At 65.7% G+C, this 57671-nt stretch carries 53 protein-coding genes (1 of these 53 running past the window's edge); 29 read left to right on the top strand and 24 right to left on the bottom strand.

All coding sequences use genetic code 11. From position 1 onward, the window contains the following. The 3 genes from dnaJ to B8446_RS10035 form a co-directional block, all read right to left on the bottom strand. Positions 1-568 carry the start of a molecular chaperone DnaJ gene (gene dnaJ, locus B8446_RS10045; protein ID WP_048849224.1) on the bottom strand. Its footprint begins 569 nt before the window's first position, so only the first 568 of its 1137 coding nucleotides appear in the window; the start codon lies at positions 566-568; its stop codon lies beyond the left edge, outside the window. A gap of 282 nt (positions 569-850) precedes the next feature. Further along, on the bottom strand, positions 851-2767 hold the full coding sequence (gene dnaK, locus B8446_RS10040) for a molecular chaperone DnaK (protein WP_048849223.1): 1917 nt from the start codon (positions 2765-2767) through the stop codon (positions 851-853). Positions 2768-2911: 144 nt separating this feature from the next. Continuing rightward, complete coding sequence (locus tag B8446_RS10035) at positions 2912-3541, bottom strand: nucleotide exchange factor GrpE (RefSeq protein ID WP_048849222.1); 630 nt, start codon at positions 3539-3541, stop codon at positions 2912-2914. Positions 3542-3708: 167 nt separating this feature from the next. Between B8446_RS10035 and B8446_RS10030 the strand changes: the two genes are divergently transcribed. Both B8446_RS10030 and B8446_RS10025 read left to right on the top strand, forming a co-directional pair. Then, a complete protein-coding gene (locus tag B8446_RS10030; protein WP_048849221.1) occupies positions 3709-4422 on the top strand; it encodes a response regulator transcription factor in 714 nt (237 codons plus the stop codon). Positions 4423-4473: 51 nt separating this feature from the next. After that, entirely contained in the window at positions 4474-6435 is a 1962-nt protein-coding gene (locus tag B8446_RS10025; RefSeq protein ID WP_264921547.1) for a sensor histidine kinase, read from the top strand. Between the two features lie 68 nt (positions 6436-6503). On the opposite strand, the gene B8446_RS10020 is transcribed toward B8446_RS10025, so the two are convergent. Continuing rightward, positions 6504-6818 carry a hypothetical protein gene (locus B8446_RS10020; RefSeq protein ID WP_048849220.1) on the bottom strand — a complete coding sequence of 105 codons (315 nt, stop codon included), beginning with the start codon at positions 6816-6818 and terminating at the stop codon, positions 6504-6506. 197 nt (positions 6819-7015) lie between these two features. Here B8446_RS10020 and B8446_RS10015 point away from each other — a divergent pair, with 197 nt between their 5' ends. From B8446_RS10015 to B8446_RS09985, 7 genes are all read left to right on the top strand, one after another. Next, on the top strand, positions 7016-7465 hold the full coding sequence (locus tag B8446_RS10015; RefSeq protein ID WP_053053805.1) for an HPr kinase/phosphorylase: 450 nt from the start codon (positions 7016-7018) through the stop codon (positions 7463-7465). Between the two features lie 35 nt (positions 7466-7500). Further along, positions 7501-8526, top strand: a complete 1026-nt coding sequence (rapZ, locus tag B8446_RS10010) for an RNase adapter RapZ (protein WP_084712243.1) — start codon at positions 7501-7503, stop codon at positions 8524-8526. Beyond that, on the top strand, positions 8523-8999 hold the full coding sequence (locus tag B8446_RS10005) for a PTS sugar transporter subunit IIA (protein ID WP_048849219.1): 477 nt from the start codon (positions 8523-8525) through the stop codon (positions 8997-8999). The genes rapZ and B8446_RS10005 overlap by 4 nt, the downstream gene beginning before the upstream one ends. Positions 9000-9007: 8 nt before the next feature. Further along, positions 9008-9304, top strand: a complete 297-nt coding sequence (locus B8446_RS10000; protein WP_048849218.1) for an HPr family phosphocarrier protein — start codon at positions 9008-9010, stop codon at positions 9302-9304. Continuing rightward, positions 9297-11120 (top strand): phosphoenolpyruvate--protein phosphotransferase, encoded by a 1824-nt coding sequence (gene ptsP, locus B8446_RS09995; protein ID WP_048849217.1) that lies wholly within the window; start codon positions 9297-9299, stop codon positions 11118-11120. The genes B8446_RS10000 and ptsP overlap by 8 nt, the downstream gene beginning before the upstream one ends. A gap of 121 nt (positions 11121-11241) precedes the next feature. Beyond that, positions 11242-11991, top strand: coding sequence for a prepilin peptidase (locus B8446_RS09990; RefSeq protein ID WP_048849216.1), 750 nt, complete (start codon positions 11242-11244; stop codon positions 11989-11991). A 702-nt stretch (positions 11992-12693) separates the two neighbouring features. Next, positions 12694-14070 (top strand): NAD-dependent succinate-semialdehyde dehydrogenase, encoded by a 1377-nt coding sequence (locus B8446_RS09985; protein ID WP_048849215.1) that lies wholly within the window; start codon positions 12694-12696, stop codon positions 14068-14070. A 429-nt stretch (positions 14071-14499) separates the two neighbouring features. Here B8446_RS09985 and B8446_RS09980 read toward each other — a convergent pair whose 3' ends face one another. After that, positions 14500-15390 (bottom strand): hypothetical protein, encoded by an 891-nt coding sequence (locus B8446_RS09980; protein WP_048849214.1) that lies wholly within the window; start codon positions 15388-15390, stop codon positions 14500-14502. Positions 15391-15647: 257 nt separating this feature from the next. On the opposite strand from B8446_RS09980, the gene B8446_RS16245 reads away from it, so the two are divergent. Both B8446_RS16245 and B8446_RS09975 read left to right on the top strand, forming a co-directional pair. Beyond that, positions 15648-15794 carry a hypothetical protein gene (locus B8446_RS16245; RefSeq protein WP_158507560.1) on the top strand — a complete coding sequence of 49 codons (147 nt, stop codon included), beginning with the start codon at positions 15648-15650 and terminating at the stop codon, positions 15792-15794. A gap of 95 nt (positions 15795-15889) precedes the next feature. Then, a complete protein-coding gene (locus tag B8446_RS09975; RefSeq protein ID WP_048849213.1) occupies positions 15890-16069 on the top strand; it encodes a hypothetical protein in 180 nt (59 codons plus the stop codon). A 284-nt stretch (positions 16070-16353) separates the two neighbouring features. On the opposite strand, the gene gspG is transcribed toward B8446_RS09975, so the two are convergent. Both gspG and B8446_RS09965 read right to left on the bottom strand, forming a co-directional pair. Further along, complete coding sequence (gene gspG, locus B8446_RS09970; protein ID WP_048849212.1) at positions 16354-16791, bottom strand: type II secretion system major pseudopilin GspG; 438 nt, start codon at positions 16789-16791, stop codon at positions 16354-16356. Continuing rightward, on the bottom strand, positions 16792-17238 hold the full coding sequence (locus B8446_RS09965) for a lytic transglycosylase domain-containing protein (protein ID WP_241767736.1): 447 nt from the start codon (positions 17236-17238) through the stop codon (positions 16792-16794). Positions 17239-17318: 80 nt separating this feature from the next. Here B8446_RS09965 and B8446_RS09960 point away from each other — a divergent pair, with 80 nt between their 5' ends. From B8446_RS09960 to B8446_RS09920, 7 genes are all read left to right on the top strand, one after another. Beyond that, positions 17319-17798, top strand: a complete 480-nt coding sequence (locus tag B8446_RS09960; protein ID WP_048849210.1) for an aminoacyl-tRNA deacylase — start codon at positions 17319-17321, stop codon at positions 17796-17798. Positions 17799-18258: 460 nt separating this feature from the next. Beyond that, positions 18259-18972, top strand: a complete 714-nt coding sequence (locus B8446_RS09950) for a response regulator (RefSeq protein ID WP_048849278.1) — start codon at positions 18259-18261, stop codon at positions 18970-18972. Next, complete coding sequence (locus B8446_RS09945) at positions 18969-20393, top strand: ATP-binding protein (protein ID WP_048849208.1); 1425 nt, start codon at positions 18969-18971, stop codon at positions 20391-20393. The genes B8446_RS09950 and B8446_RS09945 overlap by 4 nt, the downstream gene beginning before the upstream one ends. Positions 20394-20692: 299 nt before the next feature. Beyond that, on the top strand, positions 20693-21439 hold the full coding sequence (locus B8446_RS09940; RefSeq protein ID WP_084712250.1) for a DUF3313 family protein: 747 nt from the start codon (positions 20693-20695) through the stop codon (positions 21437-21439). Between the two features lie 367 nt (positions 21440-21806). Next, positions 21807-22388 carry a ubiquinol-cytochrome c reductase iron-sulfur subunit gene (gene petA, locus B8446_RS09930; RefSeq protein ID WP_048849206.1) on the top strand — a complete coding sequence of 194 codons (582 nt, stop codon included), beginning with the start codon at positions 21807-21809 and terminating at the stop codon, positions 22386-22388. Positions 22389-22530: 142 nt separating this feature from the next. After that, positions 22531-23679, top strand: coding sequence for a cytochrome b (locus B8446_RS09925; protein ID WP_048849205.1), 1149 nt, complete (start codon positions 22531-22533; stop codon positions 23677-23679). A 164-nt stretch (positions 23680-23843) separates the two neighbouring features. Continuing rightward, positions 23844-24530: a cytochrome c1 gene (locus B8446_RS09920; RefSeq protein ID WP_048849204.1), complete on the top strand. Its 687-nt coding sequence runs from the start codon at positions 23844-23846 to the stop codon at positions 24528-24530. A gap of 20 nt (positions 24531-24550) precedes the next feature. Here B8446_RS09920 and B8446_RS09915 read toward each other — a convergent pair whose 3' ends face one another. Both B8446_RS09915 and B8446_RS09910 read right to left on the bottom strand, forming a co-directional pair. Beyond that, positions 24551-25195, bottom strand: a complete 645-nt coding sequence (locus B8446_RS09915; protein ID WP_199484093.1) for an ATP-binding cassette domain-containing protein — start codon at positions 25193-25195, stop codon at positions 24551-24553. Beyond that, positions 25192-26445: a hypothetical protein gene (locus tag B8446_RS09910; RefSeq protein WP_048849202.1), complete on the bottom strand. Its 1254-nt coding sequence runs from the start codon at positions 26443-26445 to the stop codon at positions 25192-25194. Before B8446_RS09910 ends, B8446_RS09915 begins: the two co-directional genes overlap by 4 nt. A gap of 193 nt (positions 26446-26638) precedes the next feature. Here B8446_RS09910 and B8446_RS09905 point away from each other — a divergent pair, with 193 nt between their 5' ends. The 3 genes from B8446_RS09905 to B8446_RS16605 all read left to right on the top strand — a co-directional run bounded on the left by B8446_RS09905 (position 26639) and on the right by B8446_RS16605 (position 29423). Beyond that, entirely contained in the window at positions 26639-27457 is an 819-nt protein-coding gene (locus B8446_RS09905; RefSeq protein ID WP_048849201.1) for an aldo/keto reductase, read from the top strand. A gap of 312 nt (positions 27458-27769) precedes the next feature. Further along, a complete protein-coding gene (locus tag B8446_RS16610) occupies positions 27770-28498 on the top strand; it encodes a thiamine pyrophosphate-binding protein (protein ID WP_241767735.1) in 729 nt (242 codons plus the stop codon). Beyond that, entirely contained in the window at positions 28383-29423 is a 1041-nt protein-coding gene (locus B8446_RS16605) for a thiamine pyrophosphate-dependent enzyme (RefSeq protein WP_241767740.1), read from the top strand. Before B8446_RS16610 ends, B8446_RS16605 begins: the two co-directional genes overlap by 116 nt. 25 nt (positions 29424-29448) lie before the next feature. Here the strand turns inward: B8446_RS16605 and B8446_RS09895 are convergent, their stop codons facing one another. Both B8446_RS09895 and B8446_RS09890 read right to left on the bottom strand, forming a co-directional pair. Next, positions 29449-30906 carry a protein adenylyltransferase SelO gene (locus tag B8446_RS09895; protein WP_048849200.1) on the bottom strand — a complete coding sequence of 486 codons (1458 nt, stop codon included), beginning with the start codon at positions 30904-30906 and terminating at the stop codon, positions 29449-29451. Between the two features lie 133 nt (positions 30907-31039). Then, positions 31040-31912, bottom strand: coding sequence for an NAD(P)-dependent oxidoreductase (locus B8446_RS09890; protein ID WP_199484092.1), 873 nt, complete (start codon positions 31910-31912; stop codon positions 31040-31042). A gap of 731 nt (positions 31913-32643) precedes the next feature. Here B8446_RS09890 and B8446_RS09880 point away from each other — a divergent pair. Then, entirely contained in the window at positions 32644-34485 is a 1842-nt protein-coding gene (locus tag B8446_RS09880) for a glycoside hydrolase family 15 protein (RefSeq protein WP_241767734.1), read from the top strand. Positions 34486-34933: 448 nt separating this feature from the next. After that, complete coding sequence (locus B8446_RS09875; protein WP_048849198.1) at positions 34934-35701, top strand: bestrophin-like domain; 768 nt, start codon at positions 34934-34936, stop codon at positions 35699-35701. Positions 35702-35933: 232 nt separating this feature from the next. On the opposite strand, the gene B8446_RS09870 is transcribed toward B8446_RS09875, so the two are convergent. The 4 genes from B8446_RS09870 to B8446_RS09855 all read right to left on the bottom strand — a co-directional run bounded on the left by B8446_RS09870 (position 35934) and on the right by B8446_RS09855 (position 39877). Further along, positions 35934-36410, bottom strand: coding sequence for a GAF domain-containing protein (locus B8446_RS09870; RefSeq protein WP_048849197.1), 477 nt, complete (start codon positions 36408-36410; stop codon positions 35934-35936). A gap of 178 nt (positions 36411-36588) precedes the next feature. Next, positions 36589-37887 carry a transcription termination factor Rho gene (gene rho / locus B8446_RS09865; RefSeq protein WP_048849269.1) on the bottom strand — a complete coding sequence of 433 codons (1299 nt, stop codon included), beginning with the start codon at positions 37885-37887 and terminating at the stop codon, positions 36589-36591. A 443-nt stretch (positions 37888-38330) separates the two neighbouring features. Further along, positions 38331-38903: a hypothetical protein gene (locus B8446_RS09860; RefSeq protein ID WP_048849196.1), complete on the bottom strand. Its 573-nt coding sequence runs from the start codon at positions 38901-38903 to the stop codon at positions 38331-38333. Further along, positions 38900-39877: a magnesium transporter CorA family protein gene (locus B8446_RS09855; RefSeq protein WP_048849195.1), complete on the bottom strand. Its 978-nt coding sequence runs from the start codon at positions 39875-39877 to the stop codon at positions 38900-38902. The genes B8446_RS09860 and B8446_RS09855 overlap by 4 nt, the downstream gene beginning before the upstream one ends. A 143-nt stretch (positions 39878-40020) precedes the next feature. Here B8446_RS09855 and trpB point away from each other — a divergent pair, with 143 nt between their 5' ends. From trpB to B8446_RS09830, 5 genes are all read left to right on the top strand, one after another. Then, a complete protein-coding gene (trpB, locus tag B8446_RS09850) occupies positions 40021-41262 on the top strand; it encodes a tryptophan synthase subunit beta (RefSeq protein WP_148505944.1) in 1242 nt (413 codons plus the stop codon). A gap of 151 nt (positions 41263-41413) precedes the next feature. Beyond that, a complete protein-coding gene (gene trpA / locus B8446_RS09845; protein ID WP_048849194.1) occupies positions 41414-42229 on the top strand; it encodes a tryptophan synthase subunit alpha in 816 nt (271 codons plus the stop codon). Positions 42230-42232: 3 nt separating this feature from the next. After that, a complete protein-coding gene (locus tag B8446_RS09840) occupies positions 42233-42688 on the top strand; it encodes a hypothetical protein (RefSeq protein WP_048849193.1) in 456 nt (151 codons plus the stop codon). A 128-nt stretch (positions 42689-42816) separates the two neighbouring features. Beyond that, a complete protein-coding gene (locus B8446_RS09835) occupies positions 42817-43365 on the top strand; it encodes a hypothetical protein (RefSeq protein WP_048849192.1) in 549 nt (182 codons plus the stop codon). A gap of 66 nt (positions 43366-43431) precedes the next feature. After that, complete coding sequence (locus B8446_RS09830; protein WP_048849191.1) at positions 43432-43743, top strand: hypothetical protein; 312 nt, start codon at positions 43432-43434, stop codon at positions 43741-43743. Between the two features lie 103 nt (positions 43744-43846). On the opposite strand, the gene B8446_RS09825 is transcribed toward B8446_RS09830, so the two are convergent. The 4 genes from B8446_RS09825 to accD all read right to left on the bottom strand — a co-directional run bounded on the left by B8446_RS09825 (position 43847) and on the right by accD (position 48919). Beyond that, positions 43847-44095, bottom strand: coding sequence for a hypothetical protein (locus tag B8446_RS09825; RefSeq protein ID WP_048849190.1), 249 nt, complete (start codon positions 44093-44095; stop codon positions 43847-43849). Positions 44096-44485: 390 nt separating this feature from the next. After that, positions 44486-45046 carry a TetR/AcrR family transcriptional regulator gene (locus tag B8446_RS09815; RefSeq protein WP_241767733.1) on the bottom strand — a complete coding sequence of 187 codons (561 nt, stop codon included), beginning with the start codon at positions 45044-45046 and terminating at the stop codon, positions 44486-44488. Between the two features lie 1610 nt (positions 45047-46656). Further along, positions 46657-48042 (bottom strand): bifunctional folylpolyglutamate synthase/dihydrofolate synthase, encoded by a 1386-nt coding sequence (locus tag B8446_RS09805; RefSeq protein WP_048849186.1) that lies wholly within the window; start codon positions 48040-48042, stop codon positions 46657-46659. After that, on the bottom strand, positions 48026-48919 hold the full coding sequence (gene accD / locus B8446_RS09800) for an acetyl-CoA carboxylase, carboxyltransferase subunit beta (RefSeq protein ID WP_048849185.1): 894 nt from the start codon (positions 48917-48919) through the stop codon (positions 48026-48028). The genes B8446_RS09805 and accD overlap by 17 nt, the downstream gene beginning before the upstream one ends. A gap of 166 nt (positions 48920-49085) precedes the next feature. Between accD and B8446_RS09795 the strand changes: the two genes are divergently transcribed. Beyond that, the gene (locus tag B8446_RS09795) at positions 49086-52604 is read left to right on the top strand and encodes a PAS domain S-box protein (protein ID WP_048849184.1); all 3519 of its coding nucleotides are present in this window, start codon (positions 49086-49088) and stop codon (positions 52602-52604) included. Positions 52605-52676: 72 nt separating this feature from the next. On the opposite strand, the gene B8446_RS09790 is transcribed toward B8446_RS09795, so the two are convergent. From B8446_RS09790 to B8446_RS16480, 5 genes are all read right to left on the bottom strand, one after another. After that, positions 52677-53711, bottom strand: a complete 1035-nt coding sequence (locus tag B8446_RS09790) for an alpha/beta hydrolase (protein ID WP_158507558.1) — start codon at positions 53709-53711, stop codon at positions 52677-52679. Positions 53712-53826: 115 nt separating this feature from the next. Then, on the bottom strand, positions 53827-54684 hold the full coding sequence (gene nadC / locus B8446_RS09785; protein ID WP_241767732.1) for a carboxylating nicotinate-nucleotide diphosphorylase: 858 nt from the start codon (positions 54682-54684) through the stop codon (positions 53827-53829). Continuing rightward, entirely contained in the window at positions 54681-56180 is a 1500-nt protein-coding gene (locus tag B8446_RS09780; RefSeq protein ID WP_048849183.1) for an L-aspartate oxidase, read from the bottom strand. Before B8446_RS09780 ends, nadC begins: the two co-directional genes overlap by 4 nt. Positions 56181-56270: 90 nt before the next feature. After that, complete coding sequence (gene nadA, locus B8446_RS09775; RefSeq protein ID WP_048849182.1) at positions 56271-57257, bottom strand: quinolinate synthase NadA; 987 nt, start codon at positions 57255-57257, stop codon at positions 56271-56273. Between the two features lie 214 nt (positions 57258-57471). Beyond that, positions 57472-57671 (bottom strand): hypothetical protein (locus B8446_RS16480; RefSeq protein ID WP_206742557.1); only part of this gene is annotated, 200 nt, incomplete at its 5' end.

The raw sequence follows: 57671 nt of genomic DNA, 5'->3' as shown, positions 1-57671 counted from the left end.
GACACGTCGGGCATGCGCGTTCGACAAGGAAAAAGCCCTGCTGCGCCCGGACCTTGCCCGCACCGTGACAGGTCGGACATGTGCTGGATCCCGCATCCTTGTCGGCTGAACCCGTGCCGTCGCAGGCTTCGCATGTGATGCGGGTGCGGATCTCGACGGGCTTCGTCACACCGCTGAACGCTTCGGTCAGGCTGATCTCGACCTGCACCTGAACATCCGCACCGGTGCGACGACGGCCGCCACGGCGCCCGCCCATCATGTCTCCGAACATCTGCTCGAAGATGTCGCCCAGGCCCCCGGCCTCGAATCCACCGAAGCCGCCAGCACCTGGGCCGCCGCCCTCGAACGCCGCATGACCGTACTGGTCATAAGCCGCGCGCTTCTGATCATCCTTCAGGATGTCATAGGCTTCGTTGACTTCCTTGAACTTCTGCTCGGCCGATGCATCCCCCGGATTGCGATCCGGGTGATATTTCATCGCCTGCTTGCGATATGCCTTCTTCAGCACCTCGGGCGACGCATCACGCGTCACTTCGAGAACCGCATAGAAGTCCATCTTCGTGGCCATTGACCGTCCTTTCCGGGGCCCGCCCCCGGTGTACCTGCCTATGGGCACATTACTCGGGCGGGGCAGCGGCCGGATCCCGTTCCAGGGTCCGGTCCAGTCCGTTACGAAAATTTATCGAAATCAGTTTTAAAGGCAAAAGGGCTGTCTGCCAGCCCCCTGCCCGCCGGACGCGATTCCGTTCATCTCGCCGATGAATACGGCCCCGGCATCCGGACATTCGGCAACCATGCCATGCGCGCGAAAGCCCGGTGACTCGCGCCACCGGGCTTCCGTAACATGACGTCAGTGCTTCTTCTGGTCGTCCACGTCTTCGAAGTCGGCGTCGACCACATGCTCGCCATTCGGGCCCTGTGCGCCGGCATCCGCACCCGGAGCCGCACTACCTTCGCCACCCTGACCATACATGGCCTGGCCGATCTTCATCGCCGCCTGCGTCAGACGCTCGGTCGACGACTTGAGCGCATCCGCGTCCGTGCCGCCCAGAGCCGCGCGCACATCGGCGATCGCCTTCTCGACGTCGGCCTTGTCCGCAGCCGGCACCTTGTCGCCCGCTTCGGACAGAGACTTCTCGGTCGAGTGAGCAAGACCTTCTGCGTTGTTGCGCAGTTCGACCATCTCGCGCTTGGCCTTGTCCGCCGACGCATTCGCCTCGGCTTCCTTGACCATACGGTCGATATCACCGTCGGACAGACCACCCGACGCCTGGATCTTGATCTGCTGCTCCTTGCCCGTCGCCTTGTCCTTGGCGGACACGTTGACGATGCCGTTCGCATCAATATCGAACGTCACCTCGATCTGCGGCATGCCACGCGGCGCGGGCGAAATGCCGGTCAGGTCGAAGTTGCCGAGCAGCTTGTTGTCCGCTGCCATCTCGCGCTCACCCTGGAACACCTTGATGGTCACGGCCGACTGGTTGTCCTCGGCGGTCGAGAAGGTCTGGCTCTTCTTGGTCGGGATCGTCGTGTTGCGGTCGATCAGACGGGTGAACACGCCACCCAGCGTCTCGATGCCCAGCGACAGCGGCGTCACGTCGAGCAGCAGCACGTCCTTGACGTCGCCGCGCAGGACCGCGCCCTGAACCGCAGCACCGATCGCCACGACTTCGTCAGGATTGACGTTGCGTGCCGGATCCTTGCCGAAGAACTGCTTCACGGTCTCGATGACCTTCGGCATGCGCGTCATGCCGCCGACGAGGATGACCTCGTCGATCTCGGCCGGCGACACCGCCGCGTCCTTGAGCGCCGCACGACACGGGCCCAGCGTCCGCTGCACCAGATCATCGACCAGGCTCTCGAGCTTCGCACGGCTCAGCTTCAGCACGAGATGCTTCGGACCGGACGCATCCGCCGTGATGAACGGCAGGTTGATCTCGGTTTCCTTGGCCGAAGACAGCTCGATCTTTGCCTTTTCCGCAGCTTCCTTCAGACGCTGCAGGGCAAGCTTGTCCGAGCGCAGGTCAATGCCCTGCTCACGCTTGAACTCGTCCGCCAGATAGCCGATGACGCGGTTGTCGAAGTCTTCACCGCCCAGGAACGTATCGCCGTTCGTGGACTTCACCTCGATCACGCCGTCGGAGATCTCGAGGATCGACACGTCGAACGTGCCGCCACCAAGGTCATAGACCGCAACCGTGCCGGAATCGCGCTTGCCCGCACCGATACCGTAGGCAAGCGCCGCAGCCGTCGGCTCGTTGATGATGCGCAGAACCTCGAGGCCCGCTATGCGACCCGCATCACGCGTCGCCTGACGCTGTGCATCGTTGAAGTAGGCAGGAACGGTGATGACGGCCTGCGTCACCTTCTCACCGAGATAATCCTCGGCCGTTTCCTTCATCTTGCCGAGAACGAACGCACTGATCTGCGAGGGGGCATATTTCTCGCCGCGCGCCTCGACCCATGCGTCACCATTGTCCCCACGCACGATGGCGTAAGGCACCATGGCCTTGTCCTTCTCGACGGTCGGATCGTCGTAACGGCGACCGATCAGGCGCTTGACCGCATACAGCGTGTTGGACGGGTTCGTTACAGCCTGGCGCTTGGCCGCCTGGCCGACCAGACGTTCGCCGCTGTCCGTGAACGCCACCATCGACGGTGTCGTACGCGCGCCTTCGCTGTTCTCGATAACCTTGGTTTCATCACCCTCGCGGATCGCGACGCAGGAGTTCGTCGTGCCGAGGTCGATACCGATAACCTTGCTCATATCGTCTTCCTTTCAGCGGCAATGCCCGGCCCGAAGCACCGTGCACCGCCCTATGTCATCAGGCAGGCGTCGATCGAACGCCTGTAAGATCGACCATCGATGTAGGCATGGTGTCGAAGCCTTTCAACCCCACGCCCCGCATCATCAGGCCTGCTGGTCGAGCTTCGGGGATGCACCCGCAGCCGCACCACCTTCCGCCGGCGCCTTCGCGACGACGACCATGGCGGGCTTGAGCAGACGCCCGTGCAGCGTCCAGGCCGGTGTCCAGGCCTGCATCACCGTCCCCGGCGCATGGGCGTCGCTCGGCTGTTCCGCCATCGCCTGATGGAGGTTCGCATCGAACGGGGCACCCTCGGGGTCATGGCCCACGATGCCATGGCGCTCGAGCACGCCGACGAAGGACCGCTCGATGCTGTGGAATCCGTCCCGCAGCTTCGAGATCAGCCCGTCCTCGCCCTCGACCTGGGCTGGAAGCGAGGAAATGCCGCGCTTCATGTTCTCGGCTGCTTCCACGACGTCGCGCGCGAATTTCTGCACCGCATACTGACGCGCATCCTCCACGTCGCGCTTGGTGCGCGCGCGCAGGTTCTGCATCTCGGCCTCGGAACGCATCCAGCGGTCGCGCATCTCGGCCAGCTCTTCCTCGAGCGCCTGGATCCGCGCGGTCGCGGCCTGCATCGTGGCTTCGCTGGAATCGGCCCCCGCAGCTGACGCCGGAGTTTCGACCTGCGTCTCCGCCGCGGGCTCGATCGGGGTTTCAGTCTCGTGATTCATGGTCGTCCCTGACTATGACAGCAATCGATGAACGAAAGCCTAACGCCGCCTCGCGATAGCCTCTCGTCCCACGCTGGTCTATAGGTGGCCACCGATCGGCCATTGCCAACCCTTTCATTGCCAACCTGTCTGCCACTTTCATCCGGCACGCGAGACCGAAAGCCCTCATGGAGACGACCAGACACACGATCGCCCTCGTCGACGACGATCGCAACATCCTTGCCTCCGTGCAGATGTCGCTCGAAGCCGAAGGGTTCATCGTCCACACCTATACCGACGGAGAAGCGGCGCTGCAGGGCATTACCGCGCGCCCCGTCAGCCTCGCGGTGCTGGACATCAAGATGCCGCGCATGGACGGGATGGAACTGCTGCAGCGCCTGCGCGCGCGCTCGGGCCTGCCGGTGATCTTCCTGTCGTCGAAGGACGAGGAACTCGACCAGCTCATGGGCCTGCGTCTGGGCGCCGACGACTACATCACCAAGCCGTTCTCCCAGCGCCTCCTCCTCGAACGCATCCGCGCCCTGCTCCGTCGTCAGGACGTCTCCCGCAACGAGGCCAACGGCCTCGCACCGGCGGGGGCCGCGATCACGCGCGGCCAGCTCTCCCTGGACGAGACGCGCCACCAGTGCCTCTGGAACGGACAGGACATACCCCTGACTGTGACGGAGTTCCTGCTAGTCAAGGCGCTCGCCACCCGGCCCGGCATGGTCAAGTCCCGCGACCAGCTGATCGATGCGGCGTACGGCGAGAACATCTATGTGGATGACCGCACGATCGACAGCCACATCAAGCGCGTGCGCAAGAAATTCCGGCAGGTCGACGACAACTTCAACCAGATCGAGACGCTCTACGGCATTGGCTATCGCTACAAGGAAGACTGACGCGAGACCTGACCGACGTCTTGCTCTCCGTACAAGGGCTCGACCGCGCGCATGATCCGCTCCGCGCTCCGCCGCCTCGGCCTCATGCCTTCCGGCGCCCACCGCACCCACCGACCGCCGCCAATCCAGCCGGATCCCGCGGGCCGACAGCGCCCGGACCCATACGACGATCCTTACGGGCCCGCGCCGCGCGAACCGCTCGCCGCCCGCTCCACGGCACCGCGCCGGGCGCTGACGTCCTTCCTGATCGCCACCGAACGCCGCCTGCGCCGCATTCGTGGTCGCGCCCGCAGGACCCATCAGGGTGCCCGCCTCGTCTCGCCCCTGATGCGGCGCATCCTGCTGGTCAACGCGCTGCCGCTGGCCATCCTTGCGGTCACGCTTCTCTTCCTCAACGACTTCCAGAACAGCCTGCTCGAAAGCCGCGTCGGCGCGTTGCGCGAACAGGCCCACATCTATGCAGGTGCCCTGGGCGAAAACGCCGTCACACGGACCATCACACGGACCGCCCCGCATCTCGACGATATCGGCTTCGACATCGATCCGGCTCTTGCACGCCCCCTTCTGGTGCGGCTGACCGAACCCAGCCCGGACGCCCGGGCCATCCTTTACGGTCCCGACGGACGCGTGATCGCCGACAGCCGGGCAGACGCGGCAGCCATACAGACCCTGCCGGAGCGTGGGGCGCACCGGTCACACCGGCATCGCGCCACGGACACGCCCGCGCCCCCTGCAGCAGCACCCCGGCACGATCCGGAACCCTCCGCATGGTCGCCGCCCCACGACAATGCGCTGGAGACGACCTACGACTGGCTGCTCTCGCTCCTGCCGCTGTCATCGCGGACCGGCATCGTGACACTCGATACACCCGACGAGGCGCCCGGCCCGCGGGCGACCGGCTCGTCGGGGCCGCCCGCCGAAATGCCGCCCTACATCCGGCGGACCCGCCAGCACCAGCTCGTCGTGACCGTGACCGAACCCGTCATCCATGACGGCGAGACGATCGGCATCATCCAGCTCACCCGTCAGGCCGCCGAGGTGGACCGCTCCTTGTTCGCGGTACGCTCGTCCATCCTGTCGCTGTTCCTCGTGGCGCTGGCCGTCACCGTGTTCCTGTCATGGTATCTCTCGCTCACCATCGCGCGGCCGCTCCTGCGTCTCGCCATCTCGACGCACGATATCCGCGACGGGGCGGGACGCGCGGATACGGTGCCCGAAACCCTCCTCGCCCGACGCGACGAGATCGGCGAGCTTGCCCGGTCCCTGCGGGCCAGCGCCCTCGCCCTCTGGGCCCGGATGGACGCGAACGAACGCTTCGCCGCCGACGTCAGCCACGAGATCAAGAATCCGCTGTCCTCGATCCGCTCGGCGATCGAGACGCTGCCGCGGATCGAGAACACCGAGCGCCGGGAACGGCTGCTCGGCATCATCAACAACGACGTGCGCCGTCTCGACCGCCTGATCACCGACATTTCCGACGCATCCCGCGTGGATGCCGAGCTCTCGCGCACGCGCGCCGAGCCGATCGCCGTGACCGGCCTGCTCGCCATCCTGGTGGACATCCACCAGACGACGCGCGGCCCGCACGACGCGATCCTGCGTCTGGCGGCCACGCCCGAGCCGGACCAGAGCCTGTGCGCCTGGGCCGTGGAAGACCGTCTCGTTCAGGTCCTGCGCAACCTGATCGGCAACGCGATCTCGTTTTCCCCACCGGACGGCCTCATCACGCTCACGGCCCAGGCCGCAGGCGCCTTCGTTGAAATCAGCGTGGCCGATCAGGGGCCGGGCATTCCGGAAGGCAAGCTCGAGACCATCTTCGACCGCTTCTATTCCGAGCGGCCCAACTCGGAGAAATTCGGCCAGCATTCCGGCCTCGGCCTCGCCATCAGCCGCCAGATCATCGAGGCGCTGCGGGGCACGCTGCATGCGGAGAACCTGATCTCGCCCTCCGGCCAGATCGTGGGCGCACGGTTCGTCGTGCGCCTACCACGAGCCGTTCCGACAGGGCGCTGATCCCGCTGCGCGCAACACCGGGCACGCGATACCGCGCCTGTCCCGATGATGCGCGGACAGCCAACGATCTACAGAACCGCCGCCACTCCCAGCGCGATCCGCTGCTCGGCGCGCTCGAAACGATGGACCACGCGCAGCGTGACGGACGGGCGCGCCGGTCCCAGCGCCTCGCTGACAAGGGTCTGGCATCGGGCGAATGCGTCCGCATCCCGGACCACGCAGGCAATGTGACGGGCATCGTGCAGGGACAGGCCGCTTGCGGCGAGAAGCGCGTTCGCCGCCGCAAGGGCGGCCAGACACTCATCGGAGAACCGGGCCGGCACCGCGCCCTCGTCATCCAGTCCCGCAATTCCCGCGAATGCGGCTCCTCCGTTCATGGACATGACGAGAGACCTCCCTTCCGGATCGTTCCGCCATCATACGCCCGATCGACCCGCACGCCCACCCGCCGCGCGCACCTGACCTTCGAGATTCACCTGTCCGCAACCCCGCTTCCGTCGACGGCGACGCGACATCCGGCCGCCTCTCCTGTTGTCCTGCCCTGTCGGGCAGGCCATGTTGCGAGCCGGAGTCCGCCGCCATGATGCCTGATACGATCCATGCGACCTGCGTCGTCCGGGACGGCGTCGCCATCCTGATCACGGGGCGTCCCGGTCGCGGCAAGTCGCGTCTGGCCCTGCGTCTGATGCATGCGGGCTGCGCGCTGCTCGCCGATGATCGTGTTCTCCTTGCGGGCGGACCTGTCGAAGCCCACACGCCGCCGCAACCACCCGGGACGCGCCTGGGTCATGCGCTGCTGGAAGTGCGCGGCCTCGGTCTCGTCGAATACAGGCATGCATCCCCTGCGCCGGTCCGCCTTGTGATTGATCTCGACCGGGCGCCGGAACGCCTGCCCGAACCCTGTCGGGATAAGCGGACAGGTGCGCCCGTCCTCGTCCTCGATCCCGATGATCCCGCCGCCGTCGAGCGAACCCTGACCGCACTCGACTGCGCCATCGGCATCCTGCGACTGCATACGACACCCACGTGATTTCAACCGCCGTCGTGATGCGCTAGGATGCGCGCATGGCGTCCTCCCCGACCCCGCCCGAACTGCCGCCGAACGCTCCGCCCCCCGTCGCCACGCGCCGGGTGCTGCTCGTCACGGGACTGTCCGGGGCCGGCAAGTCCTCCATTCTCCGGATCCTCGAGGATCTCGGCCATGAGGTCGTGGACAACCCCCCGATCGGCATGCTCGATGCGCTCGTCACGCGCGCAGGCACCAAGCTTGCCATCGGCGTCGATGTCCGCAGTCGGGGATTCGAGGCGGCCCTCGTGTTGCGCGCGCTCGCAAGCCTGCGGAGCCTGCCCGATATCGATGCCGAACTGATCTTCGCCACTGCCGAGACCCCGATCCTGCTGCGACGCTTCACAGCGACACGCAGACGCCATCCGCTTGCGGCCTCCGGCGCCATTTCCCAGGGCATCGAGCAGGAAACAGCCCTGCTCGCCCCCTTGCGCGCCAGCGCCGACCTGCTGGTCGATACGTCTGACCTGCCGCCGCCCGCGCTGCGCCGCATGATCGAGACCCATTTCGGCCCCCTGGCCGACGATCCGGGTGAAGGTCTGGCCCTGACACTGATGTCCTTCGCCTATCCGGCGGGCCTCCCGCGCGAGGCGGACCTGGTGTTCGACGCCCGGTTCCTGCGCAATCCGCACTACGATCCGGCCCTGCAGCCCCTGACCGGACTGGACGCGCCCGTGAAGGCCTATGTCGCGGCCGATCCGGACTATGCGCGCTTCCTCGACCTGATCCGCCAGACCCTGGCCCTCGTGCTGCCGCGCTTCGTCGCGGAGGGTAAGAAATACGCAACCGTTGCAATCGGATGCTCCGGCGGCAAGCACCGTTCCGTGACGCTGGTCGAGGCGCTGGCCCAGGAAATTACTGAAAAACCCGCCTGCAGCACGGCGCTCGCCGGCTGGCCGGTCGTCGTGCTGCACCGCGAACTCGGCATCGAAACACGCCATGATCCGGGCAAGGCTTGGCGCGCGCCCGGGAACACGCCATCTTCCAGGGTTCCCGCCGCCCCCTTGCCCCCGAGCCCCACATGATCGGTCTCGTCCTCGTCACCCATGGCCCGCTCGGAAACGCCCTGCGTGACGCCGCCGAGCACGTGGTCGGCCCCCAGACGCAGCTTGCCTGCGTCTCCATCGATGCAACCGACGACCCCGAACGACGCCATGCCGATCTGGCGCAGGCGCTGGGCGAGGTGGACACGGGCGACGGCGCGCTCCTGCTGACCGACATGTTCGGCAGCACGCCCGCCAATCTCGCGCTGTCCTTCCGCGACGGCACGCATGTCGAGGTGCTCTCGGGTGTGAACGTGCCGATGCTGGTCAAGCTCGCCAAGGCACGTCCGCTCTGCGGCTTTGCCGACTGCATCGACCGCGCGATCGCCGCCGGGCGCAAATATCTCCATGCCGCCTGCGACGTGCCCGAATCCTGCCTCGCAGGCGCGCGCCCCTATCGCGAGCACATGCTCCGTGCAGCATCACCCCCGCACTCCGATCAGGGCTGCTGCTGAGCCGCATCATGTCCGAAGAGACGACAGACCCTCAGATCGAGCGTGCGCACGCGCGCATCGTCAACCGTCTCGGCCTCCATGCGCGGGCGGCGGCCAAATTCGTCTCCACCGCGGAGCGCTTCTCGTCGGAAATCGATGTCGCGCGCGCCGGTCAGAGCGTGAATGCCTGCTCGATCATGGGGCTGATGATGCTTGGCGCCGCCTGCGGCGAGGACATCACTCTCGAGGCCCGCGGCCCGGACGCCCGGGACGCGATCAGGGCCCTGCTCGCCCTCCTGGCCGACGGGTTCGGCGAACATGACTGACACGCTGGCCCGCGAACGCACCCTGACGGGCGAGGCCGTCGTCCCCGGGATTGCGACCGGCCCGGCCGCCGTCGTGCGGGAAAGCCCGGTGCCCGCGATCGACCGGACGGCAACGCCCGCCGATCCCGCGACGGAACTCGCGCGGCTGGACGCGGCCATCGCCCGCGCCCTGCACCAGATCGAGAAGCTCCAGCGCAAGCTCGCGACCCTCCCCGAAGAAGGCCAGGTCGAGATCGGCTCGCTGTTGGCGGTCTATCAGCGCATGCTCGGGCCGTCCCGCCTGACGCGCGCCATCCGCGCCCGGATCGAGACCGCGTGCATCACCGCGGACGCCGCTGTCCACGACGAAACCGAAGCCCTCGCGACACTGGCGCACGCCGCGCGCGGCCCCACCCCGGATGCGCCCTCCCCCGAGGACGAGGAAGCCGCCCGCAGGCGGGCCGGCGAAATCCGCGAGATCGGCCGCCGGCTGCTGCGCAATCTGGCGGGCGTTGCGTTCCGCGCGTTCTCCACGCTGCCCGAAGGCTGCATTCTCGTGGCCGAGCAGCTTCGCCCGGCCGACGTGGCCCTGATCGACCCCACCCGCATCCGCGCCGTGGTTGCGCGCAACGGGGGCGGCGCCGACCACACGGCCATCATGCTGCGCGCCCTCGACATCCCGGCCGTGCTCGGCGTGCCGCATCTGCTGGACGCCGTCAGGGACGGCGACGCGCTGGTGCTGGATGCCGGCGAGGACGGCATCGGCCGCATCACCACGGCGCCCGCGCCCACGACCCTGACCCGCGCCCACGATCAGGCGACGGCCTTCGCCCATGCGCGCCGGAGCGACACGAAGCTCCGTCGCCTGCCCGCCCGCCTGGTCAGCGGCGAGGACATCGAGCTTCTCGCCAATGTCGAGCTGCCGACCGAACTCCCGCAGCTCAAGCGCGCGGGCGCCGCCGGGATCGGTCTGTTGCGCACGGAGTTCCTGTTCGCCGAAACCGAGGGCGATTTCCCGGACGAACTGGCGCAGGCCGCGCTCTACAAGCGCTTCATCAAGGCCATGGGCGGCGCGTCCACCACGATCCGCGTGCTCGACTGGGGCGGCGAGAAGGGCCACGACCAGATGGCCCGCCTTGGCCTCGGACAGGCGAGCCACAGCGACAATCCGGCCCTCGGCCTGCGGGGCCTGCGCCTGCTGCTGCGCCATCCGCATCTGCTCGAGACCCAGCTTGCCGCCATCCTGCGTGCGGGCGCCACAGGCCCGGTCCGCGTCCTGCTGCCGATGGTCACGTCGTCCGACGAGATCATGCGCGGACGCGATATCTATGAGCGCACGGCCCGCAAGCTGCGCCGTCGGGGTGTGACCATCGCCGATCCGCTGCCGCCGCTCGGCGTCATGATCGAGACGCCGGCCGCCGCGCTGACCGCCGACATCATGGCCCGCCGGGCCGACTTCCTGGCGCTCGGCACCAACGACCTGACGATGTACACGCTTGCCGTGGACCGCGCGCTGGCCGACGTCGCGAGCCTGTATGCGCCGCTGCACCCCGCGGTCCTGCGCCTGATCGCGTCCGCCGCGTCGGCGGCCCTGCAGATCCACCGGCCGGTGTCCGTGTGCGGTGAAATCGCGGCCGACCCGCGTGCGGTGGCGCTGTTGATCGGGCTGGGCCTGCGCAGCTTCTCGATGAGCGCTTCCGCGTTACCGCGCGTCAAGCGCATGGTGAGGTCGCTCACGCTGGATGCCTGCGACCGGCTGGCCCGCCAGGCGCTGGCAGAAACCGATCCCGCACGGGTGCGGGCGCTCGTGCGGGATTTCAAGCCGACCGCAGCGTGAGCGTGAACGCCCTGCCTGATGCGGGCCGACAGGCGTTCAGGCGATTACATCGCCAGCCGCGTGAAGCATCGCGCCGGATGACCCTGTTCCGGATCGCCCGCCCGGTCGGGCGCATCCGTTCATGACACTCACAGCCATCAGCCTCCTGATCGCCGGACCTTTCGCCGGCAGCCTCGCCGGCGTGCTGATCAATCGCCTGCCGGACCACCGGCCCGTGGCGCTGGATCGCTCCCGCTGCGATACCTGCGGTCAGCCGATCGCGCCGTATGACCTGATCCCGCTGGCGAGCTACACCCTCCTGCGCGGACGCTGCCGTGCCTGCCATGCTCCGATCGGCCGCTTCCACGTTCATGTGGAACTTGCTGCCCTCGCCATCGCCGCCAGTGCGGTCCTGTGCGATCCCGACCCGCTTCGGCAGATCGCCGACTGCATTCTGGGCTGGACGCTGCTTGCGCTCGCATGGATCGATATCCGTCACCTGATCCTGCCCGACAGCCTGACCTTGCCCCTGATTCTCGCAGGCCTTGCCGAGGCGGCCCTGACCACCGGCGGCGATCCGGCCGCCATTCCGCCGCGTGCGCTTGGAGCCGCCCTGGCGTGGCTGACCTTCGCACTCACCGCCTTTCTTTACCGCCGGATCCGCAAACGCGACGGCCTGGGTGCCGGAGACGCCAAGCTCTTCGCGGCCGGCGGCGCCTGGCTCGGGCCGGACGCGCTCGCGCCGTGCCTGCTCCTCGCAGCCCTGATCGGGCTTGCCATGGCGCTCTCCGCCATGATCCGGACCCGGCGCTTCGCGGCCACCCTGCGCCTCCCGTTCGGACCACCCCTTGCACTCGCCATCTGGACGCTGCGCCTGCTCTGGCCGACGTAAAGCAACGAACGTCGATCAGTTACGCCGAAAGGCGGATCGAGGCGGACACGGTCTCAACACCTTCTTCCCAGCTCCCTGAAGCAGAACGCCGTTCCCGCCGCGCCGGGCCCGACTTCGCGAGAACAGAAGAGTCCGAAATCGGATTTCCATTTGTACCGGACATCGACCAACGCGACGCTCACACGCGCAAATCGGCGCGAGATATTCAAAGGCCGATCAGGCCGGACATATCGCTCAGGCGAGCGCACCTCCCGTGCACACGGCCGGGGCGGATCCGTCGTCGGGCGCTCGAACACCCTTGGTATCGTCGGCTTCAGACGCTTTCATGCGTGATAAAGAGAAAATTCGATCGAGCCTCAGCGGTTGCAGGCGCCCGACGGACTGATCACGTGTCGGCTGTCGCAACCGGACAGGACAGTCGGCGCTCGCCCGTCATGCCGCCAAGGCCTCATGGACGGCCGAAGCGGGCATCCCCCTTGCAGGATTCTCATGGGAACAACGGCGCCGACGCCTGCGTTGACCGTGTCCGACCAAGTTCGAGATCCCGCCGGACCTTCGTGCCTGATGCGTTCGAAGCAAGCCGAGAACAGGAGCCCTGCGCCCCTGTCCATTTGTGTTCGACGGCGATTGATCGCTTTGAACTGACCCGGCGCGTTCCGCCTGCAGGCTCTGGACGTTCCGGCCGATGGAGAACCAGGTTCCATGACATATCAGACCATCAATCCTTTCACAGAGCAGACAGTGAAGGTCTACACCGGCCATACGGACGCGGAGTCGTTCGACGCGCTGGACCGGGCCGATGCCGCCTTCCGGTCACCGGACTGGGGTCAGGGCCCGATCGAAAATCGTCTGGCCGTGTTGTCGAAGATCGCCGATCTGTTCGAACTCCGCGCCGAGGAACTGGCGCAGGCCGCCAGCGTCGAAATGGGCAAGCGCCTTGCGGATGCGAAGGAAGAGGTGAAGCTCTGTGGCGGCATCGCGCGCTATTACGCGGAACACGCGAAGGAACAGCTGAAGCGGACACCCTGCGACACGCCGATGGGCGATGCATGGATCGAGAATGCGCCGATCGGAACGCTCGTTGCTGTCGAGCCGTGGAATTTCCCGTTCTACCAGCTGGTTCGCGTCGTCGCGCCGGCCTTCGCCGTCGGCAATTCCGTGCTGATCAAGCATGCCGAAATCGTCCCGCATTGCGCGGTGCTGTTCGAGGCGCTTGTTCGTGATGCGGGCGCGCCGGACGGCGCATGCGTCAATCTGTTCATCACCCCGGATCAGGTTGCTGCCCTGATCGCGGATGATCGCGTGCAGGGTGTTGCCCTGACGGGATCCGAGCGGGCAGGTGCGGCGGTCGCATCCACGGCTGCGAAATACCTCAAGAAATCGACCATGGAACTGGGCGGCATGGATATCTTTGCCGTGCTGGATGATGCGGATCTGGCGCGCGCCATCAAGATCGGTGCCGTCGCCCGCCTGTCCAACGCGGGTCAGGTGTGCACTGCCGCGAAGCGTTTCGTCGTGCATGAACGTGTCGCAGAAAAGTTCGTGTCCGGCCTGAAAGCCGAGTTCGAACGCGCCCGGATGGGCGATCCGCTCGACAAGGACACGACGCTGCAGCCGATGTCGTCGAAAGGCGCGCTCGAGACCATCACCAAGCAGGTCGACGAGGCCGTCAAGCATGGCGCGCAGGTCGTGACCGGTGGAAAGGCCGCGAGCCAGAAAGGCTTTTTCTACGAACCGACGATCCTGACCGGGATCGACAAGAACAACCCGGCCTTCAAGTCTGAGTTCTTTGGTCCGGTCGCTCAGGTCTATGTCGTCAAGGACGATGACGAACTGGTCACCCTTGCCAACGACTCACCCTACGGGCTGGGCGGTTCGGTCTTCTCGAGCGATCACAATCGGGCAACCGCGCTCGCGTCGCGCATCGACACAGGCATGGTGTTCATCAACCAGTGGACCAGCACGGCACCGGAACTGCCGTTCGGCGGGGTGAAGCGTTCAGGTTACGGCCGTGAGCTCGGAAATCTGGGGATCATGGAGTTCGTCAACCGCAAGCTGGTCGTGGTTGCTCCGGGCTGATACCCGGACACACGATGCGGACGCCAGAACGCGGGAGTGTACGGCAATACCGTGCACCCCCTTTTGCATTTCGGCATAAGCACAGGGCCCATCTGTCCCCCTATTCATGACAGTCGCAGGACAATGATGTTCTGCCAGAACAGCTCGCCTCGCAAACACTAACCCCGATGCGCAGGCATGGCACATCCTCGGCCAACGGGCTCTGGTGTCTTCCTGCAGGAGCAGGCAGAAAAATTCGTGATAGCGGGCCTGCTCGCAAGGCCCTTTTCCATCAGCAGGCCCTCGCCGAATATGACGGCCAATACCGTCAGATCGAGCACGCCTGTGGCGCAAGCTTTCGTAGGCATTTCACGGGCGCAAAGTCTGCGACGATCTTGTCCAGCCCGTGACCCGTCAGGTGCTGTCAGGCCTGAATATCCAGCTAGTCCGTCAGGATTTTTTCGTCTTCATTCTCAATCCGTCGAGATGCTCGGGCAGTGTTCCGGGTGTCGTGGCCGTCGCGGCATAGGACAGGTTGATGATTCCCTGACCGATCATCGGCGAAACACCATTCGAGCCTTGCTGAAGCGGCTGGGTGGCAGTGCCGTGCGGTGAATAGACCTGCACCCTGGGCAGCGTCACGCCGTTCATGGTCGGCTCGCCCTTGCTGTCATACGGCGAATAGGCGTGGAACGCGGCATCCCGGAGAGACGCCCCGTCCGGATGCTGCGCCGTCTCGCCGGCCCCGTGCATTTCCCGCGCGGTCGTCAGCATCGTGTGTGCCGCTGCGTCCTTTTCTCGATCATGCACGCCGTCCTGATCGAAATCCGGCGTGTGGAACTGCAGGGTCGGCACATGTTCCTCACCGACGGCAAGGCTTCCCGTCCGTGCGGACGCCCCGCGTCCGGTGATGGTGAAATCCGGCGACTGGGTCCGGTTGACGGATGCAATCGACGGCGAGTGATCGCCTGCCGTCGGCGCATCCCGCTTCTGGATGAAATCGGCAGGCTGCAGCTGCGTCAGCCTCTCCTGCGGCGCGAGATCGGGCGTCTGGCGGGCAAGATTCTGAAGTGCTGCTCCCTTCGCGCCACCGTTCGTCCTGATGGAGCGGGAAGCGTTCGCCCCCATATCACGCAGGGCATCCGCCTTCGATCCGGACGTGCGGGCACGTTTCGCGTCCGACGCGCCGGCCGTATCGCCATCCGCCTCGGATCGCGTCCTCTTCCCGGCGGACGACAGCGCATCCGCGAACGCGTCGGAGCCGGCCGCAGCCTCGTCGGCATGTCCGTGTGTATCGAGGCGGCCCGTCAACTGGCGCTCGACGCTGGAAATACCTGTCATGACAGCCTCCTGCAGGAAGGGCCAGCGCTTGCGACGGCTGACAAGCTGAATGGCGAGAGATCAGGTCACGACTGTAGGGGACAATCCTGACCCGAACCTGATCGCTCGTGAAAGGACATCCACTCGCAACCCGTCAGCGCCGAAGACCATTGGAATCCGCCGCACATTGCGCAGCCTGCGCCCGAACCTGCCCGGATGACACACCCTGATCCCAACGCGCGCACCGGACCCGTAGCGCATGAATACAGTCGGTCTCCTTGCTGCTCACGCTTTCGGCGCTGTTCGGGATTCTCAACAGGCTGCCGCGGCGTCTGCCAATGACGATCGGCATCCTGCTGTTCTCGCTCCTGCTGTCGTTCGTCATCATGGCGATCCAGCCCGCATCCCGGACTACCACCGATTAGATGAGGCCGCGTTTGCGCCTGGGCGCCGCGCCTACGGTTCCCCGTTCCGAAAAGAGCCCGATGCGTTCTGGATCCGGATCGATGAAGTCCTGACGTTGTGCCTGGTGCTCGGCTTCGAGATCCTCGGGATCACGCCGCCTGCCGCAGCAATCATGACGACGCCCGCCATCATCCCGCTCTCGATCGCGGCGCGCGCTGGCACCGTCCTGCTCGCCGCCCCGCCGCGGCCAATGCCGCGCGGCGAACGCGCGCCGATGCTGGCCTTACCGACTTGAGATGCCCCGTGCGCGTCGGCATTTTCTCTTGCTGGCCCTCGGCCGGCCGCCGGGTTCGCTGCACGAGACGCTCTGCCGGTTGCTGCAGTGTCGTCGTCTTCACGATGTCGGTACAGGGACTGGCAATGGAGCGCCTTGCAGCCCGGCTGTATCCCGAGGTCGCACGTCCCCGGATAAAACGAGCTGCCTGCTCAGCGCTTTACCCGTCAGGGGCCAGTCGTCCCCTGAATCGATTTTATCAGAAGAAGCCGTGTCAGGTCTGGGGCGACCACCTCGATTTCAACTCACGGGTTGCAGATTGCCCCGCTGACGCCGGGCTGTGGCTGGGCATGCGATGCTCCCCCCGAGCATAGATCATAGTCATGATCCGGTCGCGTGGACGGCGACTGATAGCCATAGGGCCGGTTCCACGGATCCTTCGGAACGTCGGTCCCGCGCATATAGGGTCCGTTCCAGTTCTCGACACCCGACGGCTTGTGCAGCAGTGCGCCCAGACCTTCGTCGGTCGCAGGATAGGAACCCACGTCGAGCTTGTAGAGATCCAGCACCGTATCGAGCCGCGCGATCGACTGCCTTGCCACCGAATTCCGCGCGCCCCCGAGCTGCCGCAGCGCCGCTGGTGCCACGAGCCCCACGAGCAGCGCCAGGATCGCCAGCACCACCAGGATCTCGAGCAGCGTAAATCCGTCCTCACCATTGCGCACGCGCCGCAAATCCGTCACTCAGCCATCCTTTCCGCCATGTTGCACCGCAGCCACCCGTGCGCGTGGCCGGACATAAAGCCCGATTGCCGCCTGATACACCCGCGCCTGATAAGCGAGATTGAGGGCCGGCGTATGCGAATGATAATCCCCGATCGCGCGCATCATGTCGCCCCGGTCGCGGTCCAGCGCCGTCCGCAGGATCAGGGCCGCACTCGCAATATTGAAACAGGGCTGCAGCAGCAGGCGCCGCGCCACATCGGACGGCTCCAGATGCGCCACCTTCGCGATCGGCAGGATCCAGCGCGAGTTGATCTGCATGATGCCCAGATCGACGCTGCCATCCGTATTGTTGTGCACGACGCCCGTGGCACCGCCTTCGACCACCTGGATCGACGGCAGCACGCGCGGCGGCAGCCGATAATGCACGGCGCTCGCGATCATGCAGGCCAGCAGGCTACCGGCCACGGTCCGTCTCGGACATGCGCACAGAAAACGTCATGCCCCCTTGATAGCACCGGACATCTGCGCCCACCATCACCCTCGCCATGACCCAACACACACAAGCGACCGAGGCCCTGACCAAGGCCGGAATCCCGTTCACGCTCCATCCTTACGATTACAATGCCGATGCATCGGGCCTGGCGCTGGACGCCGCCCACGCACTGGGATTTCCGCCGCAGAGCGTGCTCAAGACCCTGATGATCGAAGTCGACGGCACGCCCGCCTGCTGCGTGATCGCCGCCGACCGCAAGCTTGATTTCAAGCGCACGGCCCGCGCCTTCGGCGGCAAGTCGGCCCGCATGATGCCCATCCCGCGCGCCGAAGCCCGGACCGGATACCGGGTCGGCGGCATCTCGCCCTTCGGCCAGCGCAGCCCGACCCGGACGGCCTTCGAACCCTCGACACTCGAATTCGACAGCATCGTCATCAACGCCGGCAGCCGTGGCCTGCTGCTGGCCATCACACCCGGCGACGCCCTGCGCGCCACGAACGCCATCACGGCCCCGCTGAGTTCCACTACTTAAAATAGTGATAAGAAATTTTTCCGGAGACAAACCGCATCTCATGCGTTAGATGATGAACGATACTTCTTCGTGAGTTGTCTTCTGTCCATGCCCGATCCGTACAACCCCGCCCCGACGTCGTCGTCCCCACGCCTGATTCAGGGCGCGCTCGGGCTTGCCATCATCGCGGCCCTCGCGCAGGCAGCAATCCTCCGGCCACCGGCTCACCACGCTCCGGCCAGCTGCGTCCGCCATACGACATCCGACACGCGTGCCACCGGGTCGGCGCCCTGCGCGTCCTGACCGCCGGCGCGTTCCCCGCGCCCCGGCTGGCCTGCACAAATACCTTGAGCGCCACGAAACGACGGTGTGAGATGCCCTAGACCCCGTCCGGGCGGGGATGTGTCCGGCCTGAAACAAGTTTGCACGTCCCGGACATCATCCGCGCCACGCGGTGTGATACCGGGACGCCATGATCGCCATGCCTCACCTGCTTATCGTCGACGATGACAAGGACATCCTCTCGCTTCTGACAAGCTTCCTCCGCAGGCATGGTCATGAAGTGTCAGTCGCGGAAGACGGGGAGACGATGTTTTCCATTCTGGAACATCGCAAGATCGATCTCGTCGTGCTCGATATCATGCTGCGGCGGGAAGACGGGTTCGTCCTGTGCCAGCGGCTGCGCACCACCTCCGACACCCCGGTCATCATGCTGTCCGCCATGGCGGATCATACGGATCGTGTGGTCGGTCTGGAAATCGGCGCGGACGACTATCTCACCAAGCCGTTCGATCAGCGCGAACTCCTTGCCCGGGTGAAAGCCGTCCTGCGCCGAACCGGGGAAAAGCCCGGCACCAGAACGGCCGCCCCGGATCGTCCCGTCCTGCGCTTCGGTGACTGGCAGCTGGATGTTGTGCGGCGCGAACTCCGATCCGGCGACCAGTCGCTCGTCTTGCTGTCCGGCGGCGAATTCGACCTCCTTCTCGCGTTCGCCGAACATCCCCAGCGCGTCCTGACACGGGACCAGCTCATGGATCTCGCACGCGGATCGACGCATGCGGCGTATGACCGCAGCATCGACGTCCAAGTCAGCCGCCTTCGACAAAAGCTTGAGGAAGATCCCAAAAACCCTTCCCTGATCAGGACGGTACGCAACGGCGGCTATATGTTCTCTGCCGTGGTCACCCGCGCATGATCCGGATCCGCGTTCTTGAAGATACCATTGCCCGCAGGCTGGCCATAACGGTCGGACTGGCCGCAGCCGTCACGTTTTCGCTGCTGCAACTGTTTTTCATGTTCGGCGGCCAGTGGGCCAAGCCGAATATCGAACAGACGGGCCTGTTGGAACAGGTTGCGACTGTCGTCAGGATGCTCGACGCGGCACCGGCGCCCGATCGCCCGGCCCTGGCGGATGCCGCGCGGACGAACTCGCTCCGTTTCGACTGGCATGCGCGCGGCACACCGATCGCGACGGCCCTCGACAACGGGCATTACCGGGAAAAGGAAGTGGCGGCCGGGCGATCCTTCCTCGCATCATCCCTTGGAAACATTCCAACAAGATTCGCGGTCTTCCAGGAGGACAATCCGGTCTCCCTCACGCCCGGACTGCCCTACGACCGGTCGCGTTATCCGAATGCCTATTTCCTCGGACTGAGACTTTCCGACGGCAGCTGGATCCTGTGCATCGCACTCGACAGGCTCTGGGGCTTCTATGCAACCCAACGCATCATCCTGCAGCTCGCGACCCTGGCGGCATGGATCGTGATCGTCTCCCTGATCGCATCCCGACAGTTGTCCCGTCCTATCGAACGCCTGGCAGCCGCCGTCCGGCGTTTCGGAGAAAAGCCGCAGGATGCAGGAATTATCGAAACGGGCCCACGTGAACTGCGCGAGGTCGCGCGGACCATCAACGGCATGCAGGCCCAGATCCAGCGCTTCATCGCCTATCGCACGACGATGCTGGCGGCGATCTCGCATGACCTCCGGACGCCGCTGACGCGGATCCGGCTGCGGGGAGAAATGATCGACGTTCCGGAACAGCAGAAAAGCCTGTTTCGCGATGTCGATGAAATGCAGATCATGATCGACGGCGCGCTGGCGTTCTTTCGCGATGACGCGGCAGGCGAAAACAGCATGATGTTCGACCTGCCCGGACTGCTGACAACCATTTCCTACGACTATGTCGATCAGGGGCATGACGTCCGGTATGAGGGCCCTGCGAAACTGGCCTATGTCGGTCGACTGTTCGCGCTGAAACGCGTCTTCAGCAATCTGGTTGAAAACGCGATCAAATATGCAACGCCGCCACTCATAACGTTGTCGCAGAATACCGAGGGCGACTACCTGGTATCGATCATCGACAATGGCCCGGGCATCCCGGAGGCCGCACTTTCGCATGTATTCGAGCCCTATTTTCGCGTCGATAAATCGCGCAACCGCGCCTCGGGCGGTGTCGGTCTGGGACTGACCTCCTCACAGGCGATCATCAAATCCCATGGCGGCGATATCGAGATGCGCAATCGGCCCGAAGGCGGCCTGGAAGTCCGCGTCTTTCTGCCCGGACAGGTCTGCGCCGGTCAAACGCCACCGCGCGGCACAGCCCGCGCCTTGCCGTAAGGCAGCCGTGCAACCGTCGTTCCGCACGACGCGGATCGCGAAATACGGAGCTTTGGGCGCGGTCAAATTTCATAAGTCATCCAGTCATGCCGAAAAAATCCACGCTGGTGGCGTGCCGCTTCGTGCACCTGTTTCGCACAACGGAAACAATATTTCCGTTTTCATAAATGAGAGACACACGGCGGAAAGATTGGCCCTGTAGAGAAGCTCCACCGAATGCGTCGGCGCCCGCGGGCACCACGAAGAACGATCACACGAAGCAGGGGTGGCCCCGGATGGGACCGGCCCGGAGCCATGCCATGAACACCTCGTCCCGAAGCTCTGTGCAGACCCTTGTCGGACAGGCATCAGCCAGCCTGCTCTCGGTCGCCTTTCTCTGTTTCGCGTCCGGCTGTGCCGGTCAGCACGTCACACATACCGGATTCATCCCCGATGCCACCTATGCGCGGATGACGCATGTCAAGGATCACACCGATGACCTCGTCTACGTCAATCCGCAGATGGACCCAAGGAAATATCAGTTCGTGGCGATCGATCCGGTCGTCTGGCAGCCGGTCGCCAACGCGCCGCATCTGTCCGCACAGGCGCAGGCCCGCATGACGGCAGCGTTCCAGACCGAACTCGCCGCCGCCTTCAGGCACGATTTACGCCCCGCCACCCCCGAGGCCTGCGGGCCATGCACCAATGCGATCCATATCCGTGCGGCCATCACCAACATCCGCCGCAGCAAATGGTACTACAACGCCATACCGGTCGTCGCAGGCTTCGGCGCAGGCGCATTCGGAGGCGGCCTGCCGCCCATCCCGCCTCCGGCCCCCGGCGGCGCGAGCGAGGAACTTCTCGCAACGGATGCTGTGAGCGGGGAATTACTCATCGCCGTGGCCACCTACAATAACGGCATGCCCTGGAACATGATGGGACAGTGGCTGCCTTACGCGCATGCCAAGCGTGCCTTCCACCTGGCCTCTCTCCTGCTCGATGACGAGTTCCGGAAGGCCGGGCAGGCCGAACGCGGCGATCACACAGCCGTCGCCTCGTCGAAATAATCAGATCATCGACACCCGTTTCTGGATGGAGTCCGTCATGCGCGCGACATGCAGGCAGAGCCTGCGGCAATTTTCGGGCCTCTTCATGGACAGCGCGACCATGGCCTGTGCCGAACTCTGCGTGACTGCGCTTCTGGCGGCGTTCGCCACCGGTCGGTCCCGGCTCATTGCCGGGCGCGGCGCGTCGAGATGCCCGTGCAGTCCTGTTGGCGGCAATATCGTGCATCTGGGCAGCGGGCCGGCCGGACAGTCGTAATTCCGGTGCAGGCGGTTGGGGAAGCCGGTCTGCCCATCGCTTCGCTGCCCTGCAATCACCCACCGCCCGGGCCTGACACCACTCATACAATGTGACACACTCGGTCGGGCCATGACCGCCGCTCCCCCGCGCACCCGCCGCGATGTCCTCTCCCTCGCCACGACGGCAACCGTCGCGTGCGGCGCCGCCTGTGCGTGTGTCCCCTTCGCGTTGAGCCTGAGCCCGCGCGGCGATGCGCCGGACAGCGCGCCTGTCGATGTCGACCTCTCGAAGATCGCGCCCGGCGCGCAGATCACGGCCTCATGGCGCAGCCTGCCGATCACGATCATCCATCGCACCGCGCAGACGATCTCGGCCCTGAAAACGCCCGACCAGCCGCTCCGCGACCCGGACTCCCACGTTCACCAGCAGCCCGATTACGCCCGCAACTGGCACCGCTCGCTGCGGCCCGAATTCGGCGTCTATGTCGCCGTCTGCACCCATCTCGGCTGCATCCCGGCGCTGGACGACGATGGTTACACCTGCCCCTGCCACGGTTCGGGCTTCGATCTCGCAGGACGGGTTCTGGTAAACCAGCCCGCGCCCTACAACCTGCCGGTCCCGCCGCACGATTTCGCCAGCGCGACCACGCTGCGCCTTGGCATCAATCCGGACGGCCACACATTCGACCTCTCCGGGATCGTCCAGCTTTGACGGCCCGCCGAGCGATGCGGGCCGGCGCTCCGGCGCACGACAGGACCATGCGCGCACGGCAGGCCTGCGGCGCACGATCCTCCAAGATCCCGGATGCCGGACGTCCCGGACGGGCCTCGCGCCTGACCGCAAGGGCGCGCGCATGACCCGTGGCCTCCTCCACTGGATCGACACCCGCCTGCCGGTCGTCTCCGCCGCGCGCCGCGAGTTTCGCGACTATCCCATGCCCGTGAACCTCAACGGGTTCTGGAATTTCGGCGCGATCCTGACGCTCTCGCTCCTGCTCATGCTGGCAACCGGCCTGACGCTTGCGCTGACCTATGTGCCGAACGCGGGCCTTGCCTTCGCCTCCATCCAGACGATCGAACGCGGCGTGCCGGCAGGCTGGCTGATCCGCCTCGCCCACCAGACGGGCGCAACCCTGTTCATGGGCGCGCTCTACCTGCACATCTTTCGCGGCCTCTATTACGGCTCCTACAAGGCCCCGCGCGAACTCGTCTGGCTGACCGGCATGGCGCTGCTGGCCTGCGCGATGGTCACGGCCTTCGCGGGCTATGTCCTGCCGTGGGGCCAGATGTCCCACTGGGGTGCGGACGTGATCACGGGCGCCATGGCGGGGCTTCCGGTCGTGGGCCCGACGCTCTCCCACCTCGTCCTCGGCGACACCCATCTGGGCGACGTCTTTCTTCATCGCCTCTTCGTCGTGCATTTCGCAACGGCGTTTGCGATCGTGGGCATCGTCGTCGTCCACGTCGCCTGCGTCCATGTCGCCGCACCGAACGATCCGGATGGCCGCGATCCGCGGTCCCCGCGCGAGACCGTGCCGTTCCATCCGTATTTCACGGCAAAGGACCTGTTCGGGCTGGCGCTCGCGGGCGGCGTGTTCACCGCACTTGCGGCCTTCGCGCCCGGCATCGTGCGCGAGGCCGCCAATCTGGCGCCCGCCAATCCGCTGCGGACGCCGAACGACATCGTGCCCGCATGGTATTTCCTGCCGTTCTACGGCCTGCTGCAGATCGTCCCGTCCAAGACGCTCGGCCTGTTCGCAAGCCTGGCCGCGATCGTGCTGCCCGGACTGATGCCCTGGCTCGACCGGAGTCCCATCCGGTCGGCGCGCCACAGGCCCGGCTTCCGCATCGGCATGATCCTGATGGCCGCGGGCTTCGTCACGCTCGGTCTCGCAGGCGCGCATCACCTGCAGGGCCTCTGGGGCATCGCGGGCCGGATTGCGGCCCTTGCCTATTTCGGGGTGTTCGTGGCCGTGCCCTTCGCCCGGCGGCACCCATCATGACGCGCGCGCCCCCCTCGTCCGTGGCTATCCCGGGCACGACTATCCCGGGCATGGCGCCCGCCCGTCCTACCGGAAACGGCGACATCACGGGTTTCCAAAGAGCGACTGCCCTTTGGCAAGGTCTCAGGGGCAGCGCCCCTGAACGCGGAGCACGCCTCGCCCTGATGGCGGCACTGCTCGCTGCCGCCCCGGCTTTCGCCGCCGGCGCTGCGCCGCCGCATCAGGCCTGGTCGTTCGCAGGCCCCACCGGTCATTACGATCCCGCCACCCTGCAACACGGCTTTCGCATCTACGCGGATGTCTGCGCCGGCTGTCACAGCCTGAACGAGCTGCATTTCGAGAACCTCGCGGGCATCGGCCTCAGCGCGGCCGATATCCGTCGCATCGCGGCCACCCACACGATCCCCGACGGCACCGACGCCGCGGGACAGCCGAAAACCCGCAGCGCCCGGCCGGATGACGCGATCCCCGATCCGTTCCCGAGCCCGGCCGCCGCAGCACAGGCCCTGGGCGGTGTCCCGCCGGACCTCTCCCACATCACCATGACCCATCGCGGCGGCCCCGACTGGATCGCGGCCTTCCTCACCGGCTTCGTTCCGCCTCCGCCGGGCGTCACCGTGCCGCCGGGCCGCTTCTACAACCGCTTCCTGCGCACCGGGGTCACCGCCATGCCGCCGGTCGTCGCCTCGGCGGACGATGCCCGCGCCGTGACGACGTTCCTGCAATGGTCCGCCGATCCGCACCTCAATGCACGCCACCGCCTGGGCTATGCGGGCCTTGCCTATTTCGCCTTTCTGGCGGCCCTGGCATCCGCCCTGAAACGCCGCATCTGGAAACAGCCGCGCCGATAGACGGCCTTCGGGCCCGATTTTCAGGCCTGCGCCATCAGGTCTTCCATGAAGAGCGACGCCGCCCCGGTCGCCTGCAGGAAGTCATCGTCGTGGCTCGACATCAGGATCACCGTATCGCCCGCGCGCTCCCGGAGCAGGGCTGCGAGATGGTCCACCGAGGCGCGATCGAGGCCGTTGCTCGGCTCGTCCAGCAGAAGAACCGCAGGCTTGCCGATCAGGCCCGCGCAGATCGCCATCTTTCTGGCCGTGCCAAGCGAGATGGCATCGAACCGCGTCGCAAGATGGGATTGCAGCCCGAAATCGCGGATCGCGGCCTCGACGCTCTCATCGATGGTGCTTCTCTTCGCCCACGCGCAGAAATCGAGCAGATCCCGACCGGTCATGAACGGATAGGCCACCGCCTCGTCAGCCACGTAGGACAGACGCTGCCGTGCTTGTCGTGGCGATTGCGCCAGATCGATCCCGTCGATCCATACCTGCCCGGCATCCCATGCCTGCGCGCCTGCCAGAACGCGCAGCGCCGTCGATTTTCCGATGCCGTTCGGGCCGCGCAGCGCATGGATACCGGCACCCAGCGACAGATCGAGCCCCCGGAACACGTGCTTGCGGCCATAGGACACGCACAGTCCCTCGCAGCGCAGAGATGGCTTTGCCGTCATAATCATCGGACGACTCCGGCAATCGCGGAGCCGGCCCACGCCATGGCAAGCGCCAGCGAGACCAGCAGTCGGAACCGAGCACCGATCCCAAGTACGGTCCGCAGACCCGCGATCAGCCCGACATAGGTGAGACTCACAGCCCCCAGCATCGCCGGGGACACCAGTCGATATGCCACGAGCGGATACAGGAACACCGGTAGCGGCATCATGCCGAAGCCTGCGACCAGACAGATGTCGCGCACCGGCCAGAACGACCGTGCGACAGGCAGCGTCGCCATCATCGTGCGCGCGCCAGCATGAGCGGCTCTCAGAACCCGATACAGGCCACTCAGCAGAAGTGCCACACCCGCCATCCCGAGGATCGCGACGATCGGCGAGCGCCCGTCATGACCGAATGCACCGATGAGCGCCCCTGTCCCGAACGGGATCGCGCCGGCCAGAACGCAGCAAGCGCCCACGCTCCACGGCCGCTCCCCCAGCGCCCCGATCTGGATACGCACGGTCGGCGAAACCCTGGACAGGAGCCGCCTCCCTGTAGTCCCTCCCCGCACCGGACGACGCGCACGCCCGAATGCACGCACCGGATCGAAGCGCGCCGCAAGCCGGGCTGTCGTCAACAGGATCGCAACCGCTGCCGCCAGCATCGCGGCTCCGAAGACCCCGCTTTTCGACGAGCAGGCCGCCGGAAGCAGTCCATCCGCCGCCAGCGCACCGACCACCATCAGCGGCAGGCGCTCCAGCATGCCGAGTTGGAGAAAAACGATGTCCAGCAGAACGGTCAGCGCATCAGCCACGCCGAAGGCCTGCCCCGGCAAGCCGGTCGACATGGGCCCGAACAGCATGGCCCCCGACAGGACAGGAACGAACAGCAGGAAGTCCGCTGCCGCGAGCAACAGGCCGGAGACCGCGCAATGCGTCACGAACCCGACCGGCAGGGTTTCGACAAACAGGCGAAACCGCCCGCCATGCAGGATGGCTTTCTGCGGCAGCAGCCACAGCACGCCGGCCGCCTGGAACAGCGCCAGCATCCCGAGGCGATGCGAAAGCCCGAATGATGGCGACAGGCTCTGGCCGAACAGACGGGCCGGCACCATGAAGATCGAGACGATCGGAAGCCCGGGCACGAGCATGCCGGCCAGCAGAAACCACTGCCAGTGCCGTGCGACGAGATCCCGCCCCGCCGAGGCACAGAACCGTGCACGCAGAACCAGATACAGCCGGAATCCGGCAGCCTCCTGCTGCCACATGCCGATCATGTCGGGTTCCTGCGCCGTGTCATCCCATGCTCCATGGCAGCACTCCGAATGGCCACCGCTCTCACAGTGTCCGGGCCGGAGCGATCAGCGCAAGAGCGCCGGCGGGCCGCGCACCAGCGCGCCTGCTGCCGCTCTGCCGAACCCTTGTGATTTTCCCGCGTAGAACACGGACCCGATCAAGGAGGCATTCCTTATGACCACCCAACCGCATCTCTCGCTCAACGCCGGCATCGACATCCCGCAGCTCGGGCTGGGCGTCTGGCAGACACCGGCCGACCAGACGGCGGACATCGTGCGCCACGCCGTGGGCGCGGGCTACCAGCATGTCGACACCGCCATGATCTACCGCAACGAAACCGGCGTCGGCGAGGCACTGGCGGACCATCCCGAGATCTTCCTGACCACCAAGCTGTGGAACGAGGATCAGGGCTTCGATTCCACGCTACGCGCCTTCGACGAAAGCGCGCGCAAGCTCGGGCGCGAACGGATCGACCTCTACCTGATCCACTGGCCCGCGCCCGCCAAGAACCTCTATCTCGACAGCTGGCGCGCCATGGTCCGCCTGCATGGCGAGGGCCGCATCCGCGCGATCGGCGTCTCCAACTTCGCCGAGAACCATATCGAGCGCCTGATCGCGGAGACGGGCGTAACCCCGGCCGTCAACCAGATCGAACTCCATCCGGACTTCCAGCAGCGCGCGCTGCGCAAGTTCCACGAAGAGCATGGCATCCGCACCGAATCCTGGAGCCCGCTCGGCCAGGGCCACGTTCTCAAGAGCCCGGTCATCGGCAAGATCGCCGAAAAGCACGGCAAGACCGCAGCCCAGGTGGTGATCCGCTGGCATCTGCAGAGCGGCCTGATCGTCATCCCGAAATCGGCGACACCGTCGCGGCTGGACGAGAACATCGCCGTGTTCGACTTCACGCTGGACGATACCGACATGGCCTCCATCGCCGACATGGACACGACGACCGGCCGGATCGGCCCGGACCCCGCCACCGCGAACTTCTGATCGCGGAGGATTGCCGGCAGGCCTGGGACAGCCGATCCGCCGGGCCAACCCGCCCTGGCAACGGTTGACCCAGATCAATGCGCCGTCCGGCTGACGGCGCATCATGGCGTCCGAACCACCGGATGCCACGAGATGCGAGACTCTGCCCATGCGCCGCGCAAACTGATCTTCTCGATCTGCCTGGTGCTGTTGGCACTCGTCGCCGTAAGCCTCGTGCGGCCAGCCTGCGCCGCCACACCGACGATGAACGCCGTGTCGCAAATTTCTTTCGTGACCGTGCCCACCGCACGGTCCTGCTAGGAGCGCGCCGCGATGTCCCGGACCGTCGCCGATGCCATCGTCGCCTGCCTGAAACAGGAGGGCGTGGAGGTCATCTTCGGCATCCCGGGTGAGGAGAACATCCGCCTCGTCATGGCGCTCGAGGGATCGGGCATCCGCTTCATCCTGACGCGCCACGAACAGGCGGCCGCCTTCATGGCGGACATGTACGGCCGGCTGACCGGGCGGGCGGGCGTCTGCACGGCAACGCTCGGCCCCGGCGCCATCAACCTCCTCCTCGGTGTCGCCGACGCCACCACCGACAGCACGCCTCTGGTCGCCCTCACCGCCCAGGTCGGACTGAACCGGATCTACAGGGAATCGCATCAGTCCGTGGATCTGGTCGCGATGTTCCGGCCCGTCACCAAATGGGCCGATATCGTCCTGACACCGCAGTCCGTCCCGGAGATGGTGCGCAAGGCCTTCAGCCTCGCCTGTTCGGAACGGCCCGGTGCGACCTATCTTGCCATCCCCCAGGATATCGAGGCCGCACCCGCCCCCCCCCGGCTGCATACCCCTGCGCGCAACGCCCTCCCACGATCCCGGCCCCGACGGCGGCCGCATCGCCGAGGCCGCGACACGCCTGAAGACTGCGAGACGACCCGTCATTCTCGCCGGACACGGTGTCGCCCGTGCACGCGCATCGGATGTGCTCGTAAGGCTGTCGGAAGCCCTGAACGCGCCCGTCGCGACGACATTCATGGGCAAGGGGGTCATACCTGATGACCATCCCAATGCGCTCGGCGTGATCGGCTTCATGGCGCACGACTACGAGAATTTCGCCTTCGACCAGGCCGATCTCATCATGGGCGTGGGTTACGAACTGCAGGAATTCTCACCCGCCCGCATCAATCCGGATCACGACAAGTCCATCATCCATCTGCATTGTTTCGCGCCCGACATCGATGCCGCATGGCAACCCGACATCAGCATCGAATCCGATATCGTCGACGCAATCGATGCCCTGCTGGCAGCCCTCGGCCCGCGGCACGTTCCGCCCAACCGGGTCGAGCCGCTCATCCGCAGCCTGCGCGCGCACGAGCTGCGCAAGGGCGAAGAAGACGACAGTTTCCCCCTCAAGCCGCAGCGCATCGTGGCCGACATCCGCGCCGTGCTCGAAGCCGACGACATCGTCCTGGCCGACACGGGGGCCGTGAAAATGTGGATGGCCCGTCTCTACCCGACGCAGGCGCCCCTGACCTGCCTGATGTCGAACGGCCTTTCCACCATGGCCTTTTCCCTGCCGGGCGCCATCGGTGCCGCACTGGCCTGTCCGGGAAAACGGGTGCTCTCGACCATGGGGGACGGATCGTTCCTGATGAACTCACAGGAAATCGAAACCGCGATCCGCGAGAACATCCCGCTCAAGGTCCTGATCTGGGAAGATGGGTCTTACGGTCTCATCAAATGGAAAATGGATATGGAGCTGCATCGCCATGCGCATGTCGATTTCACCAACCCCGATTTCGTCGCTTACGCACACAGCTTCGGCGCGAACAGCTATCGGATAACTTCCGCCGCCGACCTGCGTCCCACACTGGAAAAGGCCCTCGCCGAGCCCGGCGTCTCGATCATGACGGTCGCGGTGGACTACAGCGAAAACATGAAACTCATCGACCGCCTGGGGGATCTGACAATCGCGCTCTGAAAGAGCGACACTTTTTAGCGCGCCTTCACGTCCCGCAATACGTCGCCCGGACCCGCTCCGCATCGACCGGCGCCGCGTCGAGCCCGTCCGTGCCATCGTCGAACGGCCGCGCGAGCACCTGCATCATCGTCTCGAAAGGCGCATAATCGCCCTGCACGGCCGCATCGATCATCGCCTCGATCCGATGATTGCGCGGGATAACCCGCGGATTGACGCGCTGCATGGCCTGATGTCGCACGGCGGGTGACACATCTTCCCGCGCCAGCCGGGCCTGCCAGTCCGACACCCACGCGCGAATGGCCTCATCCCCGTCGAACAATGCAAGGAAGGGCTCGAAATCGCCGCTTCCCGCCGCGTCGCCAAGGCGACGGCAGGCCAGCGTGAAATCCGCGCGCCCCTTGTGCATGGCGTCCAGAAAACGCGTGATGAGCGCAGCATCGCCCTCGATCGGCACTGTCAGCCCGAGCTTTTCGCGCCAGCCGGACAGATGCGCCCGTCCGAAGACCGCGTCGAAACCTTCGAGGACGCCCTGCGCCTTCTGCACGGCGACCTGCGGATCCGCATCCAGCAGCGGCAGGATCGCTTCCGCAAGACGTGCGAGATTCCACAACGTGATGTCCGCCTGACGCCCGAACGCATAGCGCCCATATTCATCGATCGAACTGAACACCTTGCCCGGATCGTATTCATCCAGAAATGCGCACGGTCCGAAATCGATCGTCTCGCCCGCGATGGATGTGTTGTCGGTATTCATGACGCCGTGCACGAAGCCCACCAGCATCCACTGCGCCACAAGCCGCGCCTGCCGTTCCATGACAGCGCGGAGCAGGCCGAGATACGGCGCTTCCTCGGTGCGCAGGGCCGGATAAAGCCGGTCGATCGCATAATCCGCCAGCGCGCGAATATTCTCCTTCTCGCCCGTCGCCGCGGCATATTCGAACGTGCCCACCCGGATATGACTCAGCGCCACCCGCGCAATCACAGCCCCCGGCAACGCGATTTCACGCAGGACGACATCGCCCGTCGTCAGGGCCGCCAGTGCCCGTGTCGTCGGGATGCCGAGTGCTGCCATCGCCTCGCTGACGACATACTCCCTCAGGACCGGGCCCAGCGCCGCGCGCCCGTCCCCCCGACGGGAAAACGGCGTCGGCCCTGATCCCTTCAGGTGAATGTCGAACAGACGCCCGGCGGCGTCGGTGGCCTCTCCGACCAGCATCGCCCGCCCGTCCCCGAGCGTCGGATTGAAATGGCCGAACTGATGCCCCGAATACGCCATCGCGACCGAGGCTTCCCCATCCGGTCGCAGACCCCCGCCGAGCAACGCGATCCCCTCCGGCCCGCGCAACCAGTCCGGATCCAGTCCCAGCATCCGCGCCAGAGGTTCATTGAGTGCAACCAGCTTCGGCGCCGTCGGCGTGCGCGGCGCAAGTGGCGCAGTGAAGCGTGACGGCAGGGTGGTGGCGTAGTGGCGCTGCAGACTCATAGGGGCGATCCTTCTTCCTTTTCGGAGAGAAAAAGAAGCAAAAAGACTTTTATCCGTTCATGGACATAGTGAACCTCCAGTCCGAAGGCGCGAGACCGACAGAAGTTTGTCGCTTCCTTTTCGAAAAAGAGTGTCACCCCAGCCCGTTGCGCCGCCGCACCTGCCGGATCAGCGCACTATGATCCAGCTCCCCGTCACCCGCGGCCACCAATTCCCGGAACAGCCCGTCCACCAGTCGCGCCACCGGCAGATCCAGCCCGACTTCCCCCGCCAGCGCCAGCGCCGCACCACTATCCTTGATCTGGTATTTCGCAGGCCCACCGGGCACGAAATCCCCCACGATCATCCGCTGCCCCTGCCGCTGCAGGATGATCGAATCCGCAAAGCCACCCGCCAGCGCTTCCCGCAACCGTGCCGGGTCGGCACCGCCCTGCTCCGCCAGCACGAAGGCCTCCGCCACCAGCGCAATCGTCCCGGCCACGATCATCTGGTTGGCGAGCTTGGCCAGCGCGCCGGTACCCACCGGCCCGATCCGCACCGGCCGCCCCATCGGCCGCAGGATATCGCGCGCATCCTCGAATACGGCCGCATCCCCGCCCACCATGATCGCAAGCGTTCCGGCCTCGGCCCCCGCGACGCCACCCGATACCGGCGCGTCCAGACACGCGACACCACGCGCCGCCGCCGCGTCCGCCAGTTCGCGCGCCATGGGAACCGAGATCGAACTCATGACGATCAGGATGCTTCCCGGCGCCATGGCCGCCAGAACACCGCCGTCGCCCAGCAGCACATCGCGGCAGGCGTCGTCCGAACTCAACATGCCGATCACCGCGCGCGCATCACGCGCGACCTCGGCCAGCTGGTCCACTGCCGCAATGCCCGCATCCGCCAGCGCCGTCGCCTTCTCCCGCGACCGGTTCCACGCCGATACCGCAAAACCGGCCCCCGCCAGCCGCCGCGCCATCGGCGCCCCCATCAGTCCCGTCCCCAGAAATCCGATCCGCACCGTTCCCTGCTCCCGATGTCATTGCCTGAACGCGGCGGGATCACACGCCTGAAAAACCAGGCACGCCAGACGGAAAAAGCCTTGGCCAATGACAAAAAACCGTGTCAGGCCGCAGCCGATGCCGGCCCCACGTTCGCCTGGCGCCTGTCCGGCACCTGCGCGGAAACCACGCGGGGCGCGGCAACAGGCCCACGCCGCCGCCATGAGATCGCCCTTTCAGGCGCAGGCAGACCGCACAGCACTCGCCCGACCGCGACTGAAGGCGCAGTTCGTCGCAACACCCTATGGATAGCGATGCAACCTGCCGTCCTTGCCGCATCTCTCGACCCGATCGAACAATACGCTGATGGCGACATGCCTCCCGCACCACACAGCGCGACCAGCTCTACCCTGTCCGCTCTTCAGGCTCGCGAAAAGCCGTCGACAGCATGGTCATCCGCCAGACAGGCCGCTGTAATCGCGCACCACAGGACGGCCGAATGCCCCGCAACCCATGAAGGGCGCCCATCCAGCAGTCCTCCATGCCCACATTCCTCAAGGATCCGCCGCTACCCCGGCCGAGAAAAGCTTTTCATCTCCCGCCCGGCGAAACCGCGCGGACCGACGCCCGGCAATACTGGCGCCCATGACAGACCTTACGGTCAAGATCGCGGCACCGCCCTGCTCGAGCCAATCTCCGCGCCGCCAGATCACGTTAGGGCCGCAAACCGCTCCAACCCGTCCGAGGCCCCGTGACCGCACCGTCTTTCGAAACCCGCCATGAACTCCCGGCGCCCGGTGAAGCGCCGCTCGGTCCCAACGACGGGGACTGGCCCATCCAGGACATGGCCGCCCTCGGTGACGGCCGGTCCGTCGCCCTCATCGCACCGGATGGCGCCATCATCTGGTGGTGCGTGCCCGCAATCGACAGCCCCGCCCTCTTCGACCGCCTGCTCGACGCCTATATCGGCGGCTATTTCCAGATCCGGCCCGACACGGCCTGCACCGTTACCCGGCGCTATCGCGACGATTCCAACGTGCTCGAGACCGTGTTCGAAACCGAAACCGGCCGCGTCCGCCTGACGGAATCGCTCAACTCCTCCCTCGCCGGACGCCTGCCCTGGAGCGAACTCGCGCGCCTGCTCGTGTGCGAACGGGGCCACATGACCCTGCACATATCCGCCCGGTTCGGACGCCAGTTCAACGCCGTCTCGCCCTGGATCCGGCACCACCCCGGCAATCACGGCCTTGTCTTCCACGTCGAACAGACGATGGGCCAGCTTCTGGTTTCCGAGAACGTCACGATCGAGTATCGAAACGATATCGGCTTTGCTGGTCACGTCGCCTTGCATCGCGACGAACGCGCCATGGTCGCGGTCGTCGCCACCCGCAACGAACCGCTCTGCATCCCCACGCTGCAGGAAATCGAGGATCGTATTTCTGACAGCGACCACGCGTGGCAGCGCTGGACCGAGAGCCTGACTTATGACGGTCCGTATCGCGGTGTGGTGCGCCGCTCGGCGCTGGCGCTGAAGCTGCTGCTGTCATCGCACTCCGGCGCCATCGCCGCCGCCGCGACCATGGGTCTGCCCGAGAAAATCGGCGGTCCGAAGAACTATGACTACCGCTATGCCTGGGTGCGCGACGCCGCCTACACCGTCTGCGCGTTCCTGCGCCTGGGCGTGCGCCCGGAAAGCAAGGCGGGCTTCACATGGCTGATCCACCGCATGGCCGATGCGGGCCTGCGCGTCTTCTATACGCTCGACGGCGCCGCCCCACCGTCCACGCATGACGTCAACGACATTCGCGGCTACCGCAGGTCGCAACCGGTCATGATCGGCAATGCCGCAACCCATCAGCACCAGCACGGGATTTACGGCGACATCCTGCACGTCGCATCGATGTTCACCCAGAGCGGACACCTGCTGGACATGAATACCGGGATCCTTCTGTCCAACATCGTGGACGAATGCGCCGATCGCTGGCGGCAGCGCGATGCCGGCATCTGGGAACTGGCCGATCCCGAGCACTACACCATGTCGAAAATCAGCGCCTGGCAGGCCCTGGCGCGCGGCGCCGAGCTCGCCCGCCAGGGCTATCTGCCCTCCACCTGCGCGGACCGCTGGGAGCGTGAACGTGACCGCATCGCGGAATGGATCGACGACCATTGCTGGTCCGAAAAGAAAAAGGCCTATACCTTCTATCGCGGCACCGAGCGGCTCGACGCCTCCATAGCGCTCGCCGCTGCCTTCGGCTTCCCGCGGCCCGAACGCCTGCGCAGCACCATGGACGCCATCGCGCGCGAACTCGGCGCAGGTCCGTTCATCTACCGCTATTCAGGCGCGGCCCAGGAAGAGGGCAGTTTCCTCGCCTGCGCCTTCTGGCTCGCCGAAGCCCAGCACATCCTTGGCCGCACCGAAGACGCCGCCCGCCGCTACAACGCCATCCTCGCCGCCATCGCGCCCAGCACCGGCACCATCAGCGAAATGATCGACCCGGCCACCGGCGCGCATCTCGGCAACACACCGCAGGGACTGACGCATCTGGCGATCGTTCATGCGGCGTGCATCATGGCAGGGAAGACGCAGCCCTGACGAACCCGCCCCGGCAGAACATGCGATATTTCGATCAAAGAGCAATATGTCTGCCGTCAGCTCTTCAGAAACCGGATCGACCGGATTTTTATGATGTGTCTGGTGCAAGGACGACCAGTATAGAGGACATATTCCTGATTTTTTCTAGTCTGCATCTTTTGGGTAAAAAGCGGACGTCCTATGGATCGCGCTTTCTGACAGCACCGAAACTGTGTGACGCACTTCCCCCTTGATCGAATACATGAACAGCATGTCGACTTCCTGTCTTCCCGGAAAAATTCTCTGCTCTCTCCGTCCGATGTCAACAGACACAAACTATTTTTGTATCGCAACAGTTTCAAGGCACTGCCAATTTCTCGTGCTTTAAATCTCGCGCCGTGCCACACTCCGACGCGCCATACCAATCTCTCATTCCACTGGAGATTGGCGGCCCGAGAATGATCAAGCCATGAATTACGCGGAAGTATTCGCCATTGTCTCCCTAAGCGGGTTGGCGGCAGTATTTCTCAGCTATGTCGTCCATCGGCATCTCCGCGTTGAGGTACGCGCCAGTCATCAGGACGTAGGCGCCGCAGTCTTTCTTCAGCTCGGTGTTCTGTTTGCGGTTGTTCTTGCTTTCGTGTTCGGAGAGGCGTTTGGCGAGTTTGGAGAAACTCAACGCGCTATCGATCTAGAATGTGGTGCGCTGCATGCTGCGGCCATGTTCGCCAGCAGCCTTCCGCCACGCGAAAGACAAGCTATCCTTGTCCCGGAAGCCAATTACATCCGGGATGTCGTCGAAATCGAATGGCCGGAGATGCGCGCCCATCGAGCCGGCAATCGGAAAGCTTACCAATCATTCGAGATTCTGATCAGAAATTCCGCAACGCTTCAGGTTAGCGACACATCGTCCTCGTTGATAAAGGCGCAGATATTGTCACTGCTGTCCGAAGCCCATGCCCAACGGGAAATACGGATTTATGAGGCGAGCAATGGTGTTCCAACCATCATGTGGATTGTGCTCATCGCGATCAGTCTTTTGCTGATGGCTTTCGTCTGTTGCGCCGGACTGCAAAGGTTTTTCGCCTTGGCCTTGTTTTCGGCAGAGTTTGCAATAAGCGTCAGCTCGATTCTTCTCGTTGTCCGACTGCTCGATTACCCGTTCGAGGGGGCAATCGGGCTTTCGTCCCATGATTTCTCGCAGACACTCGACAAGGTCGTCTCCCTGACGAGATAACGTCTTTTCCATAAAGAAATGAGGGAGATTTCAGCTTGCCGACCGGCGAGACGTTTCCGGATAGTCCGTCTTGCCCATCTGCGGCACACCTTGCCCTCTCGTGCGTCGCGGCCTTGGAACAGTTATTGTCACCAACGGTCATTACTGGTCGAACTCGCAATATCGGCCAGGATGTTTTCTAAAAATCTGTCTTCGTGGATCAGAAGGATGGACCGAGGATCGTGTCCCGCCTTCAAAACTTCCCCGCATACGCCGAGACAACAGCCTCCATCAGCTCCCGATCCCGCGTCGAGAACCGGTCCACCACCGGGCTGTCGATATCCAGCACACCGAAGACCGCGCCATCGCGGAAAATCGGCACCACGATCTCGGATGCGGAGGCTGCATCGCACGCGATGTGGCCCGGAAACGCGTGCACGTCGGGCACCACCTGCGTCTCCCGTGTCGCAACGGCCGTGCCGCAGACGCCCGCGCCGACCGCAATCCGGGTGCACGCGACACGGCCCTGAAACGGTCCAAGCACCAGTTCGCCATCGCGCATGAAATAGAACCCGGCCCAGTTCACGTCCGGCAGCCAGCCGAACAGCACGGCCGCGATATTCGCGGCGTTGGCAATCGGATCGCGTTCCCCCTCAAGCACGGCATGCACCGCCTCGAGAATATCCTCATGAGACGCGCCCGACGCGGGTGCTGCGATATCTGCGACCATGCTCGATCCTCTGAAACGAAAAAAGCGGGGCTCGGCCCCGCTTCCGGCAGGAGGCAGGCCTCCCGCACACCTTAATTCAAGGGAATGAAAGGGGCGAGCCCCTGCGCCGTCGGGGTGGGGCAGAGCCCCGCACACCTCGCCCGCCCGAAATCAGGTGCCCCGATCAGGCACCCGGACATCAGTTGTTCATCGCGTCGAAGAAATCCTGGTTCGACTTGCTGTATTTGAGCTTGTCGAGCAGGAAGTCCATCGCATCCATCGTGCCCATCGGCGCCAGGATGCGGCGCAGCACCCACATCTTGGACAGCTGCGCGCGATCCACCAGAAGCTCTTCTTTGCGGGTGCCCGACTTGGTGATGTCGATCGCGGGGAAGGTGCGCTTGTCGGACAGCTTGCGGTCGAGGATGAGCTCGGAATTGCCCGTGCCCTTGAACTCCTCGAAAATCACTTCGTCCATGCGGCTGCCGGTATCGATCAGCGCGGTCGCGATGATGGTCAGCGACCCGCCTTCCTCGATATTGCGCGCCGCACCGAAGAAGCGCTTCGGACGCTGCAGGGCGTTGGCGTCCACACCGCCCGTCAGCACCTTGCCCGACGACGGAACGACGGTGTTGTAGGCACGCGCCAGACGCGTGATGGAGTCCAGCAGGATCACGACGTCACGCTTGTGCTCGACCAGTCGCTTGGCCTTCTCCAGCACCATTTCCGTCACCGCCACGTGGCGCGTCGCCGGCTCGTCGAAGGTGGACGACACCACCTCGCCGCGCACCGAACGCGCCATGTCGGTCACTTCCTCGGGCCGCTCGTCGATCAGCAGCACGATCAGGAACACTTCAGGATGATTGGCCGAGATCGAGGCCGCGATGCTCTGCAGCATCACGGTCTTGCCGGTGCGCGGCGGCGCCACGATCAGCGCGCGCTGGCCCATGCCGATCGGGGATACGAGATCGATCACGCGCGAGGTGTAGTCGCGGTTGTCCTTCTTGCCGCGCGCCTTCTGCAGCGGCGTTTCCTCGACTTCGCGGCCCTCGACTTCCATCTTCAGGCGACGCTCGGGATAGAGCGGCGTCAGGTTGTCGAAATTGATCCGCTGCCGGACCTGCTCGGGCGCCTCGAAATTGATCGTGTTGACCTTGAGCATCGAGAAATACCGCTCGCCGTCGCGCGGGCTGCGGATCTGTCCCTCGACCGTGTCGCCCGGGCGCAGGCCATAGCGGCGCACCTGGGCGGGAGAGATGTAGATGTCGTCGGGGCCGGGCAGGTAGTTGGCTTCCGGCGAACGCAGGAAGCCGAACCCGTCGGGCAGGATTTCCAGCGTGCCGATGCCGAAGATCGCCTGGTCGTTGTCGGCCAGCGTCTTGAGGATCGCGAACATGATGTCCTGCTTGCGCATGGACGAAGCGTTCTCGATCTGCACGCTCTCGGCATAGGCGAGCAGATCGGCGGGCGATTTTGCCTTGAGGTCGGCGAGATGCATGACGGGATACGGGCCTTGAGCGTAGCGCCGCGCGACGATTTGCAGATCAGACGACGGCTTGGCGGAAACGTCCGAGCACACTCTCCGGCACAACGGCCACAAGCCAGGGGATACGACTCTGCCGTATCGGGCCGAAGAGAAGGTTCGAAGCAATGGAGAAACCGATCGGCAGGACGCCGGCGGCACCTGTTTCGTGATGTAATCCCGCGCCGTACCCTCGTCAAGCAGCCTCTCGCAGCGGGCTTTCAAACGTGATCCATGAAATGCATGGCGAAACGCCCGGCCATCTCATGAATTGACGTCTCCGCGCAGCGGCATCCTGAAATCCGCCTGCGATATGGTCGTCCTTTCGATCCGCCTCACGGGCACGTCCGGCGACCGCTCTTCATCGTGGCCGGGAGCGATTGCGGCGCGCGTTCATTCCATACGGCGGCGAAAACCGTTCAGCGCAGCGGCCCGAGCCAGTATTCGCCCGCGGTCATCGGTGGCGACGCGGCGCCGATATCGATCAGGACCCGCGCAAGCGTCGGCTCCTCGACCGACATTGAACCCGACAGCAGCTGCGGGCCGCACACACCGTGCAGGACCAGATCAGCCGCCAGATGCGTCTTCAGTTCGCACGCCGCTGTATTGGCACGCGGCCCCGCACCCCGATCGATCGTGCCTCCGATGGGAGCTGCGGCAACCGGGCGGCTGTCGGAATCCAGGGCCACGATCTCACCTGCGAGCTGCTGTCTGGCCGGGCCCGGCACGTCGGAGACGGATGCCGGGGCAACCGGATGAAGCCCGATCAGGATCCGTGTCGGTTGCCGACCGTTCCGCCACGTCGTGGATTCCAGCGCAGCCACGCCGGTTGCCGTCCCGTCATACCGCCAGGGTTCCTGCACGAGCTGGTCCACCACAGCCTGCGGCGAGGCAGGCGGCACATCCGTCTGCACGGCATCGGCCCGTGCCGGTCCGGGCGCGAGTGACAGGGGCAGAATGGCGGCACAGGCCAGCAGCAGACGAGCGGTCATCGGTTTCCTATCCAGCCCAGACGCCAGAACACGAACAGAGGCATGATGGCCGAGGCAGCCATCAAGGCAAGACTGTACCAATACCCGTATGCCCAGTTGAGTTCCGGCATGACCTTGAAATTCATGCCGTAGATGCCCGCGATCAGCGTCGGCGGTATGCCGATCGCACTGATGACCGTCAGCACCTTCATGTTGTCGTTCTGGTCGATGCTGATGAAGCCCAGCGTCGCATCCAGGAGGAACTGCACCTTGTTGGTCGTATGCCCGACGAAATCCGTCAGCGACGTGACGTCCCGCGCCAGCAGCACCAGCCGCCCCCGCAGGCCGTCCTCGTCGCGGAACATCCCGCAATCGGCCAGGAACCGCGTCGAACGGTCCACGCCCAGAAGACTGTCGCGCACCGCCGAGGCCAGATCGCCGCCGGCTCCCAGATCGCGCAATGACGCGCGCAGCCGCCCCGCGACCGCCGCCTGCCGGCCCCTGCCTTCCGGCGCGAAGATCGTCCGCGACCGCGCATTCAGCGTCCCGTCCAGATGCTCCAGCACGTCCGCCAGCCGATTGACGATCGCCTCGAACAGCGCGATCGCAAGCTCCGGCGCCGAGGCATGCTGCCCCCCTCCCGCCAGATCCGTCCCGAGCGCGTCGAACGCGTGATAGTCGGAATAGCGCACGGTCATGAGCCGGTCATGCGACAGGACGAGACCCAAGGGATAGACCTGCGCCACGTCGCCCGCCTCCGATCGCCGCACCAGCGGCATGGAGAGATAGACGGCCCCGTCGCGCTGATACTGGCGCGAGGAACTTTCGATTTCCTCGACCTCCGCGCGACGCGGCACATGCAGGCCACCCAGACGCTCGGCCCGTGCGATTTCCGCATCCGTCGGCCGCAGCAGGTCCCACCACACGATGCCACCGGGATTGTCACCGTCCTCCACTTCGCGGGCGGGCTGACCGATGGCACGGGCAAGAAACATAAAGGAACGAACTCCGGAGATGACGCTTCACACTTGATCGCACGTTTCCAAGCGATCAGGGTAGCCGCCCCACGGGACAGGCCCCGGCGAAAGCCCAAGGACCGGCCCCCCTATAGTCCAGCGTCGGAACACGAAGCACGGTCATGAACGAGACGTCCCCGAACCTGTCCAGCACCCTGCGGTCCAACAGCCTGCGCTCGGGCCCCGACGATCGCGGCCGCTTCGGACCGTTCGGCGGCCGGTTCGTCGCCGAAACGCTCATGCCGCTCGTGCTCGATCTCGAAGCGGCCTATGCCCGCGCGAAGGAAGACCCGGGCTTCCGCACCGATCTGGACTTCCATCTCACGCATTACGTGGGCCGTCCGAGCCCGCTGTGGTTCGCGCGCCGCCTGACCGAGCATCTCGGAGGCGCCAGGATCTACCTCAAGCGCGAGGAGCTGAACCACACCGGCTCCCACAAGCTGAACAACGTCATGGGCCAGATCCTGCTGGCGCGGCGGATGGGCAAGACCCGCATCGTCGCCGAGACCGGCGCGGGCCAGCACGGTGTCGCAACCGCCACCGTCTGCGCGCTGTTCGGGCTGAAATGCGTGATCTACATGGGTGCGACCGACGTCGAGCGGCAGAAGCCCAACGTGTTCCGCATGCACCTGCTGGGTGCCGAGGTGAAGCCGGTCACGGCCGGCGCCGGCACGCTCAAGGATGCCATGAACGAGGCGATGCGCGACTGGGTCGCCAACGTGCACGACACCTATTTCCTCGTCGGCACGGTGGCGGGTCCGCATCCCTATCCGGAGATGGTGCGCGACTTCCAGTCGATCATCGGCACGGAGACGAAAGAGCAGATCCTGCAGGCCGAAGGCCGCCTGCCCGATGCGATCGTGGCCGCCATCGGCGGCGGCTCCAACGCCATGGGCATCTTCCACCCCTTCCTCGACGATCCCGACGTCGCCCTCATCGGTGTGGAAGCGGCAGGTCACGGCCTCGATTCCGGCAAGACCGCCGCCTCGATCTCGCGTGGCCGCTCGGGCGTGCTGCACGGCAACCGCACCTACCTGCTGCAGGACGCAAACGGCCAGATCGACGAGGCGCACTCCATCAGCGCAGGCCTCGACTACCCCGGCATCGGCCCCGAACACTCATGGCTACACGAGATCGGCCGCGCCCAGTATGTCGGCGTCACCGACAATGAAGCGCTCGACGCCTTCACGCTGCTCACCCGCCTCGAAGGCATCATTCCGGCGCTCGAATGCGCACACGGCCTGGGCCACGTCATGAAGATCGCGCCCACGATGCGCCCCGACCAGATCATCGTGCTGAACGTGTCCGGCCGTGGCGACAAGGACGTCAATACGGTCGCAAAACACCTCGGCGTGGAACTGTAATGCGGGGCTCTGCCCCACCCACCCGGAAGGGGCGCGCCCCTTTCATCCCGAATACCTGAGTCAAGGGTTTCCAAAGGGCGACTGCCCTCTGGCGGGGTTTCAGGGGCGGCGCTCCTGACCTCCTTGCACCAACACGAAGCACCGGAACACCATGAGCCGCATCGCCGCCCGTTTCGCCGCCCTCAAGAGCCAGGGACGCGGCGCCCTCATCCCCTATCTCGAAGCCTGCGACCCGGATTACGACACGTCGCTTGCCCTCCTGCGCGCGATGCCGGAAGCAGGTGCGGACCTGATCGAGATCGGCATGCCGTTTTCCGATCCCTCCGCCGACGGCCCGACCATTCAGGCCGCGGCCCTGCGTGGCCTGAAGGCCGGCGCGACGCTGGGCCATGTGCTGAAGATGGTCGCAACCTTCCGCGAAACGGATCACGACACGCCGATCATCCTGATGGGTTACCTCAACCCGATCGACAGCTACGGCCCCGAGCGCTTCTGCCGCGATGCCGCCAAAGCCGGCGTGGACGGCCTCATCATCGTCGACGTGCCGCCCGAGGAAGCCGACCTTCTCGCGCCCCACACGACAGCGAACGGCCTCGACATCATCCGCCTGATCGCCCCCAACACGACCGAGGAGCGCCTGCGCACCGTTCTTACGGGCGCGTCCGGCTTCCTCTACTACGTCAGCATCACCGGCATCACGGGTACCACCTCCGCGACCGAGGCGCAGCTGAACGCAGCCCTGCCGAAGATCCGCGCCCAGACCGATCTGCCGGTCGCCATCGGCTTCGGCATCACGACGCCGGAGCAGGCCCGCACGGCCTCGCGGATCGGCAATGCCGCCGTTGTCGCCTCCGCCCTCATCAAGACGCTGGCCACGACACTGGAAAACGGCCGCGCCACCGAGCGCACGGTTCCGACCGTCGTGGACGAGATCAGGGCGCTCGCCGCCGCCGTGCGCGCGACCTGACGCATGCGCCGCCTCGCTCTGACCCTTGCGGTCCTCGCCTGCGCCACGACCACGGCAGCACGGGCCGAAACCCGGCTCTACGCCAACACGTGTTACGAGAAGGAAAGCGGCGACATCGCGGGCTACGTCGTCACGGTCACCGACGCCAGGCCGCATCCGGCCGTCGCCCTCTCCTGGACTGATGGCGATCTCGTGCCGCCGCATCCCGGCACCCTGCTCACTACGAGCCGTCCGGGACACGCGTTGAGCTTCATCGTCGCCATGCCCCGCGACGAGACGCATGACCGTTTCACCATCACGTTCCGCGGCCATTACGACCACGACCGCCTGATCGGGACGCTGACCGGCCTGCCATGGGTCGGCCGCCCCGAGACCGTGACGCTGAAGCGCCGCACGCATGACGAAGCGTTCGATCCGAAGGATCGGGTCGACACCGGCTATTGTGCGAGGACGCACTGACCGACGCGAACGCAAACCTCCCGGCCGTTCTCACGCGGAAATGACATGACCGGCCCGCGTTTTCTCCAGCAGAAGACGTAACGGTCGCCCTATCCTTCCCGTACGTCACACATCCGGAATCCGGTGAGATGCCCCTGAGCCGCAGAACGCGCATCCACCCCGAACGCCGCCGGAATGCGGCGTCCGCAGCCGCCAGATATCGCTGGTCCATCTATCGCTGGCCTGTGTGCTGCAGGGCGCTGCCCCCCGTCGTCCTCGCCCTGGTCACGGCCAACGGATCCCAGGCCGCAACCCGGCTCTTTGCCAATACCTGCTACGAGAAAGGCGGCGGACGCATCGCGGGTTATGTCATCGCCATGACCGATGGAGACCCGCTGCCGTCAGTGACCCTGTCCTGGTCGGAAGGCGCCCTGATCCGGCCGCTGTCCGGCACCATCGTCGAAACCAGCCGACCGGGCGACGCCCTCAGCTTCCTCGTTACCGACGATCGTGACAGCGCGGCCGCGACCGTGGCCTTTCAGGGCCATTTCGAGAACCATCGCCTCGTCGGCACCCTGACCGGGCTGCCGCATGTCGGCCAACCGGAATCCGTGGTGCTCGACGAACGCAGCACCGATCTCGCCTATCATCCGAAGGATCAGGTCGGGACCGGCTATTGTGCCCCGCAGATGGACTGAAGCCGGTTGAAACCCGCCCCTGTCTGCGGCGTTCGCCGGTAACAGGACACCATAGGGAGAGCCACCATGCCCCGTGGCGACAAATCAGCCTATACCGACAAGCAGAAACGCGAAGCCGAGCATATCGAACAGGGCTACGAGCATCGCGGCGTCCCGGAAAAGGAAGCCGAACGTCGGGCCTGGGCGACCGTGAACAAGGAAAGCGGCGGCGGCAGGAAAAGCGGCAGCGGCCGTGGCCATGCTGAAAACCATGAACCGAGCGAACGCGGCGGGGAGCTGGGCGGAAAGGCATCCGCGGAGAGACCGAAAGCCGACCGCTCCGCTGCCGCGAAAAAAGCGGCCGCCACAAGGAAGGCCAACAAGGAAAAGGCCGGATAATCTCCAGCAAGCGTCTTTCGTTTCCGCCACCGCCCTGAAGGGCTGGCGGTTCAGCAGGCGCTTTCCTTGTAATCCATGTCTGGGCTGTATTCGGGGACTGCGGTCAGGATATGCCCGCGTGGTACATGAAGACGCCGGCCCAGAAAAACGCGATACCCATCAGCCACCAGTTCACATGGACGTTGTTGTTGACGTCCATCGTCGTCGTGTAACAGGCCATGCCGAGAAACAGCAGGAACAGGAAGAAACCGGCCGTCATCCCGATCATCTTGAAGACCATGCGCCGGTCTCCCGCCTTGCCATCGCCGTCGCTGCTGACATTGAGCTTGTGAATATTGTCCCCGGTCGTCATTCGTCCGTTCCTTCGCACAACAACGCATCGCGGTCTGACCCATGCGCCGTCCGCTCCCGGGCCGCCCCTTGATCCGGGCGGCCATGTGTCGAGACGAGTATAACGGCATGTCACCACGGTCGCAGCCCCTGCAGGCTGCATGCCCGATAATATCGCGCCGGAGGTCCTGAAATCCAATCCCGCATGACGCCGGCCCATGCCGTTTTTGCCGGACAATATCCGTCGCAGGACGGCCCATCATGCCGGGCACGCCCAAAAAACGCGCGATACTCATAGTCCGGCATCGCGCCCACGATTTCAGGATGCGAGATCGGCAGCCCCGCCTTGTCCGGCATCCGCCAGAGCCCGCGAAGCCATGCGTGTCGCGATGTGCTGCGAAAACCGGCCTGGTCAGGCGCCCGTTGCCTCGATCATCAGCCGCTCCAGTGCGGCGGGATCCTCTTTATCCAGCAGACGTTCCAACATGCCGCCGATCGCAAGGACCGAGAGCCCATGCATCAGCCCCCAGCGCGCTGCAAGGCGGCCGGTATCATGGGGCGCGTCATGTGCCGCGCCTTTCTCCGCCGCGCGCTCCAGCATGGCCAGCACCTGCCCGGAAGATGCGATATAATCCGGGCGTGTCCGGTCGAGCGCGTCGTTCCGAAACATCAGCGTAAACAAACCGGGATTGTCGAGCGCGAACCGCACATAGGCATGCGCCATGCCGGCCTGCGTGGTCTCACGCGCCAATGTCGCTGCCAGCTCCAGAAACCCGGTTGCCGCCAGATCGCTCAGGAGGCCCGAGAGAGGGCCGAAATGGGGCGCCGCCGCCGTGGCCGATACGCCTGTCCGCCGGGTAATCGCGCGCAGTTTCAGCGCGCCGATGCCCTCTTCCTCCAGAATTTCGCGCGCGACCCGAAGGAGTTCCGCACGCAGATCGCCGTGATGATACCGGCGGTTCTCGTTCGTCATCGTTGTCTCCATCGCCCAGCCTTCAAAAGGTTTTCCGTCTTGAGTGGCAACACGCAGTGGGAATTGTCTTGATCCTGTAAAGATCGACGCACGGACACTCTGTAGCGTGCCTGTATATCGCTCCGGCAATGCGCACAGGGCCTGCGTCCCAAAGTGCTGCCCTGCGTCATGGCAGACCGAAGCCCCCGATCAGTCATCGACCCGGTCGCATTCAAGAACAGTCGCGCATCACATTCGACAAATAACCCAACGTGATTCTGTGGAGTGATTTCAGGAACATCGCCCTTGAAGGTACGACGACCTCTTTCACGTCATCAGCTCGCGCAGTACATGACGACACGCGCCATTTTCACCGCACCAACCGTCGCTGTATTCATGTCGAGAGTCCGTGCCCAAAATCCGGCCTCGCCGCATCCGCCAGATCTTCGTCACGAGCCATGATGATCCGCACGTATATGCCCCGGTCGCGCACGGAATTCACAATCGAGGCTGCACCGATATTACGGATTCCTGCCTTTCGACGGTAACAGTCCCGGAACACATATCTCAGTCCCCGAGACCCCGCGCAGCCTCATGTTACCGATGACAGCAGCACGTGCCCTCCGCGCAGCATCCATCCCGCCTGCTGCCCGGCATATTTTCTGTTCTGAAGGAAACATGGTGACGATTACGCAGGACTCACAGCCCGGTCACCCATCAGGACAGATTTTTTATACCGATAAATTCCCGCCCGACATCATGTCAGGATCCGATACAGCCCGGGCATCACCAACCGGATGAGCCCCGCTCGGGAGATGCATGCACCGGTTCGCCCCAATCCCACCTCGCCGAGCCGGGTTCAGGCATCCAACGATGCAATGCTCAGGAAAAGCGAAGAATTCCCCGGATCGGTTTATTTTCCAGTCGTCACAGTAATGAACCGGAAAACCTTACAGGACCTCATACCGGATTATACCGCTGCTCGCCCCCTTTGGGCAGGAACCTGCAATCCCGACGGAATAATGTCGCCAGAATCCGGAAAGCCCCAGTGCAATGCTGACGATCCGCGATGTTGACGGGAGACATATGACCAAAGCGGACATATTCACTGGCCCCGGAAATTCCCTGCTTCCGATCGTCTTGCCGGCCGACAAGCTCGTCCTTCAGCCATTCTTTTTTTCGGCATTTTCGACATGTGACGATCCCGGGCCACAATCGGACCGGTCTCGGACCCGGCTCCTTGTCATCCGAACGCGCATTCGCGCCCAGCCAGGCCATCCCGCACAATGTCCGTATGAAGTGGCCGTTCGCCCCATCCTCGAGGCTCCAATCCTGCAATAATTCGGCTACAGCCTATGCGGCCGGGGAATTCACAGGATGATTACGCGCCTGTCCCTGCGCGTATTGTCGCCATACCTTGGCGCAATGACCCGAGAGACTGTCCGGTCGTCGTTTGTCGAACCGCAGGAGCCGCACAGCACGATGCAGCTTCCTCGACTATATTTCCGATCCACGCCTGACACAGCCGCCGCGAGACAGACGGCATTCAGGATGTCAGCCCTCCGGCAAGAGATGCGCGACGAAACAAGCCTTACACCCGATACGTAGCGCGCGCGCCGAGCCCTCGTGCCTCAGACCGGCACGTAGCCATCCTGCGCCAGCGCCACGCCGGCGAGATACAGGCTGCCGCAGATCAGGACCCGTCCCGGTGCGCCCGTCCGGATCCGTTCCAGCGCCGTCGCGATGACCGGCCCCGCCACAGCCTGCCCGCCGCTCGCCGCCACGACCTCCTCCACCGGGATCGCCAGATGCTGGCCCGGCTCGGCCACAGCCTGCACGCTGCTCGCCCGGGCGAGCAGCGGCCGCAGGAACCCCGCCACATCCTTCGTCTGCTTCATGCCGACGATGACATGAACGGGCTGCGGCTCGCGGCCCGCCGCACGATCGGCCTCGGCCCAACCGTCGATTACGGCCCCGAGCGCCACCCCGGCATCCGGATTATGGCCGCCATCCAGCCACAACTCGCACCCAGGCACCTGATCCGCGAGCACACCATGCAGGCGCTGCATCCGCGCAGGCCATGACGCCCGGGCAATGCCCGACCATGCAGCATCGGGCACCGCAAGGCCCGATGCCCGGAGGGCCGCGATCGCAAGCCCCGCATTGTCGACCTGGTGGGGCCCGGACAGCGACGGCATCGGCAGCACGAGCGTGCCCAACGGATCGCCATAGCGAAGCGTGCCGTTGCCCGCAGCCTCGATCGTCCAGTCCCGGCCACCCAGCCACAGGACCGATCCCACCGCCTCGGCCTTCGCCGCGATGACGTCCGCCGCCTCGGGCGCCTGGGCCGCGCTGACGACCGGCGCTCCCGGCTTGATGATACCGGCCTTTTCCCCGGCAATTGCCGCCAGCGTGTCACCCAGAAAGGCCTGATGATCGAGCCCGATGCGCGAAATGACGCTGACCGCCGGATGCGGCACGACGTTCGTCGCATCGAAACGGCCGCCAAGGCCCACCTCGACGACCGCGATCTCCGCCGGCGTGCGCGCGAACAGCACGAGCCCCGCCGCCGTCAGCACCTCGAACACCGTGATCGCGGCTCCCGCATTGGCGGCCTCGATTTCCTCGAGCACGGCTACCAGCGCGTCCTCGTCCACCAGACGCCCGGCAATCCGGAACCGCTCCAGCAGGCTGACCAGATGCGGGCTCGTCATGACATGCGCGCGCCAGCCCGCCGCCTCGGCGATCGCCCGCACGGCAGCACAGGTCGAGCCCTTTCCGTTCGTCCCGGCCACATGCACGACCGGCGGCAGATGCCGCTCCGGATGGCCGAGCGCTGCCAGAAGCCGCTCCAGCCGCCCGAGCGAGAGATCGATCAGCGTCGGATACAGCGCATGCACCCGCGCGAGGATCGCGCCCGTGCGGCCCGCATATTCGCCCAGCGTCGTCACCCCCGGCGCGGGAGCGGCAAGCTCCGCCACGTCGGCGGGTGCCGCATCGTCAGGCGAGCGCTGCATTCAGCACCGGCAGTTCGGCGGGCAGGGGCGTCGTGCGCGCGCCCAGAAGGCCCGACACGCGGATCAGCGTCTCGCGCAGGTCCTTCCGGGGCACGACCATGTCGATCATGCCATGATCGCGCAGGTATTCCGCGCGCTGGAACCCTTCGGGCAGCGTCTCGCGCACCGTGTCCTGAATGACGCGGGGACCGGCGAACCCGATCAGCGCCTTGGGCTCGGCGATCTGCACGTCGCCCAGCATCGCGAAGGATGCCGAGACACCGCCCGTCGTCGGATCGGTCAGAACGACGATGTAGGGCAGCGCGGCCTCGCGCAGCATCTGCACGCCGATCGTCGTGCGCGGCATCTGCATCAGGCTGATCATGCCTTCCTGCATCCGCGCGCCGCCCGACGCCGTGAAGACAACCAGCGGGGCACGCTGCAGCACGGCCAGCCGGCAGGCGGCGACGAACGCCTCGCCCAGCGCCGCACCCATGGTGCCGGTCAGAAACTCGAACGCCATGACGGCCACGACCGCATCGCGTCCGCCGAGCTTGCCGTGTGCCACGACCATCGCTTCGTCGAGCTGCGTCTTGGTGCGCGCATCCTTCAGGCGCTCCGTGTACCGCTTGCGGTCGCGGAACTCGAGCGGATCGACCGGCACCTTCGGCAGTTCGATCTTCGTGTAGACGCCGTCGTCGAAGGTCCAGGCCAGACGCTCGTTCGCCAGCGCGCGCATGTGATGGCCGCAATGCGGACACACCTTCAGCGATCGCTCCAGATCCCGCACGAGAACCATCTGCGAACAGCTCTCGCACGTCGTCCAGAGATTGTCCGGCACCTCGCGCTTGAGCAGCCCGCGGATCTTCGGTCGCACGTACTCGGTCAGCCAGCTCATGCCAAACGATCCCTCTCGATCCCCGCAGGGCACCTTATTCCTGACAGGGCCCGGCGAACCCGGAACCCGAAGCGCGGCTTATTACCGTCACGTCGCTCCAAAGGCCAGCATGGCGTTTCGCCACACCCCATATATATGATGCGCAAAGCCCCCTGATACGATGACCATGGACCAGATCAGTCCCACCCCCCTCGATGCCAGCAATCCGCTCGACGACGACCTTGCCCGCTTCATCGCGGACGAGATCGCGTCCGGCCGCCATGCATCTGCGCGGGACGTGATCTCGCACGCCCTGCGTGCCCTGCGCGACAACGGACAGCCCGCACCCGCCCCGACCCCACCCGCTCGGACGCAGCCGCCTCGGGCCGCTTCCTCGCGGGTCCCGTCCGGGCAGGCGCCATTCGGGCAGCCGCCATCCTCACCGGCGCCATGGCACAGCGCCGAACATTTCGCCGTCCTGCGCGACAGCGACGCCATCGGCTTCTTTACCCGCGATACCGCGCGCGACGTCATCGAGGGCGACGCCCGCTATGCCGCCCTGCTCGGGATCGACGCGGATGCGATGGCGCGCGGCATCCCGCTTGCGGACATGGTCGCCCGCGTCCATCCCGACGACCGTGCGGACTACCTCCAGGTCCCTGAAAGCCACACACGCGGAGAGACCCGGCGCTACCTGCGGCAGTTCCGGATCATGGGCCGCGACGGCCACATGCTCCACCTGCTGGCGCGGGGCACCACCCAGGCATCCGACCCCACGCGCAACCTCGGCGTCGTCGTGGACATGACCGACCTCAAGGTCGCCGAAACCGCGCTCGCCGCCAGCGAGGAACTCAACCGCCGCATCTTCGAAAGCTCGGCGGACTGCATCAAGATACTCGATCTCGACGGCCGCCTCCTGTTCATGAGCGAAGGCGGCCGCACGGCCATGGAAATCGAGGATTTCAGCCGCGTCAGGAACTGCCCGTGGCTCGATTTCTGGAACGGCCCCCAGCGGGCCGCCGCAAGCCGCGCACTGGATGCCGCCCGGCAGGGCGGCACCGGCCGCTTTCAGGGTGCGGCACCGACGGCCAAGGGCAATGCCCGCACATGGGACGTGGTCGTGACCCCGATCAGGGGTGCGGACGGCCGGCCCGAACGCGTGCTTGCCGTCTCGCGCGACATCACCCGCCTGCGCCGCGCCGAACGCGCACTTGCCGATACCGAGACACACTGGCGCAGCCTGTTCATGAGCCTGCAGGAAGGCTTCATGATCGGCGAACTGATCCGCGACGAACACGGCCGGGCCTGCGACTGGCGCTATGTCGAGGCCAACCCCGCCTTCGGCCGCCTGCTGGGCTTCCCCAGCGAGGACGTGATCGGTCGCACGGTGAAATCGCTCCTGCCCGGTATCCAGGATGCCTGGATCGAGGAAATGGCGACCGTCGTGGAGACGGGACATCATGCGACCTTCCTGCGCCCCATCATGCGCGATGCCGCCAGGGCATGGCCGATCCCCTGGCCCAACCCCGAGCCGGCCCGCTGGTATGAAGGCCACGCCCTGCCGACGGGCGGGGATCGCTTCGCTGTCCTGTTCCTCGAGATCACCGATCGCCTGCGGACCGAAAGCCGGCAGAACGCGCTCCTCGGCCTCGCCGATCGCCTGCGCGATCTCGAGGATCCGGCGGCCATCGCGCGCGAGGCCTCCATGGTCATCGCCGAGACGCTGCAAGTCGCGCATGTAGGCTATGCCGACGTCCAGGGCGCCGGCGATCGCATCGTCATCACGGCCGACTGGTCGGAACCCGGTCGCCCGGACATCCCGCGCCAGCACGCGCTGCGCAACTACGGCTCCTACGTCGAAGACCTCGTGCGCGGCCGCAACGCCGTCGTGCACGACACCCTGGCCGACGCCCGCACCGCCGACATGGCGCCGAACCTCGCGGCAATCGCGGTGCGCGCCTTCGTCAACATGCCGCTGATGGAAGACGGCCGCTTCGTCGCCCTCCTGTTCATGAACGCAGCCGAGCCGCGGCACTGGACCGAGCAGGAGATCAGCTTCGCCGCAAGCGTCGCCTGGCGCATGCGGGCGACCATCGAACGTCGCCGCGCCGAGGCCCGCATCCGGGAACTCGCAACGGTGCTCGAGCGCGCGGTCGCCGAACGCACGCGCGAACGCGACAGCATGTGGCGGCTCTCGGGCGACCTCATGGGCGTGCTCGACGAAGACCGCCGCCTGACCGCCGTCAACGATGCCTGGACCCGCACGCTCGGCTGGTCCGCCGCCGAAGTCGTCGGATACGACGCAACCCACATCGTCCATCCCGATCAGGCCGACACGACCGCGCAGGCCATCGCGGCCCTGCGCGATCCGACGACGCCCGCCAGCGGCTTCGAGAACCGGATTCGCACGCGCGACGGCAGCTATCGCATCATCGCCTGGCACGCCGCTGCCGAAGGCGGCCGCACCTTCCTGATCGGCCGCGACGTCACGACCCAGCGCGCCACCGAGGACGCCCTGCGTCAGGCCCAGAAGATGGAGGCGGTCGGCCAGCTGACCGGCGGCCTCGCGCACGACTTCAACAACCTCCTGACCGGCATCACGGCAGGCCTCGAACTGCTGCGCCGCAAGATCGAGCGCATTCCCGCATCCGAACCGTCCGCAAGCGGCCTCCTGCGCTATGTCGACGCGGCCCACGGCGCCGCCCTGCGGGCGGCCTCCCTGACGCACCGCCTGCTCGCCTTCTCCCGCCGCCAGACGCTCGATCCGAAACCCGTCGATCTCAATCGCCTGATCGACGGCATGGAAGACCTGATCCGTCGTACCATCGGCCCGACGATCACCCTCGATGTCCGGCGCGACGAAACGCTCGGCCCCATCCTCGCCGACGCTCACCAGGTCGAGAACGCGCTGCTGAACCTGTGCATCAATGCCCGCGATGCCATGGCCGACGGTGGCCGCATGACGATCTCGACCACGTTGCGCCCGCAGGCCACAGGGACGGACACCGCCGGGGAGACCTCATCGAGCCGCTATGCCCGTCTCAGCGTGACCGATACCGGCACCGGCATGGCGCCCGACATCATGGCGCGCGCCTTCGATCCGTTCTTCACCACCAAGCCCATCGGACGCGGCACGGGCCTCGGCCTGTCCATGGTCTACGGCTTCGCGCACCAGTCGGGCGGCCATACCGCCATCACATCCACGCCCGGCATCGGCAGCACCGTCAGCATCGACCTGCCATTCTCGGACGGCGCCGCAACATCGGACGCCGAAGCCGTCGAGACATCCATCTCGTCCCGCACGGACGCGGACGGGCGCCAGATCCTGCTCGTCGACGACGAACCGACGATCCGGATGCTCGCCCACGATATCGCGGAAGACGCGGGCCATACGATCCGCACCGCCGCCGACGCAGACGCGGCGACCGCCCTGCTGGGCGATCCCGCGATTGCGATCGATCTCCTCATCACCGATGTCGGGTTGCCGGGCGGCATGAACGGGCGTCAGCTCGCCGATCACGCCCGCACCCTGCGCCCGAACCTGCCCGTGCTGTTTATCACCGGCTACGCCGAGCATACCGTCCTGACGGCCAACGACCTGCGCCCGGGCATGTACCTGCTGACCAAGCCGTTTCCGATCCAGACGCTTGCCGACAAGATCGAGGATATTCTCAAATCGGCCCCACGGGCCGATACGACCGCCTGACAGGAAACGCCGAACGCGACATCATCGCGTCCGGCTCACGATACGTACCCACGCTGGAGCGCGGCCGAAAATTCACTGAGCCGCAGAGGGATTTTCCAAAAGACCAAGGCCCTTTCGGACCGCATCGATCATCCTGTCGTTGAACGCTCGCGCCGGTCGGGTCTGCCTTATATTAAAGGCGTGGTAAGCGCCTTTCACGATCTCGATCTCACATGCGACACCCGCGCTGCGCAGCCGGCGCGCATAATCGACGTCCTCGTCGTAGAAAAGATCGAGCGTCCCGATCCCGATCCAGGCCGGCGGCAATCCCGACAGATCCGGACACCGCGCCGGCGCGGCATAGGCCGGTGCTCCTTCGGCGACCGGTGCACGGCCAAGATAGCTGGTCCAGGCGAACAGGTTCGACGCGGCCGTCCAGAGCAGCTGCCCGCGATGATGCGATGGCCTGCGCAATGTCGTGCGATCGTCCAGCATCGGATAGACCAGAAGCTGAAAGACCGGTGCCCCTTCGCCGACATCCCGGATACGCTGACACAATGCGGCTGCCAGTCCCGCGCCAGCGCTGTCGCCGCCAACCGCAATCCGGTCGGCATCGACGGCAAGCGCGGATGTCGAATCCCGCAGCCAGAGATAGGCCGCATGAACATCGTCCAGAGGCGTCGGAAACGGATGCTCGGGTGCCAGCCGATAATCCACGCTGACGACCATGATCCCGAGATCGCGGGCATAGCCCGAGACGATGGTGTGATAGGCCGCGGCCGACCCCATGATCGTCCCGCCGCCATGAATGTAGAACAGCACCGGCCCCCGTTCGCGCAGGGCATGCGGGCGATAGATGAACACGCCGATCTCGGCGCCATCCTCACTTGCGATACGTCGCGTCTCGAGCGTCACGCCCTCGACACACGGCGTCGCCCGCCCCATCGCGGCCCGCCAGAGCGGCAGGGTAAGCGCGCCGATCGATGGCGTCCGCATCCACAAAAGCGGAGAACGCAGGCCTTCGTCGATCTGGTCGTAGCCCTGTGTCCTGCGGCCATAGACCAGCCCGGCCGCGAACACGGCTCCGGCCAGCCACCATGGATGGCGTTGAGATCGACCTGCGCTCATGTTCTGTCCCCGGTTCGTGCACCGATGGTGCACCATCAGGCACAACGCACGAGCGATACGCCTCGTTCTCGTCTCACGCAGTCCTTACCGGACTATCGACAGGACGCGCATTCTCTCACCCGATATCCAGCCCGATATCCAGCGCGCGAACCGTATGCGTCAGCCAGCCGAGCGACAGCACGTCGACCCCGGCTTCGGCGATGGCGGGCGCCGTCTGCGGCGTGATCCCGCCGGACGCTTCCGCGATCGCACGCCCGCCGATCATGCCCACCGCCTCGCGCAGCAGCGCAGGCGACATGTTGTCCAGCAGATAGGCATCCGCCCCCCCGGCCGCGATGGCCTCGGCCAGCTGCGACAGGGTGTCGACCTCAAGCTCGATCTTCACCAGATGCCCGGCTCGCGCCCGTGCGCGTTCCAAAGCCGGACGCACGCCGCCCGCCAGCGCCAGATGATTGTCCTTGATCAGGATCGCATCATCGAGGCGCAGCCGATGGTTCGCCCCGCCGCCCGCGCGCACGGCATATTTCTGCAGGGAACGCAGGCCCGGCAGCGTCTTGCGCGTGCAGCACACCCGCGCCTTCGTATGCGACACCGCACGCACGATCCCGTTCGTCGCTGTCGCGATACCGCTCAGATGCGACAGGATATTCAGGGCAACCCGTTCTCCACCGAGAACCGTCGTCGCCCGCCCGGCCACGCGGGCGATCTCGGACCCCGTCACAACCCGCGCCCCGTCCCGCAGGACGGACACGAACCGCACGGACGGATCGAGCAGGGTGAAGGCCAGCCGCGCCGCCGACAGTCCAGCCACCACACCATCCACCCGCGCGCGGAAAATCGCCTCCACCTCGATGCCCGGCGCCACGACGGCATCCGTCGTCACATCCCCGGCTATGCCCAGATCTTCCAGAAGAGCTGCCCTGATCAGGGGCTCGACCAGAATATCCGGCAATTCAGTCAGGCCATCGTTCACGCCACGCACTCCAGCTCGGCAATTTCATCCATGATATCGGCCAGACGGACCATGTGCCGCACGGCACCGGGCGCGGCCTGCGGATAGTCGACCCGGTAGTGGCTGCCCCGGCTTTCGCGCCTCAGCAATGCCGCGCGCGCCATCAGGAAGCCGGCCAGACCGACGTCGGACCGGGCGGCCAGCGGCGCCAGCCTCGAGACCGCACGCGCAAGCCCCGCCCCGTCACGGAGCAGCCCGAGCCCCGCCCCGATGGCGGCCATCGCCGTGTCGCGACCGCCACCTCGCGCCTGCAGGAATACCGGATCGAAACCGCCGGTCCCGACATCGCGCCCCGCGCCCTCACGCAGGGCAAGGCCCGCGCGCCGTCCCATCACGAACGCCTCCAGAAGCGAGTTGCTCGCAAGCCGGTTGGCCCCATGCAGGCCGGTGCAGCCCGCCTCCCCGACCGCCCAGAGCCCGTCGACCGACGTGCGCCCACTAAGATCGGTCACAATCCCGCCCATGTGATAATGCACGGCCGGCTGTACCGGGATCGGATCATGCTCAGGGTCCACGCCGATTGCCTGACAGGATGCCGCGATCCCCGGGAACATCGCGGAAAACGATGCTCCGATCCGCGCCCGCGCATCCAGAAAAACCGCGTGCCCGTCACGCATATGCGCCGCGATGGCGCGCGCGACCACGTCCCGCGGGGCCAGCTCCTCCGTGAACCGCGCGCCCGTCTCATCGACCAGCACCGCCCCTGCCCCACGCACGGCCTCGCTGACGAGCGGCCAGCGTCCCGCCCCTGCCACACCCCGCAGCGCGGTCGGATGAAACTGCACGAATTCCAGATCGGCGAGCAGCGCCCCTGCCCGCGCCGCCGCCGCAAGCCCGCTGCCGGGCTCCGCTCCCGCAAGGCCCGTCGGTGTGGTCGTCGGCCGATACAGCCCGCCGACACCCCCCGTCGCCAGCACGCAGGCATGTGTCCGCAACACCCGGCGCTCCGTGCCGCGCACCAGCTCCACCCCTGCCACAGCACCCTGGCGAAGCCGGATCGCGCCCAGGCCCCAGCCCTCGATCACCTCGATCTCGGGACGCTCCCGAACTTTCTCGACCAGTGCCCGCATGATCGCGGCACCGCTGCCATCGCCGCCCGCATGGACGATCCGCGCCCGGCTGTGGGCCGCTTCCAGATGCAGGTCCGGATCCCCGGTTTCGTCCTCATCGAACGACACGCCCATCCGCGCCAGCGCAGCCACGACATCCGGGCCTTCCGCCACGATGGAACGCACCGCCTGCGCGTCGCACAGCCCGTCTCCTGCCGCGATCGTATCCGCCGCATGCAGGGCCACGCTGTCATCCGCGCCGATCGCCGCTGCGAGGCCGCCCTGTGCCAGGGCGCTGGACGCCCCCACGCCGAGGCCGCCCGGCGCGACCAGAACACAGGGCCGTTCGAGATGGAGTGCTGTCGCAAGCCCGGCGAGCCCGGACCCGACGATGACGGGAACTGTCACGAAGCGTCTCCTGTTCTTTTTCGAAAAAGAACCAGAAATCCGGCGTTCGTCAGAACGCCGCTCCTTGCTGCCGGAAGACCGGACGGATCCTCAGGATGCCGCCAGCATCGCCTCGACCGCGCGCCGTGCCGGAATCTGCAGCTCGGCGGGAATCACGACCTCTTCGGACATGGTCTCCAGTGCGTGGCGGATATTGGCCAGCGTGATCCGCTTCATGTGCGGGCACAGCTGACACGGCCGCACGAACACCGTCTCCGGGTGCGACGCCGAAAGATTGTCGCTCATGGAACATTCGGTCACCAGCAGCACCTTTTGCGCGCCGCTGGTCGCCACGAAATCCGACATCGCGGCGGTCGAGCCCGAAAAATCGGCCTCCGCCACGACGGAGGGCGGACATTCCGGATGCGCCAGCACCACGACACCGGGATGCATGCGCCGATATTGCCGGATCTCGCCCGGCGTGAAGCGCTCATGCACCTCGCAATGCCCCGGCCAGGTGATCATGCGGATACCCGTCTCGGCCGCGATGTTCTGCGCCAGAAATTCGTCCGGGATCATGATGACCTCCGGAACACCGAGGCTCTCGACGATCTTCTTCGCGTTCGCCGACGTGCAGCAGATATCGCTCTCCGCCTTCACCGCCGCCGAGGAATTCACATACGTCACGACCGGAACACCGGGATGAGCCGCCTTCAGCGACCGCACGTTCGCAGGCGTGATTGCCTCCGCGAGCGAACATCCCGCACGCCCGTCCGGGATCAGCACGGTCTTGTCCGGATTCATCATCTTGGCGGTCTCGGCCATGAAATGCACGCCCGCCATGACGATCACGTCCGCGTCCAGCCCCTGTGCGCGGCGCGCCAGCGCCAGGCTGTCCCCGGTGATGTCCGCCACACAGTGGAAGATCTCCGGCGTCTGGTAATTATGGGCCAGGATCACCGCATTGTGCGTCCGCTTGAGATCGAGGATCGCCTCGATGTCCTCGGCGAAACGGGCGTCGAAATCCGAGCGCCACATCAGGCGCGATACGCGCTCATATAACGGATCAAGACGATGTCGCGGTGCTAGCTGGTCCATGACGGCTCTCCGGTCCGGCCCGCGAGTTATGCTCCATGTGAGCATATGTCGGGCGCCACTCAACGCCCCTTGAATTGGCCCATGCGAACGCCGCGTCAACCACCTCACAGACTCTTCATGCCCGAGCCCCTCCGGGAACGACCCCTGTCGCATCCGTCGACCGCCACGGCCGGCAAGCCGTGACGGTCGATGATCTCAGGCTTCGGACCCCGGCCTAATGCCCCGGATGCCCGTCTTCGTGCCCTCCGCCATGCTGTCCACCCGGGTGGCCGCCCGGATGCCCGCCAGATCCCCCATGGCCGCCTCCGCCGGGCCCGAAACCGCCGCCCGGACGTTCGGGTGCGCGTCTAGGCCCCCCGCCCGGCCCGCGTCCGGCCTGACCCTGCCAGCCCGGGCCCGCCCGCATCGGCTCCC

Origin of the sequence: Tanticharoenia sakaeratensis NBRC 103193 (genome assembly GCF_000963885.1) — a bacterium.
Taxonomy (GTDB): Bacteria; Pseudomonadota; Alphaproteobacteria; order Acetobacterales; family Acetobacteraceae; genus Tanticharoenia; species Tanticharoenia sakaeratensis.
This window is presented reverse-complemented; position numbering and strand designations above follow the sequence as displayed.

What these genes read in the sequence shown, in the direction of transcription:
- dnaK (WP_048849223.1), bottom strand. Translation starts at nt 2,767, where the DNA reads ATGAGCAAGGTTATCGGTATCGACCTCGGCACGACGAACTCCTGCGTC.
- B8446_RS10035 (WP_048849222.1), bottom strand. Translation starts at nt 3,541, where the DNA reads ATGAATCACGAGACTGAAACCCCGATCGAGCCCGCGGCGGAGACGCAG.
- B8446_RS10030 (WP_048849221.1), top strand. Translation starts at nt 3,709, where the DNA reads ATGGAGACGACCAGACACACGATCGCCCTCGTCGACGACGATCGCAAC.
- B8446_RS10025 (WP_264921547.1), top strand. Translation starts at nt 4,474, where the DNA reads ATGATCCGCTCCGCGCTCCGCCGCCTCGGCCTCATGCCTTCCGGCGCC.
- B8446_RS10020 (WP_048849220.1), bottom strand. Translation starts at nt 6,818, where the DNA reads ATGTCCATGAACGGAGGAGCCGCATTCGCGGGAATTGCGGGACTGGAT.
- B8446_RS10015 (WP_053053805.1), top strand. Translation starts at nt 7,016, where the DNA reads ATGATGCCTGATACGATCCATGCGACCTGCGTCGTCCGGGACGGCGTC.
- rapZ (WP_084712243.1), top strand. Translation starts at nt 7,501, where the DNA reads ATGGCGTCCTCCCCGACCCCGCCCGAACTGCCGCCGAACGCTCCGCCC.
- B8446_RS10005 (WP_048849219.1), top strand. Translation starts at nt 8,523, where the DNA reads ATGATCGGTCTCGTCCTCGTCACCCATGGCCCGCTCGGAAACGCCCTG.
- B8446_RS10000 (WP_048849218.1), top strand. Translation starts at nt 9,008, where the DNA reads ATGTCCGAAGAGACGACAGACCCTCAGATCGAGCGTGCGCACGCGCGC.
- ptsP (WP_048849217.1), top strand. Translation starts at nt 9,297, where the DNA reads ATGACTGACACGCTGGCCCGCGAACGCACCCTGACGGGCGAGGCCGTC.
- B8446_RS09990 (WP_048849216.1), top strand. Translation starts at nt 11,242, where the DNA reads ATGACACTCACAGCCATCAGCCTCCTGATCGCCGGACCTTTCGCCGGC.
- B8446_RS09985 (WP_048849215.1), top strand. Translation starts at nt 12,694, where the DNA reads ATGACATATCAGACCATCAATCCTTTCACAGAGCAGACAGTGAAGGTC.
- B8446_RS09980 (WP_048849214.1), bottom strand. Translation starts at nt 15,390, where the DNA reads ATGACAGGTATTTCCAGCGTCGAGCGCCAGTTGACGGGCCGCCTCGAT.
- B8446_RS09960 (WP_048849210.1), top strand. Translation starts at nt 17,319, where the DNA reads ATGACCCAACACACACAAGCGACCGAGGCCCTGACCAAGGCCGGAATC.
- B8446_RS09950 (WP_048849278.1), top strand. Translation starts at nt 18,259, where the DNA reads ATGCCTCACCTGCTTATCGTCGACGATGACAAGGACATCCTCTCGCTT.
- B8446_RS09945 (WP_048849208.1), top strand. Translation starts at nt 18,969, where the DNA reads ATGATCCGGATCCGCGTTCTTGAAGATACCATTGCCCGCAGGCTGGCC.
- B8446_RS09940 (WP_084712250.1), top strand. Translation starts at nt 20,693, where the DNA reads ATGAACACCTCGTCCCGAAGCTCTGTGCAGACCCTTGTCGGACAGGCA.
- petA (WP_048849206.1), top strand. Translation starts at nt 21,807, where the DNA reads ATGACCGCCGCTCCCCCGCGCACCCGCCGCGATGTCCTCTCCCTCGCC.
- B8446_RS09925 (WP_048849205.1), top strand. Translation starts at nt 22,531, where the DNA reads ATGACCCGTGGCCTCCTCCACTGGATCGACACCCGCCTGCCGGTCGTC.
- B8446_RS09920 (WP_048849204.1), top strand. Translation starts at nt 23,844, where the DNA reads ATGGCGGCACTGCTCGCTGCCGCCCCGGCTTTCGCCGCCGGCGCTGCG.
- B8446_RS09915 (WP_199484093.1), bottom strand. Translation starts at nt 25,195, where the DNA reads ATGATTATGACGGCAAAGCCATCTCTGCGCTGCGAGGGACTGTGCGTG.
- B8446_RS09910 (WP_048849202.1), bottom strand. Translation starts at nt 26,445, where the DNA reads ATGATCGGCATGTGGCAGCAGGAGGCTGCCGGATTCCGGCTGTATCTG.
- B8446_RS09905 (WP_048849201.1), top strand. Translation starts at nt 26,639, where the DNA reads ATGACCACCCAACCGCATCTCTCGCTCAACGCCGGCATCGACATCCCG.
- B8446_RS16610 (WP_241767735.1), top strand. Translation starts at nt 27,770, where the DNA reads ATGTCCCGGACCGTCGCCGATGCCATCGTCGCCTGCCTGAAACAGGAG.
- B8446_RS09895 (WP_048849200.1), bottom strand. Translation starts at nt 30,906, where the DNA reads ATGAGTCTGCAGCGCCACTACGCCACCACCCTGCCGTCACGCTTCACT.
- B8446_RS09875 (WP_048849198.1), top strand. Translation starts at nt 34,934, where the DNA reads ATGAATTACGCGGAAGTATTCGCCATTGTCTCCCTAAGCGGGTTGGCG.
- B8446_RS09870 (WP_048849197.1), bottom strand. Translation starts at nt 36,410, where the DNA reads ATGGTCGCAGATATCGCAGCACCCGCGTCGGGCGCGTCTCATGAGGAT.
- rho (WP_048849269.1), bottom strand. Translation starts at nt 37,887, where the DNA reads ATGCATCTCGCCGACCTCAAGGCAAAATCGCCCGCCGATCTGCTCGCC.
- B8446_RS09860 (WP_048849196.1), bottom strand. Translation starts at nt 38,903, where the DNA reads ATGACCGCTCGTCTGCTGCTGGCCTGTGCCGCCATTCTGCCCCTGTCA.
- B8446_RS09855 (WP_048849195.1), bottom strand. Translation starts at nt 39,877, where the DNA reads ATGTTTCTTGCCCGTGCCATCGGTCAGCCCGCCCGCGAAGTGGAGGAC.
- trpB (WP_148505944.1), top strand. Translation starts at nt 40,021, where the DNA reads ATGAACGAGACGTCCCCGAACCTGTCCAGCACCCTGCGGTCCAACAGC.
- trpA (WP_048849194.1), top strand. Translation starts at nt 41,414, where the DNA reads ATGAGCCGCATCGCCGCCCGTTTCGCCGCCCTCAAGAGCCAGGGACGC.
- B8446_RS09840 (WP_048849193.1), top strand. Translation starts at nt 42,233, where the DNA reads ATGCGCCGCCTCGCTCTGACCCTTGCGGTCCTCGCCTGCGCCACGACC.
- B8446_RS09835 (WP_048849192.1), top strand. Translation starts at nt 42,817, where the DNA reads ATGCCCCTGAGCCGCAGAACGCGCATCCACCCCGAACGCCGCCGGAAT.
- B8446_RS09830 (WP_048849191.1), top strand. Translation starts at nt 43,432, where the DNA reads ATGCCCCGTGGCGACAAATCAGCCTATACCGACAAGCAGAAACGCGAA.
- B8446_RS09825 (WP_048849190.1), bottom strand. Translation starts at nt 44,095, where the DNA reads ATGACGACCGGGGACAATATTCACAAGCTCAATGTCAGCAGCGACGGC.
- B8446_RS09815 (WP_241767733.1), bottom strand. Translation starts at nt 45,046, where the DNA reads ATGACGAACGAGAACCGCCGGTATCATCACGGCGATCTGCGTGCGGAA.
- B8446_RS09805 (WP_048849186.1), bottom strand. Translation starts at nt 48,042, where the DNA reads ATGCAGCGCTCGCCTGACGATGCGGCACCCGCCGACGTGGCGGAGCTT.
- accD (WP_048849185.1), bottom strand. Translation starts at nt 48,919, where the DNA reads ATGAGCTGGCTGACCGAGTACGTGCGACCGAAGATCCGCGGGCTGCTC.
- B8446_RS09795 (WP_048849184.1), top strand. Translation starts at nt 49,086, where the DNA reads ATGGACCAGATCAGTCCCACCCCCCTCGATGCCAGCAATCCGCTCGAC.
- B8446_RS09790 (WP_158507558.1), bottom strand. Translation starts at nt 53,711, where the DNA reads ATGAGCGCAGGTCGATCTCAACGCCATCCATGGTGGCTGGCCGGAGCC.
- nadA (WP_048849182.1), bottom strand. Translation starts at nt 57,257, where the DNA reads ATGGACCAGCTAGCACCGCGACATCGTCTTGATCCGTTATATGAGCGC.